Here is a 57443-nt window from a genome sequence, read left to right as displayed (position 1 = left end):
ATGGCGGCGCTTTATGCGGGGGTTCCTGTCGAGAGTGTGCTGGTGGACAGCAACGCCGAACCTGTGGAACTGATCAGCGCCAATCCGCTCGGCAAGATTCCAACGCTTATCCTGGATGACGGCAAGGCAATCTTCGACAGCCGCGTCATCACGCAATATCTGAACCGCATGTCCGGCAACAAGATTTTCCCGCGCAATGCCGAAAAACGGCTTGAGGCCGAACAACTGGAATCGGTTGCAGACGGACTTTGCGACGTGCTGCTCGCGCATGTCTATGAGCGCCGCTTCCGTCCGGAGGAAAAGATCCATCAGCCATGGCTCGACCGCCAATGGGGCAAGGCAATACGCGTGCTTGATCACCTCAACGCCGCACCGCCGCGTCTCGGCAAGAAAATTCATGGCGGACATATCGCGCTTGCGGCCGCCCTCGCCTATGCGAGCCTGCGTTTTGAAGGCAAATGGGAAAAGGGCCGTTCAAAGCTCAAGCGCTGGCAGAAGCGCTTCGAGGAATTGCATCCTGACTTGGCGGCGCTGCTGCCAAAATAAACGCAAAAAAAGAGCCGGGCAGTTTCCTGCCCGGCTCTTTTCAAATCAGTCGTCGTTTAGAACTTGTAACCGACACCGACACGAATCTCGTTCGTTGTCAGCTTGCTGGAAACGTCGTCCAGACCGCCGAGGTCGAAGTCCTTCTTGCCGTAATCGCTATAGCGGTATTCGACGCGGCCTACGATGTTCTGCGTGAACTTGGCTTCGGCACCGGCACCAACTGTCCAGCCGACGCGGGTGTTTGAATCACTACCCGTGTCTGACGACAGTTTGCTGTTCGCCACGGCGAGACCGCCGGTGCCGTACAACAGAACCGGATCCAGTGCGATACCGGCGCGAGCACGAACCGAGCCTTCTACGCCCTGCTTCGCTTTGATGCCGCCACGGGTCTCGTCGCCACCGGAGTAGCCGAGATCTGCTTCACCACCATAGACGAACTGGCCGTTCTGGAAGTTGTAACCACCGTAAGCGCCGCCCTGGAAGCCGTCGGCGTTGATGTTGCCAGAATCGTCGGTCTTGTGCTTGTTCCAGCCGTAACCGCCATAGGCGCCGAGGTAAGCGCCGGACCAATCGGCAGCAGCCGGTGCTTCGATAGGAGCCGGTGCAGGTGGCTGTTCCTGGATGGCGTCGGCGGCGAATACTGGAGCGGAGAGCGTGAACACTGCCACGGTAGCGAGGATCGTTGTTTTAAGAGTGCGCATGGGCAATCTCCTTTTTTAAACTCTTTTACACGGAGCGGGCACTGGTTGGGGGGAAGAACCAAGAATTGCATCCGCTTGACAGGGCAGACATTCGCTTTGCATTGTGGCGGCACTTGCGCCGCACTGTGAAAAGAAACTGTCGAGAAAATGGCGGAAATGCGATGTGTTTTTTATGCAACATCGCGAATTCTTCAATGATTTCAATAGTTAGAAAGTAAGCCAATAAAATAGAAACTAATCGATACTAGAGGAAAATTTGGCCGGCAGTCTCTCGATATTGCAGCGCAATATAGTAAACTTAATCAGCGCTTAAAATTTGCGTTCGTCTTAAACTCCAGGAGGATTTTGTGACGCTATTCGAACTGCGCCCGACCTGGTGCAGATGAACTTCGATGATCGATTGCATCTGTTCACTACTGACGCTGTTGCGGCCTTTCACTCTCGCGCTTTCATGCTGCGATCCCTATATTCGTGACTGAATCGCCGCATGAAGGAGCCCACCACTTGAAGACTGATCAGCCCGTTGTTCTTGTAACCGGTGGCGCAAAGCGGATCGGCAAGGCGATTGTCCAGGATCTGGCTGCACATGGCTTTGCCGTGGCGATCCACTGCAATCATTCCCACGACGAGGGCGAAGAGCTTTTGACGGACATCTATGCGGCGGGTGGCACCGCTTGCGTGGTGCAGGCCGATCTCGCCGACTGCAATGCAGTGCGCCGCCTTGTTCGCGACGCACAGGATCAACTCGGGCCTGTGCAACTGCTCGTCAACAATGCTTCGATTTTTCAGGAAGACGGCATCGGTAATCTGTCCGATGACACAATCTGGGACCGGCATTTCGCCGTCCACGTCAAGGCACCCGTCCTGCTTGCGGATGCGATGGCTGGGGCGCTGCCAGCAGGCAAGGATGGTCTGGTTGTCAATATGATCGACCAGCGTGTCTGGAAGCTTACGCCGAAATTCATATCCTATACCCTGTCCAAATCAGCGCTGTGGACTGCCACGCAGACGCTTGCCCAGGCTCTCGCACCACGGATCCGCGTCAACGGTATCGCACCTGGGCCAACCATGCCGAGTGACAGGCAAAGCCAGGCCGACTTCGATCGGCAGGTGAGCACGCTCCTTTTGAAACATGGGCCCGATCTGTCAGAATTCGGCCGTACGATCCGCTATCTATGGGAAACACCATCTATTACGGGGCAAATGATCGCTCTCGACGGCGGGCAGCATCTCGCATGGCAGACGCCGGATGTCTCAGGAATAGCAGAATGAACGATCCGGCAAATCAGTCCAGCCCGAAACAGCTTCTTTCCGACGATGTGAAAGATGTGAAAGAAGACGATATCGATTTGCCCGTCGATGAGGATCTGGACGAACCAATCGAGGAAAGCAGCGAACCTGTGCGGGACGTAGCGGCACTGATCAGTGCAATCGAATGGGATTCGACGATTGTCAGCGACGGAACCAGCGGCGCCGACGTGATCGCTGCGCTGGTCAAGCGCTTGCCAAACAAGCCGGGCGTCTATCGCATGTTCAACGAAGCTGGCGACGTGCTCTATGTCGGTAAAGCGCACAGCCTGAAGAAGCGCGTTTCCAACTATGCCCGCGGTCAGGGCCATAATAACCGCATCGCGCGGATGATCCGCGAAACCATGAAGATGGAGTTCGTCGTCACCCGCACGGAGACGGAAGCACTGCTTCTGGAAGCCAATCTGATCAAACGCTTGCGGCCGCGGTTTAATGTGCTGATGCGGGACGACAAGTCGTTTCCTTATATCCTTCTCACGGCACCCAAGCAGACTGACCGGCGGCTTGCGCCTGGTATTTTCAAGCATCGCGGCGCGCGCTCGAGCAAAGGCGACTATTTCGGACCCTTCGCATCAGCGGGCGCGGTCGGCCGCACGATCAATGCTCTGCAGCGTGCATTCCTTCTGCGCACCTGCACGGATTCCTTCTACGAAAACCGCACGCGCCCCTGCCTGCTCTACCAGATCAAGCGATGCTCCGGTCCTTGCACCGGAGAGATCAGCGAAGCTGACTATGATGAACTGGTTAGCGAAACCAAAGCGTTTCTTTCAGGCAAAAGCCAGGCGGTGAAGACGCATTTGTCGGATGCGATGCGCGAGGCTTCGGCAGATCTCGATTTCGAGCGGGCAGCCATATATCGCGATCGCCTGTCGGCGCTGTCACACGTTCAGGCGCATTCGGGCATCAATCCGCAATCGGTGGAGGAAGCCGACGTTTTCGCCATCTATCAGGACGGTGGCGTGACCTGCATCCAGGTGTTCTTCTTCCGCACTGGCCAGAACTGGGGCAACCGCGCCTATTACCCCAAGGCGGATTCGTCGCTCTCAGGGGCCGAAGTTCTCGGCGCATTCCTGTCGCAGTTCTATGACGACAAGCCTTGCCCGGCGTTGATCATGCTTTCCGAAACGGTCGAAGATCAGGAATTGCTTGGCGTTGCACTGACGGCGAAATCGGATCGCAAGGTGACGATCACAGTTCCGCAGCGCGGCGAGAAACGCGATCTGGTCGAGCACGCTCTCAGCAATGCACGCGAAGCGCTTGGCCGCCAGTTGGCAGAGACGTCATCTCAATCGCGCCTGCTCAAGGGCGTGGCCGAGACATTCGGGCTGGAGAAGACACCGCGGCGTATCGAAGTTTACGACAACTCTCATATCATGGGCACCAACGCTATTGGCGCGATGATCGTGGCCGGCCCGGAAGGATTCGTCAAAAACCAGTATCGCAAGTTCAATATCCGCTCGACCGAGATTACGCCTGGCGATGATTTCGGCATGATGCGCGAGGTGATCGAGCGGCGTTTCAGCCGGCTGGTCAAAGAGCACGGTACGCCCGAAGCGAAGGATGCGCCGGCGGAAGATGTGGAAATCGATGAATTCGACGATGATTCCGATGCTTTCCCGGCTTGGCCCGACATAATCCTTATCGACGGCGGTCAAGGTCAGATGAGCGCCGTGCGCGGCATCCTGCAGGAGATGGGCATTGCCGACAAGGTCACCGCCATCGGCGTCGCCAAGGGCGTCGATCGCGACGCAGGGCGCGAACGATTTTTCATGGAGGGTAAGCCCTCCTTTACGCTTCCACCACGCGATCCCGTCCTGTATTTCCTGCAGCGTCTGCGCGACGAGGCACACCGCTTTGCTATCGGCACGCACCGGGCCAAGCGCAAGAAAGAGATGGTAAAGAATCCGCTGGATGAAATTGCGGGAATCGGTCCTTCGCGCAAGCGCGCTTTGTTGCATCAGTTTGGCACAGCAAAGGCGGTTTCGCGGGCGGCTGTCGAAGATTTGATGAAGGTCGACGGTATATCTGAAGCGATGGCTATTACAATTCGCGATCACTTTCGTACATAGGACTCTAACGATTGTAATCGGGACATAAATGCGCCCGACTCCCAATTGATGAGCTTGACGTTTGGCGGTCGAACCCTTTTGATCGGCACTACTGGACGTGTGTCCGATTGGACGCATAAATGACCAGTAGCTTTTTTGTTTGGCGCATGATCCTTTCCAAAAACCACGGACGGTTTTTGGGGTCATTCGCTTTGATTGGTTGAAAATATGCGCAAAAACAACGCCTACTCCCTGCCGAATATCCTGACCTATGCCCGAATAATCGCCGTCCCTCTTGTGGTGGTGTGCTTCTTTCTGGAAGGACGCCTGCAATCCAGCGACGCCGCACGTTGGGGCGCTCTGGCGATCTTCGCCACCGCCAGTATAACCGATTTCCTGGATGGATATCTCGCGCGCATCTGGAAGCAGACCTCGACCATCGGCCGCATGCTCGATCCGATCGCAGACAAGCTGCTCGTTTCTGCCTGCCTGCTCCTGTTGGCGGCGGATGGAACGATCGCTGGCTGGTCGCTCTGGGCTGCCATTATCATCCTTTGCCGCGAAATCCTGGTATCCGGCCTGCGTGAATATCTGGCGGAACTCAAGGTCAGCGTGCCGGTAAGCCAGCTTGCCAAATGGAAGACCACTATTCAGATGGTTGCCATCGCATTTCTGCTGGCGGGACCTGCCGGCGACCAAATCGTCCCGGTGATCACCATATTGGGGATTATTCTATTGTGGATTGCAGCATTGATAACGCTGTACACTGGCTGGGATTATTTCCGGGCCGGGCTGAAACACGTGGTGGATTGACCAATGACCAAACTCGTCTATTTCGCATGGGTGCGTGAACGGATCGGCAAGGGCGAGGAATATCTCGACCTTGAACCCTCGATCGTCACGGTGAATGACCTTCTGACCCATTTGAAGTCCCGCGGTGAAGAATATGAATCAGCGCTTGAATACCAGGATGTGATCCGCGTCGCGATCAATCAGGAACATGTTGAGCACGATGCACCGATCAAGGGCGCACACGAGATTGCGCTTTTCCCGCCGATGACCGGGGGATGAGGCATGAGCACGGTCGAACCACTCATCCGCATCCAGGCTGAGGATTTCGATACAGCCGCCGAAATTGACCGGATGACCAGGGACCGCCGCGGCATCGGCGCGGTGGTGACATTCAGTGGTCTTTGCCGCGATGAGGCCGGGGCGCTGGCAGCGCTTGAAATCGAACACTATCCAGGCATGGCGGAGGTCGAAATTGGCCGTATCGCCGAGAAAACCCTGGACCGCTGGAGTTTAACGGGCCTCACCGTCGTCCACCGCTACGGTTTTATCAAACCTGGTGAAAACATCGTCCTTGTCGTCGCTGCCTCCGCTCACCGGCAGGCGGCTTTCGAGGCTTCGTCGTTTCTGATGGACTATCTGAAGAATGCCGCGCCTTTCTGGAAGAAGCAGCATCTCGTCAGTGGTGAGGTCAGCGACTGGGTCGAGGCGAAGGCAACCGACGAGGAAGCACTCAAACGCTGGGAAAAAACCAAATGAACCGTGTCGCAGTTGGTTCACTCATCATCGGCTTTCTCGCCGTCCTGGTATTGCTGGTTTTGTCACTTTCCGCTCGCAGTGACGAACCGGGAGGCGAGATCAGGAATGTGACCTGGCTTGCCGAAGACATCGACGGGCGCGGTGTCATCGATAATGCGCAAACGACGCTGACGATCAATGCCGACGGATCTGCGAACGGATCGGGCGGTTGCAATCGCTTCACGACCAGCGCCACGATCGATGGGTCCAACCTCTCTTTCAAACCGGCGGCTGCAACCCGCATGATGTGTCCGCCTGCCCTGATGGATCAGGAACAAAAATTCTTTTCCGCACTTGAACGGACGCGGTCCCACGCTATCGATGCCGACACCGGCAAACTGCTTCTGCACGACGACGCCGGAAAAACCATCGCCCAGCTGGCGCAGCAAAACTGATTGATCCAATAAAAAAGCCGGGCATCTTGGCCCGGCTTTTTTATTCGCATAGCAGAGTATCAGCCGACGATTTCGGTACCGGAGAACCAGTAGGCGATTTCTTCTGCAGCAGTCTCGGGGGCATCGGAACCATGAACCGAGTTCTCGCCGATGGAGAGTGCAAAAATCTTGCGGATCGTGCCTTCGTCGGCATTGGCCGGGTTGGTCGCGCCCATGATTTCACGGTTGCGGGCAATGGCATTCTCGCCTTCGAGAACCTGAACGATAGTCGGGCCCGAGGACATGGACTCAACCAGTTCGCCGAAGAATGGACGTTCCTTGTGCACAGCGTAGAAGCCTTCGGCTTCGCGGCGGCTCATCCAGACGCGCTTGGAAGCAACAACGCGAAGGCCGGCTTCTTCAAACTTCTGGGTGATGGCACCGGTCAGATTGCGGCGGGTCGCGTCGGGCTTGATCATCGAAAAAGTGCGTTCAATTGCCATGGAATGAAACCTTGTCATTTGGGGGAATGGTGGCGGCTCTATAGCGGGAGCAGGCCCATTTGCCAATAGACCATTTGCCAATCCCTCTTATGGCAGCTTACGCAGCAGCCTTGATCTCGCGTGCAACACCGCCATGCAGATCGAGACAACGCTCGAACCAGTCCTGCACGGGATCGCCGGCATCGAACAGTTTGTAAGATGTCAAAACGCGAACCCATTGAAAGGCACCGAAGACAATGTAGTCGGCAAACAAGGGGCTTTCACCACCAATGAACGGCTGGGATAGCAGTGTCTTGCGGATGGGCTCAAGGCTTGCAGTAAACGCTTCGCGTTTCGCATCGCGCGTCGCTGCTACATCCTCGAGGGTCCGGCCAAAAATCTTTTCACGACTTTCGCGGAAATAGGCTTGGTTAGGAGTGTCAAGCAGATCGTGCACCGGCATCAGGATCACTACGTTGATGAAAGGGTGGATGATCATCTGCGACCAGCCCTCGACAAAACGGGCCATAGCGCGTCCGCCCTCCCCCTTGAACAACGAAGGACGGTCCGGATATCTATCTTCCAGATAGAGAGCGATCGCAAAGGAATCCGCTATAAGCTTGTCTTCATCGCGGATTATCGGCACTTTGGCGGAATAGCCGTTCTCAAGTTTCGGTATCTCTTTAAAGGAAACGCGATTGCGATCAAATGGCAGACCTTTGTGCGCCAATGACATCACTGTTTTCCAGCAGTGTGGACTGAAAGGACGGCCTTGATCAGTGCCGACAAGCTCGTGCAAAATGATTGCCATCGCAACTGCTCCTTCTTCGGTTATTATGTCAATAATACTGACCTTTATTTACAGAAAGTCAACGTGATGGAACAGCATTTCAGGATGCTTGCCGCATATAACCGCTGGGTCAACCAACGGCTCTATGCCGCGGCAGCCGACCTCGATGACGAAGAATACCGGCGCGACATGCGGGCATTCTTCACTTCGCTGCAGGGCACCCTGAACCATCTGCTGGTGACCGATCGTATCTGGCTCTATCGCTTCACCGGCCAAGGAGATGCCCCAAAAACGCTGGATGCGATCCTGTTCGAAAAACTGGACGCATTGAAGGCTGCACGAGAAATAGAGGACGCGCGTATCATCAGCTGGATCGACGGCCTGGACAGCTCGGATATTGCCGGGCGCTTTACCTACACGACGGTTAGCGACATGCGGACGATCAGTCAGCGTCTTGCGCCGGCATTGGCGCATCTCTTCAATCACCAGACGCACCATCGCGGTCAGGCGCACGCCATTTTGACTGCGCTCGGCAAAGCTGTTCCGTCCTTCGATCTCATCCAGTTCCAGCGGACAGAAGAAGGCAGACCTTATTCATAAGGTGTTGTGACGTCTCTTTACCTCAAGCGCACGGCAGATATGCAACAGTACAGTCTTGCGGAAAAGCCATTTCCCGTGCAAAAGCGCGGCCATGCTTATTCTCGACGATATATCCGTGCGTATGGCCGGCCGCCTGCTCATCGACCACGCCAGCCTGAACCTGCCATCCGGCACGAAAGCGGGCCTGGTCGGGCGTAACGGCGCGGGCAAATCAACGCTGTTCAAGGTTATCACCGGTGAGCTTCACGCGGAAACTGGCGATTTCTTCCTGCCGAAGAACATCAAGATCGGTCAGGTGGCGCAGGAAGCACCGGGCACCGAGGATTCCCTGATCGAGATCGTGCTTGCCGCCGATACCGAGCGCACTGACTTGCTTGCAGAGGCCGAGACAGCCACCGACCCGCACCGTATCGCCGATATCCATATTCGGCTTGCGGATATCGATGCGCATTCTGCCGAAGCGCGCGCCGGTGCGATCCTCTCGGGCCTTGGCTTCGACGCGGAAGCGCAGAAGCGTCCGGCTTCATCATTCTCGGGCGGCTGGCGCATGCGCGTGGCTCTCGCAGCGGTCCTTTTCGCTGAGCCAGATTTGCTGCTCCTCGACGAGCCAACCAACTATCTCGATCTCGAAGGCACGCTGTGGCTCGAGGATTATGTGCGCCGTTATCCGCACACAGTGATACTGATCAGCCATGACCGCGATCTTCTGAACTCGGCGGTGAACTCGATCATCCATCTTGACCAGACCAAGCTTACGCTTTGGCAGGGCAATTACGATCAGTTCGAGAAGCTTCGCAGTGAAGCTCTCGAATTGCAGCAGAAGCAGCGCGTGAAGCAGGAGGCACAACGGAGCCACATGGAGGCTTTCGTCGAGCGTTTCCGTGCCAAGGCATCCAAGGCCAAGCAGGCGCAGTCCCGCCTGAAGGCACTGCAGAAGCTGAAGCCGATTTCGGCCCATATCGAAGACCACGTAATGCCATTCCATTTTCCGGAACCGGAAAAAGTGGTTGCTTCGCCGATCATTGCCATTGAAAGCGGTGAGGTCGGCTACACACCGGGCAAACCCATTCTCAAACATCTCAATTTGCGTATCGATGCGGATGACCGCATTGCCCTGCTCGGGTCGAACGGCAATGGTAAATCGACACTGGCCAAGCTGATCGGCGGTCGCCTGCCCTTGCAGAAGGGCAAGATGACCGTGGCGCCGAACCTGAAAATCTCGTTCTTTGCCCAGCATCAGCTCGATGATCTGATCCCCGAGGACAATGCGATCGAGCATGTGCGCAAATTGATGCCGGATGCGCCCGAATCCAAGGTACGCGCCCGCGTGTCCCGCATGGGCCTGGCCACGGTGAAGATGAACACGGCGGCAAAAGACCTTTCCGGCGGCGAAAAAGCCCGGCTTTTGATGGGTCTTGCCACCTTCCAGGGTCCGAACCTGCTCATCCTCGACGAGCCGACGAACCATCTAGACATCGACAGCCGTGAAGCACTGATGCACGCGCTGAACGATTTCGACGGCGCCGTCATCCTGATCGCCCATGACAGACATTTGATCGAAGCGACCATGGACCGGCTTTGGCTGGTGCGCGATGGCAGCGTTGCGCCATATGATGGCGATCTCGATGCCTATCGCTCGCTGGTTTTGGCCGATGCGAAAGCCGAGCGGTCAGGCAACAAGATCGTTGTGGAAGAAGGCCAGAAACTGAGCAAGGCCGAGCAACGCAAGCTTGCCGCGCAGAAGCGTGAAGCTTTGAAGCCTTTGCAAAAGAAAATCCAGGAAGCGGAGGCACAGGTGCACCGTTTCCAGAAGAAGATCGACTCGCTGCAGATACAACTCGCCGATCCGGTCATCTATACGCGCGAACCGGCCAAGGCGACGCAGATCGGCAAGGAAATCGGCTATGCCAAATCTTCGCTCGCCCGCGCGGAAGAAGAGTGGCTGACACTTTCCGGCGAATATGAAGAGGCGATGACCGAGCTGGCGCAGTAGCGCCAGTTTCAAGCACCGGGCTTTGGAATAACAGCGGTCGTGTAGAGGCAATGTAACTGCCAGCCGAGCGGTTCATAGAGTGCACGGCCATCGGGCGTTGCCACGAGTGCCGCGCGCTGTATGCCTTTTTCTCGAGAAAGCATTTCCAGCCGTTTCATGACAGACCGGCCGAGCCCCTTGCGACGATGGTTCTCATGGGTACTTATCCGGTCATAAACGGCCAATTCCCCAGGAAATCCGATCCTTCCCGTGGCTGCGACCTCCCCGCCCCTATCAAGGACATTGACGATGGTTACGCCGTCATACACCTGATGGTCATATACAAAGCCATCCGGCAAAGAGGTGGTTTCGCCTTGCATGCGGCCGGACAGCAACATCATGAATGCGGGAGATTGGATATGCCAACGCGCCGGCAGATTCGGCTGGACAAACGCCGGCGGCGCACAGACCTTCAGAAAGATCGCGGGCTCGGAAATGGCCTCGGCATGCTGACGGACCCAATCGGAATATTCTGAGAAAACATAGCGCCTCAACTGGTCCGGAAGGCCGACTTCGACACGATAGCCCCCGTTCTCGAAAATGGGTGGCGCTACCTGACGGGTTAGCGCCCACCCTTCCACCCAGATTCTGACTATTGCAGGATCCGCTTTCAAATTTTTCTCATTTGCTGACATGCAGATTCTATAGCTGCTTCCGCAACTCAATCGCCAGCAGATTTTTCTTGCGCGTTGGCAAGACGAAGCCGGCTACGAACGCACCAACGCCGATGACGGTCGAAGCGGCAAAGACAATTATCGTGGCGTCGCGCAGGGCCACCGGTGTCGTGGCTTCAGGATAGCCCACGGCATTGGCAACGAGACCAGCGAGAGCGGCGCCGATCGCATAACCAACGGATTGCAGGGTCGGCAACAGGGCCGAGGCGCGATCACGTTCGCCGCTTCGCGCTGATTCCATGACCGACTGGCTGAGAAAACCCCAGCTGACGCCGAAGCCGGTGCCAATGGCGATCTGACCCAGCATTACGACCAGCGGCCTATCAACGAAGAAGCCGAAGACGATTGTGGCGAGGCCTGCGACGAGCAGCGTCGGTCCGAGCCGGATCAACCATGCACGGCGACGCTGGTCCTGTATGTTGGCAACGAGGATGGCAACGGTACTCCATGCAATGGCGAACGTGGCATTGCAGGCACCTGCCTTTGTCGGGCCGTAACCCCAGAGGTTCTGCAGGGTCATGACCAGGTAAACGGACGTGGAGGCTTGCGCAACCGGCATGAGCAGGACAATCCATAGGCCAATGCCGACAGTGGAATTCAAAGCGAAGGCATCGGATGGAAAGAGCGGTGTGCGGCTGCGCCGGTCGACGACCACTACCGAGGCCAGAACCGCTGCGGCGCCCAGGACGCACAACACTTCCGTCGTAACCGTCTGCATGATGCTGGCAAAGGCGACCAGCATGATACCGAAACCGATGGCCGAAAGCCGCAGGAACGGCACGGACAGGCGTGCGATCTCACCGGAAAACCTAGGCACGATATAAAAAACCAGTGCGATGAATATAAAGGCCAAAGGCACATTGACGAGGAACGCGGCGCGCCATGACAGATGTTCCGTGAGCAGCCCCGAGACCAACGGCCCACCAAAGGCGGCAACGGCCCAAACGACGGCTTCGGCACCGAAAACCTTGGCGACAAGCCGCGACGGGAAAAGTTCGGGAATGAGTGCGTAGCAAATCGCGGCAATAATACCCTCGCCAAGTCCTTGGAACGCACGCCCGATCAGGACTTCGGTCATCGAACCGGCGAAGGCCGCGATGAGCGTGCCCGCCAGAAATACCAGCGCGGCGCCCACCAGCGCCATCCTCGCGCCTACTCGGGCCTTTAGCAATGCGCCACTGGCGCCGCCGACAATGGAAAGGACGAGATAAAGGGTGAAAGCCCACGAAATCAGCTCAAGTCCGCCGATTTCACGCACTGCCGTCGGGAGAGATGTGGAAACCAGGAAACCATTGAAGGCGAACAGCGCGACGCCAAGGCATAGCGTCAGGGTCGCCGCCGAATATGAAGGGCTCAGGAGCTCCGACCAGCTGGTACTGCCGGTTTCTTCTGTCGTCTCGTGCATGGCATTTCCTCAATTTAACAAGTTTTATATTTTTATATGCCTCCTAATAAAACAAGCAATAGCTTTTTAAATTTTTCTTGCTATCTTATGTCCATGCAGGATCGCACGACAAATCGCATGCTTTATTCGCTGAAAGTGGCCGGAGCGCAAACAGCTTCGGCCCTTGGTGACAGGCTTGGCGTTACTGCTGTAGCAGCCCGCCAGATGCTGGGACGGCTGTATGAAGACGGTCTTGTGGCTTTCGAAGATAGCCGGGAGAGCGTCGGCAGGCCCAAGCGCTTCTGGCATCTGACGAACGCCGGAAATGCCCAGTTCCCCGACAACCACGCCGGATTGACAGCGGACCTTCTGGCGTCGGTGTCAGCGGTCTTTGGTGATGCCGGGCTCGACCAATTGATTTCCCATCGTGAGAGAACGACACTTGAACAGTACCGCACGGCGTTGGAACCGATTACGTCGCTAGGAGGGAAAGTCCAACACCTTGCAGAAATTCGTTCGGCGGAGGGCTATATGGCCGAAGTCAGCCGCGACGCAGGCGGCGATCTTGTCCTGATCGAGAATCACTGCCCTATCTGCGTTGCAGCCAAGGCCTGCCAGAAATTGTGCCGGTCAGAGCTCGAGGTGTTTCAGGCGGCGCTTGGGCCGAATGTCGAGGTCAAACGCTTCGAACATATATTGAAAGGTGCGCGGCGCTGCGCCTACCGCATCGTCGAAAAGCATGATGAGAGACGTCAGTTGGCGATGAAGCTGTAAAGCATGGGGCTCATATAATTGTTGCCGACCCGCCAGTAGTCGCGCAATGGACCGCCCTCGCATGTGAAACCAAGTCGTGTCACCAGCCTGATGGACGGCGCATTGTGCGGATGGATCACCGCGGCGATGCGGTGGGTATTCAGCTTGCCGAGGCAATGGGACATCACGGCTTGGACCGCTTCGCTCATAAGACCGCGGCCGTGCCATTCCGATCGAAGAATGTAGCCGATCTCCAACCGGCGATTGAGCGGCTCACGGTGATGATAATTGACCATGCCGATGCAATTATCGCTGTCCTTTTCGGCAACTGCCCAAGCGATGGATTCATCAGGTGACGTGGTCTTGGCGAGCATTCGCACCCAGCTCCGCGTTTCCTGAATATTCTTGCAGGCAGAAAAATCCCAGTAGCGCACGAGATTTGCATCTCCAATACAGGCGTGGAGCCCGGCATCATCCTTTGGCTCGAATTGGCGCAGCCGAAGTCTTTCGGTAAGGATCTTTGGAAAGGTCCCTGCCTGATCCACCATCATCTGCCCCACTTGGGCGGAGGTGGCACATTGCTAGCTGCTGCCTTGCGACTGCGTCTCAGGCGAACGAGCCCAAAAAGGCTGATCACAATCAGCGCGATGCCAGCCGGCATCGCTCGCCAGTCGACAGCGGCCGCGCCCTTGCGCAAGACAAGATCAACCTCCGCCACCTCCAGGCCGTCAAAATCGCCAGGTCCGATGGTGAAGACATAGTCGCCATCTTCGACTGGATCGATATCGCCGATGCTGTCGCGGTAGACCTGCGGGCCCTGCGGTGAGCCCTTGTTGGCCGCTTTGCTGTTCTCGTAGTTCAAGGTCCTGACAAGAACGTCCTTGCCTTGCCGCGTGACGACGGCTGTCAGCGCCGAGCGCCCTATGGAGGGGACGAAATTTCGCAAAGGCTGCATATCGACGAAGGCGCGCACCGGAGCGTCGGCAGCAGTCAAGGTGACGGTGACGGGTTTGTAGGGGCCGGGACGATCATAGACGCGCCACGAGCCGATTTCTTCTCCCGAGAAATTGCCGACCACCCAAGGATATCCAATCCCCAGCCCAATTCCAGCGATCAAGAGGAGTAGCAAAAGCGGACGCATCAACAGTTTCTCAAGCCTTCTTTTCCCAACGCCCTTCGGCGTTCTGCTGCCAGTAGGTCAATTTGTGACCCTGTTCTTTCAACAGTTTCCATTGCGCCCGCGCCTGTTCCAGCTGTTGCTGGTCGTGGCCATCAAACATCAGAACCAGCCGCTCATAGGCTTCGACATTCTGCGGCTCGGCGCCATCGACCAGAAAGCGCACAGTCGCGCTGTTGGGGTTGCCGTGGCCCGTCGTCAGAATGATGGGCTGCTCCTCCGGATGAGGCTCCTGGTCCGTGGCATGGGCGAGAAACGAGGCGTCGGACCAGGTCCATAGATGATTGTCGAGACTGTCTCGCCGCTCTTCGGAACCTGTCTGGATGACGACTTTCCATTTGCGATCAAGCGAACGCTCGACCAAACCCGGCAATGCGCTCTCCAGCGTCGATTCAGTCAGATGGTAGAAGAGGATTTCGGTCATGAATGCAGTCTTGTGTGAAAGGACTGGCTCACGTCAAGCCAGTCCTTTTTAAGTTCTACCCTTCGAAATTGTCACGAACCAACCTGTCGAGAAGGCGAACGCCGTAGCCTGAGGCCCAGGACTGGCTATATTCATTGGTCGGTGCGCCTATTGCAGTGCCGGCAATGTCGAGGTGGGCCCAAGGCGTTTCACCGACGAAGCGCTTCAGGAATTGTGCGGCAATGATTGCCCCACCGTGACGCCCGCCAATGTTCTTCATATCGGCATTCTTGGTGTCGATGAGTTTGTCGTACTCGGTGCCGAGCGGCATGCGCCAGAGCCTCTCACCGGTTGCCTGGCCGGCATCGAAGAGCTGTGCGGCGAGTGCGTCATCATTGGAAAATAGCCCCGCCTGATAAACGCCGAGAGCCACCATGATTGCGCCTGTCAGGGTAGCGAGATTGACCATGAATTTGGGCTGGAAGCGATCATTGCAATAGTAAAGCGCATCGGCGAGGACGAGGCGCCCTTCCGCATCGGTGTTGAGCACTTCGATCGTCTGGCCCGACATGGACGTGACGATATCGCCAGGGCGCTGTGCATCACCATTGATCATGTTTTCAACAATCCCGATGACACCGACGACATTGACCTTGGCCTTGCGCGAGGCAAGTGCATGCATGAGGCCGGTTACCGCGGCCGCACCGCCCATGTCGCCCTTCATTTCCTCCATGCCGCCAGCGGGCTTGATGGAAAGACCGCCAGAGTCAAAGGTTACACCCTTGCCGACGAAAGCGATCGGCTTGTCTTTGCTCTTACCGCCGTGCCATTCCATGATCGCGATACGAGCCGGACGGGTGGATCCTTGGGCGACACCGAGAAGCGAGCCCATGCCGAGCTTCTTCATGTCCTTCTCCGTCAAAATCTCTACCTTGACGTCGAGCTTCTTCAAATCTTCGACACGTTCCGCGAATTCGACTGGACCAAGAACGTTAGCAGGTTCGTTGACCAGATTGCGTGCAAGAATAACGCCGTCTGCCACCGCTTCGGCATTCGCAAATGCCTTTTTGGCAGCGTGAGGATCCGCTACCTGAATGGTGACGCTGGCGACGAATTTATCTTCCTTCTCGCTCTCGTCTTTGCCCTTTTTTGTCTTGTACTTATCGAAGGTGTAGGAGCGAAGAAGTATGCCCAGGGCGAAATCGGCAGCGTTTTCGGCTGAAATCTCCGTGCCGGGCAAAGCAAGGACCACCGAGACATTTTTTGATTTTCCGATTTTTGAAAATGCCGCGCCACCGATTTTCAGCCAATCGTCGCCCTTGAGTTTGGCCGGATCGCCGCTACCCACAAGCACCAGCCGTTCCAGTTCAGTGCCATTTGGAGCAAGGGTCGAGAGGCTCGTTGCAAGTTTTCCCTTGAAATCCGAGACGTCGATGATACGCGACAGCAATGCCTGTCCGACAACAGATTCGGCTTCTGCAGCTGCTTTGCCTTCAGCGGGAACAAGCAAGATCGCAGTGCCGCTGTCTACGACTGCATATTTTGCGAAACTGATGGATGGGCGTTTGGACATGATATCTCCGGTTTGAACAAAAATGTGACTTTCATGATCATCGATCTTGATGAATGAAGGAGGTGATCGTGAAGGGATTGACTAAGACCTTGTTAACTAGCTTTCTTCGCCTATTTTTAGCCAAGCCTGACTAGATTGAACATATGTCGGGTTTGTTGAACATATAACGGGTTCGTCCCATAAAGCTCAAAATAATGCCTTGGCTCCCATGGCATGGATTGAACAGTCGGGCTTTAATGAACGGCTGATCGAACAAGGTGGCGGAACTCTTTTTGCGAAACATGACATGCGCCTGATTGAGATATACATCTTGCGACGGATCGTCGTCATGTTTTTTGCCGTTCTGCTTTCAGCGGTCGGAATCACATGGATCGTCCAGGTGCTCGGCCGCATCAATTTTCTGACGACCAGCGGACAGAGCTTCTACTATATCCTGAAATTCAGCTCCAACCTGCTTCCATCCGCATTTCCCGTGGTGATGCCGTTTGCTCTGGTGATTGCCGTGACGCAAACACTTTCGACGATGAACCAGGATTCAGAACTGGTGGTCATCAATGCGGCTGGCGCGCCACGCTCCGCCGTCATCCGTCCTGTCATGCTTTTTGCGATCGTCATCGCAGCTGCATCCTTCCTTATTTCCAACTTTGTCGTGCCGTATTCGCAGATGAACATGCGTCAGATGGTGGCCGAGGCGCGTGGCGATGTTATCAATCTCGTGGTTCAACAAGGCTCATTCCGGGAAATCGATACGGACCTTTACCTCCAGATCGAGAACCGCGATTCCAATGGCACGATCCAGGGCCTGTTCGTTTCAGATTCGCGCGACAAGACGACGGATCTTATTTATTACGCCAAGGAAGGCCTTGTCGTCCAAACCGCCGATCAAGGCCTGCTGATCATGAAGGATGGCGAGGTTCATCGACGCGATGTGCAAACCGGCAATGTGTCCATCATCAAGTTCAATACCTATGCTCTCGATCTTGCGGCATTTCTATCGTCGGACGACAAGGAGGCCACGATTTTTCCGAAGGATCGTCCTCTCGATTATCTCATGAATCCGGATCCGAACGACAAACAGTACCAACAGCGTCCACTTCGCTACACTTCCGAGCTTTACAAGCGCTTGACGGACTGGATGTATCCGATCGTGTTTGCGTTGATCTCCCTCGCCGCAGCTGCTGACTCGCGCTCGCATCGCGAAGCGCGCATATCCGCTTCATTTACGGCGATAACGATCAGTCTCATTGTATTCTGGCTGGGATATTCGACCGGGCAGAGCACGGACAAGAATGCGTCGATGCTGCCAATGCTGTTCGCAATTCCAATTCTCGCAGCGCTTTCCGCGATCTATGCGCTTGCTACCAATCGCCAGATTGGTATCCCGACAACGTGGAGTAACTGGTTCAAACGTACTTTTGAAACCAGGCAGGTGGCATTTGCGAGCGCCGGCGCAAGATTATTCGGCCGCAAGCGCGGAGGACACCGGTAATGATCGGCTGGACGCTCGGGCGCTACTTCTTCCTCCGCTATGTGACGATCACCTGCTATTTCCTGATGGGCAGTTTTGCGTTGGCACTGATCCTCGACTTCACCGAATTATCGGGAAAACTGTCTGCGTTGCCCGATTATTCTGCGATTCGGGCCTTTGGGCTGTCGGTGATGCGCATTCCCTACATCATGCAGCAGGTATTTCCCTTCATCGCGCTGTTTGCCGCGATGGCGACGCTTATTTCGCTCAATCGCAAATATGAACTGGTCGTCGCGCGTTCTGTCGGCGTTTCGGCGTGGCAGTTTCTTCTGCCGGCCTGTACGGGGGCGTTTCTTTTCGGTCTGGCGGCTGTGCTGGTCATCAATCCGCTTGCTGCGTATGGTTTTGAGCGAAGCGAACAGATAACTGCAAACTGGCGCGCCGGAAAAACCAATGATGTATCGGCAGATCGCGTCCCCTGGTTGCGGCAAAAAACCGAAGAGGGCGAAACGATCATCGGCTCCAAGTCGATCGTCAACCGTGGATTGCGTCTGGTCGACGCCGTCTTCATTCGACTTGACAAGAATCAGGACGTTACCGAGCGGCTGGATGCCAAGAGCGCTGATCTGGATGACGGTTTTTGGCAACTGAATCAGGTGACGAAATTTGTGTTGGGGGAGACGCCCGTTTCCTTGGAAACCGTGCGCATTCCGACCCATCTGCGCCCTGAATTCGTTGAAGAAAGCCTCGCGCGGCCCGAGACCATACCTTTTTTTGAGCTGCGTAACAAAATTGCCGCAGCTCGCTCTTTTGGCTATCCAGCCAACGCTTTTGATATGCATTTCCAGTCTTTATTGGCTTTGCCGGCTCTGTTGATGGCGATGACTTTAATTGCTGCAACCGTTTCGTTGAAATTTGTTCGGTTCGGACAATCGGGGACGATGATTCTGGGTGGCGTCCTCGCAGGCTTCGTGCTTTATGTCGTCACTGTTGTGGTCAAGGCATTTGGTAATGCGGGATTCGTTCCGCCTTTCGTTGCCGCATGGACACCCGTGTTGATTGCAACATTTTTTGGGGTCTCCTTTCTGTTGCACAAGGAGGATGGTTAGAGTGGGATTGAATGTAACGCGCTCGGTGTTGCCGGCGTGGCTTGCACACCTTGCGTGCAGCACGGCCTTGCTATGCCTTGCGGGCGGGATTTCGCTCCCAGCCTACGCCCAGACGGGTGACGCACTTGTTGGAAATGTCAGAACGGATCCAAACGCACAATTGCTGCTGGAATCTGACGAGCTTGTCTATGACATCAATGCCAAGACCATTTCCGCGGTCGGCGGCGTGCAGATCGATTATGACGGAAACCGTCTCGTGGCGCGCAAGGTCACCTATGACCAGAACACCGGCCGCCTCAAAGCGGAAGGCAAGGTCGAGATCGTCGAGAAAGACGGCAACCGCATCTATGCGGAGAATCTCGATGTTACCGATGATTTCAAGGAAGGCTTCGTCAACGCATTGCGCGTTGAAGCAGCCGACAATACCCGCTTTGCAGCCGAGAGCGCGGAGCGCATCGGCGGCGAGCTGACGACATTCAACAATGGCATCTACACGGCGTGCGAGCCCTGCCGGGCCAAGCCTGATCGGGCACCGCTGTGGCAAGTTCGCGCCCAGAAAATTGTCTGGAATGGCAAGAAAAAAACCATTCGCTTTGAGCGTGGCCGCTTCGAGATGTTTGGCATGCCGCTGGCATTCCTGCCGGCGTTCGAAATTGCCGACCCCACAGTCAAGCGCAAGAGCGGCTTTCTGATTCCGAGCTACCGCCACGAAACGGAACTCGGTTCCGGCGTCACAGTGCCCTATTTCTGGGCACTGGCTCCCAACTACGACCTGACGTTGCAGGGAACTTACTATACGCAGCAGGGCTTCCTGGGCGAGGCCGAGTGGCGTCACCGGCTGGCCAATGGTCAATATACGATCAAGCTTGCTGGCATCGACCAGCAGGATCCTGGTGCGTTTGACAGCATTGACGGCGACGAGGTCGACGCAAATGCTACTACACGGGGAATGATCGGATCGACGGGTGCGTTCAACATAAACCCGCGCTGGACGTATGGCTGGAGCGTCCTGGCACAGTCGGACAAGGCTTTTGCCTATCGCTATGGCATCGCAGACTATGACAACTATAACATTACCGACCAGGTCTATCTGCGTGGCCTGCACGACCGCAATTATTTCGATCTCAGTCTCTACCGATTCCATGTTCAAGAGGGTTTTGAAGACTCCGATTCGAGATCTTCCGAGGAAAAGCAGCCCTGGGTGCTGCCCAGCCTCGACTATGCCTACACACCAACGCAGTCCGTTGCGGGTGGCGAACTCAATTTCGATCTGAATTTGCAGGCCCTGCATCGTGACAAATTTGACGGCAATTTCAGTGGTGAAGACCGGACCGGGTACATAGCCGGCATAGAAGGTGACGACGGCCGTATTACCGGGGAAGCCGAATGGAAACGCTCGTTTATCACCCCAAGCGGACTGGTCATTACCCCACTTCTCGCCCTACGGGGCGATGGTGTTTATGCAGATGGCACGTTTGTCAATGCCGACAACAGTATCGGTGAGGTGCGTTCCGACGTCTTCCGCGGCATGGCTACCGCCGGCCTTGAAACGAAATGGCCGATCCTGTTTACAGCCGCCAACTCGTCGCACGTGCTCGAGCCGACGGCCCAACTTTTTGTTCGCAACAACGAATCCTATGCGGGTGACTTGCCGAATGAAGACGCACAGAGTTTTGTCTTCGATGCATCAAACCTGTTCGAACGCGACAAATTCTCGGGATATGACCGCGTTGAGGGCGGCACCCGCGCCAATCTCGGTCTCCGCTATTCCGGTACCTTCAATAATGGCTGGGGCTTGAATGGTATAGCAGGCCAATCATTCCAGCTAGGTGGGCTCAATTCCTTTGCATCGCCAGATTTCGTCAATGCCGGTGCCGAATCCGGACTGGAATCGGCCCGATCCGACTATGTCGCGATGATCGGCGCAAACAAAGGCGCGTTCAATATCACGACTGGCGGAAGATTCGATAAGGATGATTTTGAAGTCAAGCGTGCAACAGTCGCAACCACGACAGCTGGTAAGTATGGCTCTGTTTATGTGAAATATGCTTTCATCGCCGCGCAGGAAACCTATGGCTTTCCCGACGACCGACAGGAAGTCACTGTCGGTGGACAGGCCAAGTTGACGCCAAATTGGCGGCTCCTTGGCTCCGGAACTTATGATCTTGTGTCGAGTACGCTCGTAAAGCGTACTGCTGCGCTAGCCTATGATGACGAGTGTTTCACGTACAGCATGTACTACACCCAGGAGCAACCGGTCACCGTAAACAACGTCGAGGGGGAGAAGACCTCAACGTTCGGCTTCAATATTTCCTTCCGGACCTTGTGGGGAATCGGCAAGCCAGTCGATATCGGCGGCATCTAATCTTATTGTCTAAGCTGGCCGCACTTGCGGCCAGTCATGCTTTTGCCTTAGTAAAGCGACAATAAAGAGGAAATGAAAATCACAAGAACAAAAACCAGGGTCCATTTCGCGAAAATGGTCCATGATCGGACAAGTTGAGAAATGATGGTGAGGAAGCATATTCTTGCAGCGGCGATGATCACTGCATTGAGCTCTATTCTGACGGTCGGCGTGACATTGCCTGCTGCAGCAAGCGAGATCAAGATTGTCGTCAACGGAGCCGCCATCACCGACTACGATATTTCAAAGCGTGCTGCCTTTTTGAAACTTCAGCATAAAAAGGGAAACCTTACCCAGCAGGCGCGGGATGAGTTGACCGACGAGGCGCTCAAACGCCAGGAACTGAAACGTCTCAATTTGCTTGTTTCGGATAGTGAAGTGAACGACGCCTATGCGCGCTTTGCCACCAATAACAAGATGACACTCAATCAGCTTAACGGCGTGCTGGACAAGTCCGGCGTGACACCGCAGCACTTCAAAGAATACATCCGTATGCAGATGAGTTGGGGCCGCGCGCTCGCTACCCGGAACCGCACACAGGGTGGAACCAGGGTGTCCGAGCAGGACGCCGTGCAACGCATGCTCAAGGATGGCGGAAAGAAGCCCGTCTCTACTGAATATCAACTGCAGCAGGTGATATTCGTCGTCCCAGCCAATAATCGCGGCATTCTCGCCAAGCGTCGGGGTGAAGCCAACGCCATGCGTGGCCGTTTCAGCGGCTGCCAGGCAACGCGCGATATCGCCAAGGGCACACTGGATGTCACAGTGCGCGATCTTGGCAAATTCGTAGAGCAGGAACTGCCGCCGGAATGGTCGAAGCTGGTCATAGCGACACCGGTCGGTCATGCGACGACGACTTTGGATACCGATAAGGGCGTCGAATTTCTCGGGGTTTGCGCCACCCGTCAAGTCTCCGACGATCGCGTGGCCCGCCTCGTCTTTTCCCAGGAAGCAACAGCAGCCGCGGGCGATGGCAAGCCGGATGCGTCAGCTGAAGCCGTCGACAAGAAATATCTCGAGGAACTGCGCAGCAAGGCGAAGATCGTCACTGAATGATGGGATTGCATTGGCATGAAAGCCGCTCTCGCCGTCAGTTCCGGTGATCCTTCGGGCATTGGGCCGGACGTCGCGCTCGCTGCATGGATATTGCGCGAGCACATGCGGCTCCCTGCATTTTTTCTGCTTGCCGACGCGGAGTTAGTTGCCGCGCGCGCCGCAAGGCTGGGCGTCAATGTTCCACTGGAAATCGCAACACCCGAGAACGCAGCGACTATATTCGGCGAGGCGCTACCGATCGTGCCGCTGAAGCACCGGCAATCGGATCAACCCGGCGTTCCACTGGCCGAAAATGCAGCAGGAACTATCGAAGCGATAGAAGAAGCCGTGGCATTGACGCTTGCCGGCCGCGCACGCGCCATAGTCACCTGCCCCATCGCCAAGAAGCCGCTCTATGAGGCCGGCTTCAAATTTCCGGGTCATACGGAGTTTTTGGCGCATCTTGCCGGCGAGCATCTGGGATACGCTGTAACGCCGGTGATGATGCTGGCTGGACCCTTGCTACGGGCAGTTCCCGTAACTATTCACATTGCCTTGAACAAGGTTCCTGCTGTCCTCGACACGGTGACGATCCTGACTGTCTGCCGGATCACTGCGCTGGCACTCAAAAGTCAGTTCGGCATCGCCAACCCACGGCTTGCCATTGCCGGGTTGAACCCGCATGCGGGCGAAGGCGGCAGTATGGGGATTGAAGACGAAGTCACCGTGCGGCCGGCGGTGGAAACGTTGCGTGCTGAAGGTATCGATGCGCGTGGGCCTCTCCCGGCGGATACAATGTTCCATGCCGATGCGCGAGCCACCTATGACGCCGCCATCTGCATGTATCACGACCAGGCACTGATCCCCGCCAAGACGTTGGGTTTCGACGACAGCGTCAATGTTACGCTCGGCCTGCCCTTCGTGCGTACCTCGCCGGACCACGGCACAGCCTTCGATATCGCAGGATCCGGCAGAGCCAAGCCTGACAGCCTCATTGCAGCGCTGCGGCTTGCTGATGAACTGGCGACCAACCGCACACTCGCCACATGAGCATAGATAGCCTTCCACCGCTGCGCGAAGTTATCCAACGCCATGAGTTGATGGCAAAGAAGTCTCTCGGGCAGAATTTTCTGCTCGATCTGAACCTGACAGGAAAAGTTGCACGCCAGGCAGGCGATCTCAAGGATCAGACTGTCATCGAGGTGGGGCCCGGACCTGGCGGCCTTACGCGTGCCCTCCTCGCCCAAGGCGCCAATGTTATCGCCATCGAGCGTGATGAACGCTGCCTGGCCGCATTGCAGGAAATATCCGATCATTACCACGGCCGGCTTCGCGTCATTGCCGGCGACGCCCTGGATACGGATTTCTCTGCGTTAGCGAACGGCAGCAAGGTGAAGATCGTCGCCAATCTCCCCTATAATGTCGGCACGCAACTGCTGATCAGTTGGCTACTTAGTGAACCATGGCCACCGTTCTATGCGTCGCTGACGCTGATGTTTCAGCGCGAAGTGGCGGAGCGGATCGTCGCGCGTCCGGATTCGGATGCCTATGGCCGTCTCGGCGTGCTGGCCGGCTGGAGAACCGAGGCGAAAATTACTTTTGATGTCCCGCCACAGGCGTTCACACCGCCGCCAAAGGTTACGTCCTCGGTCGTCCATCTGGTACCGCGTGTGGCCCCGCTCGCCTGCGACGCGGCAGTGCTTGGTCGTGTAACCCAGGCTGCGTTTGGCCAGAGGCGCAAGATGCTGCGGCAAAGCATCAAATCGCTTGGCGGTGAAGCGCTGCTTGCCAAGGTCGGGATCGACCCGACACGTCGGGCGGAAACGCTATCAATCGAAGAGTTCGTAGCGTTAGCGAATGCGCTTTAGTCCAGCTTTTCATCGAGAAGACTGCTGACGAAATCGAACAGACCCGGGCAGCGGTCTCGGCGCAGGCGTTCGGCGGTGACGATTGACTGAACCTGCTGATAGGCGCGGTCCAGATCTTCGTTGACAATGACATAATCGTAGGAGCGCCAACGCTCGATCTCGTTACGCGCATTGTCCAAACGCATGTTGATCACGTCTTCAGCGTCCTCTGCACGCCGATGCAGCCGCTCTTTTAAAGCGGCCATGGATGGAGGAAGGATGAAAATACTGACTACATCGCCTTTCATCTTCTCCTGCAACTGCAACGCGCCCTGCCAGTCGATGTCGAAAAGCATATCCTGGCCGTCCGCGAGCGCATTTTCCGCGGCCTCGCGCGGGGTCCCATAGAAATTGCCGTGGACTTCCGCCCATTCGATCAACGCGTCGCTGTCGCGCAGCCGCTCGAACTCGCGTGTCTGGATGAAATGATAATGGACGCCCTCGATTTCGCTGGGACGGCGGGACCGTGTCGTCACGCTGATCGACAGCGCAAGCTCAAGCTTTTCCTTGTCAGTCAGCAGCATTCGGGCAAGCGTCGACTTACCCGCCCCGGACGGCGATGACAGGACGAGCATAAGACCACGTCTTTTGATGCTGTTGGGCATAGTTACTCCAGATTCTGTATCTGCTCGCGCAATTGATCCACAACAGCTTTCAGGTCAAGTCCGATCGATGTAATTGAAGCGGCATTGGCCTTCGAACAAAGCGTATTCGCTTCGCGGTTGAATTCCTGTGTCAGGAAGTCAAGCTTGCGGCCAACACCGTTGCCTTGCTTCAGGAGATCGCGGGCGGCGCTGATATGCATTTCCAGCCGGTCGAGCTCTTCCTGGATGTCAGCCTTCGTCGCAAGGAACGCCGCCTCCATATACAGCCGCGATTCGTCCAATGCGGGAGCGGCATCGAGCAGCAGCGAGACCTGTGCAGCCAGACGCGAGCGAATAGCATCAAACGAGCGGCTTGGATCAAGTCTCGCCTGTTCCACCAGCATCTCGATCGCCGCGATCTGTACAGTCAAAATCTCGCCCAACGCCTTGCCCTCGGCTTGGCGGTTGTGCACCAGTTGAACCATTGTTTCGTCCAGAACCGCCAGTACTGCCTCTTCAATCTTACGCTGTTCTTCCGGATTGGGCGTCTCCTGCGGCGCCTCCAAGACGCCACGGAGCGCCATGAGGCCCTCTGGTGTGGATGCTGCCAGACCGTAATCTTCACGCAGACGTGCAGCGATCGCTGCCAGTTCCTTCAGAAGTGGTTCGTTGATGATCGCCTTGGCAACACCCGCGCTGCGATCGACGGTAACGGCCGCCTGAAAATTTCCGCGCTTGAAATGCTGGCTGAAAAGGGCGCGGGCTTTCTGCTCGATCGTTTCAAGACCGGCCGGCAGGCGAAACCGCACGTCGAGACCTTTGCCGTTAACCGACTTGATTTCCCACGAGATTTGCACCCCGGCGCTGTTCCGGAGGTGACGGGCAAATCCCGTCATGCTTTGCAATGACATGTCTACCCCCTGGAACGAAAGGCCACTCCTTTGGCCTTCCAGTATCAATTTCCGCCAGTTGCATCCGGCAATGCATTCTTGTCACCGGTTGCCGCCTTGGCGGCCTCATCGAGGCGATTTTTCTCGACGTCGCGCCAGCGTTTCACATTATCATTGTGTTCTTCAAGCGTCTCGGCAAATACATGTCCGCCAGTGCCATCGGCAACGAAATAAAGGTCCTTGGTCTGCGACGGATGAGCGACGGCTTCCAGCGCATCACGACCAGGATTTGCGATCGGCCCGGGTGGCAGGCCATTGATCGTATAAGTATTGTAAGGCGTCGGCTTCTCAAGATCTGACTTCAGGATCGGGCGGTCCGAAGGCTTGCCCTTGCCACCAAACAAACCATAAATGATCGTTGGATCGGATTGGAGGCGCATGCGCTTGTTCAACCGGTTGATGAAGACGGCGGCAACGCGTGGACGCTCGTCCGCCTTGCCAGTCTCTTTTTCGACGATGGAGGCGAGCGTCACGAACTCTTCAATGGTTTTCAACGGAATCTTGGGATCGCGGCGCTCCCATATGTCTTCAACCAGCTTTTTCTGATCGGCCTGCATCTTCTTGATGAGTTCCTCGCGCGTTGTGCCGCGAGAAAAACGCATTGTATTAGCGAAGAGCGAGCCTTCACTGGGCATGATTGCCGGCAAATCGCCAACAAGCACGTCATCCTCGCGCACCCGCTGGAAAATCTGATCGACGGTAAGACCTTCCGGAATCGTCAGCGAACGAAGTACGGATTTTCCGCTGCGCAACAGATCCATGATCTCTCGCATGGACGCATGCGCCTTGATTTCATATTCGCCGGCTTTCATGTCTCCCTGATGGCCATAGGCCTGAACGCCGTATTTAAAGACCCGGGCATCACTGATAATGCCACGCCTTTCCAGCCCGTCGGCTATCTCGACAATCCCGGTACCGCTCTTCACGACGTAGTTGGTTGTAACATCGCTAGGTCCAGGCTCGTTGAACGCCAGCTTGCCAAAGTATACCGCGGCCGCGGCAGCAAGAACCACCAGCACGACGAGCGACAGCATGAAATTGGCAAAAACAACGATCTGGCTGCGGGCCCGACGAGAGCGTCGCTTCGGCAGAGGTGGTGGTGTACCTGGTTCCGGACGCAATGCTTCAGAAGCCGATTGCGGGACAATCGGCTTACGATCCGGCGTGTTGGCCGCTGAACCGTTTGTCTCTTCAGACTGCTGATCTGAGCTCACGCAAGCACCTCGGGGCATGATACCGGCTGACGCCGGTAGAATCGATTGTGATTATGGCAAAAACGCGAGAGCGCTCCGCCATAAAATCAATCACTGTTGATAACGCCGCATCACGAGCGAGGCATTGGTACCGCCAAACCCAAAGGAATTGGACAGCGCGATATCGATCTTGCGTTCGCGCGGCTTGTGCGGAACCAGATCGATCTTCGTTTCCTTGGAAGGCTTATCGAGATTGATCGTTGCAGGAGCGATATTGTCGCGGATCGCCAGCACGCAGAAAATAGCTTCTGTCGAGCCAGCGGCACCAAGAAGATGACCGATGGAAGATTTGGTGGATGACATCGATATTTTCGAAGCGGCATCGCCGACAACGCGTTCGACCGCACCGAGTTCAATCGTATCGGCCATTGTCGAAGTGCCGTGCGAGTTGATGTAATCCACATCGCCCGGCGTAATGCCTGCGCGCTTCAAAGCCATTTCCATAGAGCGCTGTGCGCCCTCACCGCTCTCTGACGGTGCGGTGATGTGATACGCATCGCCGGATAGGCCATAGCCGATGATCTCGGCATAAATCTTGGCGCCGCGAGCCAGGGCATGCTCCAGCTCTTCAAGGACGACAACGCCGGCACCCTCACCCATCACAAAACCATCGCGGTCTTCATCATAGGGTCTCGACGCGGTTGTCGGATCGTCGTTTCTGGCAGTGGACAACGCCTTGCATGCAGCAAAGCCGGCTAGCGAAATGCGGCTGACTGGCGACTCGGTGCCACCGGCCACCATCACATCGGCATCGCCGAATGCGATCAAACGCGAGGCGTCGCCGATAGCGTGTGCACCGGTGGAGCAAGCGGTAACGACTGCATGATTTGGACCCCGCAACTTATGTTTGATCGATACCTGGCCGGAAGCCAGGTTTATCAGACGACCGGGGATGAAGAAGGGCGAGATGCGTCGGGGGCCTTTGTCGCGAAGTGTATAGCCTGCTTCGACAATGCCCTCGAGACCACCAATGCCCGATCCGATCAAAACACCCGTACGGATCTGGTCTTCATCGCTTTCCGGCGCCCATTTGGCATCTGCAAGCGCCTGGTCTGCAGCCGCAACGGCGTAAACAATGAAAGGATCGACCTTGCGCTGCTCTTTGGGTTCCATCCAATCATCCGGATTAAATGTACCATCAGAGCCATCACCCACCGGAATACGGCAGGCGATCTTGCAGGGAAGATCTTCAACTTCAAATTCCGTCACACGCCGGGCGCCACTCTGGCCGGCAAGAAGCCGCGACCAGGTTAGTTCAACCCCGGATGCGAGAGGAGAAACCAGCCCAAGGCCGGTTATGACAACACGCCTCATGGCAGATCCTTAACTATCCAATGCAACATGATTGTTTCCGGCCCAACGCATGAACGAGCAAGGTTAAGCACCTTATATCACGATCGCTGCGGGGCCGAACAAAAATCAGGCAGATGCTTTGTCGATGAACTTAACGGCATCGCCGACTGTCAGAATCGTCTCGGCAGCATCGTCCGGGATTTCGACGCCAAACTCTTCTTCAAAAGCCATCACGAGCTCGACAGTATCAAGGCTGTCGGCGCCCAGATCGTCGATGAAGCTCGCACCATCGGTGACTTTCTCGGCATCAACGCCCAGATGTTCAATAACGATTTTCTTGACGCGTTCTGCAGTATCACTCATGTGGAAACCTCGACCTGTTTGTTTTTCCCTATGCCTTGGTTAGCGGCACGGATGACTCTAATCAAGCAATAAGATGGTTGTTCTGCCCTGTTTAACAGCTAAAACACCCGTCCTTGCGGTTCATTCCTTGCGGAACTGAAAGGACATCAAATCGATTTGACTGCCCAGACTGGTGCGCGACTTATCACGCTTTATTCGCGGTCTCAATCTCATAAATGTGATTGATACCGATACCGGTGGATACGATTGATGCAAACCGATCAGATCATCGCCATGCCACCGTTGACGTGAATTGTCTGACCCGTGACATAGGATGCTTCATTGCTGGCAAGATAGACAACCGACGAAGCAACTTCGGCGCCCGTACCCATGCGGCGCATGGGAATTGCCGACATGATGCTTTCTTTCTGTTTATCGTTGAGCTTGTCAGTCATTGCCGATTCGATGAAACCCGGTGCAACGCAGTTGACCGTGACGTTGCGGCTGGCGATTTCCTGCGCCAAGGATTTGGAGAAGCCGATGAGTCCGGCTTTGGAAGCGACATAATTGGTTTGACCCGGATTACCTGTCACGCCCACGACCGAAGTTATGTTGATGACGCGGCCATAGCGACGGCGCATCATCGGATGCGTGAGTTCGCGGGTCAGACGGAAAACTGCAGTCAGATTGACTTCAAGCACATTGTCCCAGTCCGCATCGCTCATGCGCACGAACAGGCCGTCTTTGGTGATGCCCGCGTTGTTGATGAGAATATCAACGCCTCCAAGATCGGCTTCGGCCTTTTCGCCGAGCGCTTTGACTTCGCCCCGATTCGAAAGATCAGCCGGGAAGATCATTGCCCGATCGCTAAAATCAGACGCCAGCGCTTCCAGCTTCTCCATACGGGTGCCATGGAGACCCACGACTGCACCCCGTGCATGGAGCGCACGAGCGATTGCCTCGCCGATGCCACCCGTCGCACCCGTGATAAGAGCCTTGCGGCCTGTGAGATCAAACATTGCGCGTTCCTTTAAGCGTTCAAGGCAGCGACTGCCGCATCGATGTCTTCCGGCGTTCCGATAGCAATACCGGATATGTCCTTATTAATACGGCGCGCAAGACCAGTCAGCACTTTACCCGCACCGATTTCGTAGAGCGTTGTGACCCCATTATTGCCAAACCATTCTACCGTCTCGCGCCAGCGCACTTGTCCCGTCACTTGCTCAACCAGCAATGCGGCGATTTCCGCCGCAGACTTGACGGGCGCAGCACGGACATTGGCAATAAGCGGCACGACCGGATCGTTTTTGGAAACATCGGCCAATGCGACGCGCATGGCCCCGGCGGCGGGCTCCATCAACGTAGAGTGGAAAGGAGCGGAAACCGGCAGCATGATCGCGCGCTTGGCACCTTTGGCGGATGCCAGCGCCGCCGCTACCTCGACAGGGCCCTTCGCACCGGAAATCACCAACTGACCGCCGCCATTATCATTGGCGATCTGAACGGGGCCCTGTTTCGCCGCTTCGGCACAAATTGCTTCGACGTCTTCATGCTCAAGGCCGATAATGGCGGCCATGGCGCCCTCGCCCGCCGGAACCGCCTTCTGCATCGCATTGCCGCGAATGCGCAAGAGGCGCGCCGTATCGGATAGCGAGAATGTGCCTGCTGCACAAAGCGCCGAATATTCGCCGAGAGAATGGCCGGCAACGTAGGCAACCTTATCCTTCAAGGATACGCCCTTGGACTCCAGCACGCGGAATACGGCGATGGATACGGCCATCAGTGCGGGCTGCGCATTGGCGGTCAGCGTCAAAGTTTCTTCCGGGCCTTCCCAGATGATCGAAGACAGCTTCTCGCCCAGAGCTTCGTCCACCTCGTCGAAAACAGAACGCGCCTCGGGGAAATTCTCCGCCAGAGCCTTGCCCATGCCGACAACCTGGCTTCCCTGGCCCGGAAAGGTGAATGCAATGGACATAAGCTGCGCCTCCAAAGGTTGCTTACAGTGTGAATCTGACGCGCGATGTGCCTACAGGCAAGCACGAAGTCAAGCTTTGATGCAATGATACAACTGACGCTAGGCATGCTTGACTTAGGCTAAGTGATAGATTGACTGTCGTCGACCACCAGATGCGCTGGAATCCAAAGGCGGACTGGCGCATTGAAGATATTCAGGCCGTTTGCAAGGAGTTTGAAATTATCTGCAAGAGGTCACGCTCTGGCAGTTCTCACTACAAAGTTTCACACGCATCACAGTACGAGATTTTAACGATCCCTTTTAAAAGACCTATCAAGCCTGTATATATACGGAAACTCATCGAGTTTGTTGAAGCTGTGAGGAATTCACGTGACCTATCATAAATATCCGGTCGTTGTTTCTCCTCTCGCTGATGAGGATGGCGGAGGATTTGGTGCTTATGTACCTGATCTTCCAGGCTGCATGAGTGATGGTGATACGCCCGAAGAGGCGGTACACAACGCTTATGATGCAATCGAAGCCTGGATCGAGGCCGCCAGTGAGTTGGGCCGCGACATTCCAGCACCCTCTCAGAAACTGACATTTGCCTGATTATACGCAATTTACGCCCATACTTAGAAAATCTGTCAGGCGGGTTGCTTATTTGGGCATTTGCCCGTATAGAGCGCCCGTTCATTGCTCGGCGTCAGCTGGGGGCTGAACGGAGGGCCGGATTTCGATCCGTCGAAGCATAAGAGCTTCAGCCTCCCGTGTCTCCGCTCTCGATCGTCTCCATCAGCGTCCTTTCTTCGCCGGTCTCCGGCAGAGAGATTCGCAGAGGTTTACCGTTGATTCCGGGCAATATTAACGAAGAAAGGCAAAGACAATGGCTCTTTATGAACATGTGTTCCTTGCTCGACAGGATATTTCGCAGCAGCAGGTCGATGCGCTTGTAGAACAGTACAAGGGTATCATCGAGACCAATGGCGGCACAGTCGGGCGTATTGAAAGCTGGGGGCTCCGTGCTCTCACCTATCGCATAAACAAGAACCGCAAGGCGTATTACTCCCTGCTCAACATCACTGCTCCTGCAGCAGCTGTTGCCGAGCTCGAGCGTCAGCAGCGCATCAACGAAGACGTCCTGCGTTTCATGACGATCCGCGTTGACGAACACGAGGAAGGCCAGTCGGCCATGCTCGCTCGCCGTGACGATCGCCGCGACCGCGACGACAACAAGTTCGGTGGCCGCGACGACGACCGTCCGCGCCGTCCACGCCGTCCGCGTGACGAAGCCGGTGAAGGAGCAGAATAATGGTTGATATCAATCAGATCCCGACCCGCCGTCCGTTCCATCGCCGCCGCAAGACCTGCCCGTTTTCGGGCGCCAATGCGCCAAAGATCGACTACAAGGACGTAAAGCTCCTGTCGCGCTACATTTCCGAGCGTGGCAAGATCGTTCCTTCCCGTATCACGGCTGTCAGCCAGAAGAAGCAGCGCGAACTCGCTCAGGCGATCAAGCGTGCCCGTTTCCTCGGCCTGCTGCCATACGTTGTAAAATAATAAAACAGAGGCGGTGGGTTTCGACCCGCCGCCTCATTCCACCATCCGCGATGGGCGCGGGTCTGGTGATTTAGAAAACCCGAGTTGAGGTTATGGCCTAGCGGCCACCTCTAACTGCTGAAACAAGCAGGACAGCGAGTGAAATGAAACTGACTGCAAAAGATTTTGGTGTAGGTGTGTTAGCGGGTTTTTCCGCTGCATTGCTTTCGATCGGCGTTATCACGCAATCGACCCTCGCCATGGCGCTGTTGCTGTTTTCGCCACTGCCTATTTTTGTAGCTGCTCTCGGCTGGGGTACGGCCGCCGGCTTGATTGCCGCCCTTTCCATGGCTGTCGCCGTATCCGTGCTTGCCGCGCCAATGGCGGCCCTTATCGTGGTCCTGATCACTGCGCTCCCTGCCGCCGCTGCATCGTACTTTACCGGCCTCGCACGCCCTGCCGATGAAATCGGTGGACCGAAGGACGTCATGGTCTGGTATCCGCTCGCCGATACTCTGCTGCGCCTGGCGCTGATTGTGGCAGCCAGTTTCATTGCAATCGGCATGCTCGTCGGATTTGGCGATGAACTTGCAGGCGAACTGGCGAAATCACTGGGGCAGCAGCTTGCCGCAAGCAACCCTGAACTTGCCGCCAATGCCGACGTTGCGCAGAGCATGGCACTGTTTGTCGTGCGTGTATTGCCCGCTCTGCAGCCTGCCATATGGGTGACGATAATCGTCGCCAATCTCTATCTGGCACTGCGGTTGACGGCCGCTTCCGGCAAACTACGCCGACCGCATGATGACTGGCCGCGGGCGCTGCGCATGCCTCGCTCCGCGCTTATCATCTTCGCCATCGCTTGCGCTGCCTGCTTCCTGCCGGGCGGCATCGGCTACGCCGCAACCGCAATAGCCGGCGCACTCGGTGCCGGTTTCACGATGGCGGGTTTCGCGATACTGCATGCAAGAACGCGCGGCGCACCATGGCGTCCAGTGGCACTGTGGTTCGCTTACCTCGCGGTTCTGCTTTTCGCCTTTGTCCTTTTCCTCTTCCTTCTTGCCGGTTTGTTCGACACGTCGCGCAACGCCCCGGTCTCGAAGGCTGCGAATACAACACCACCTAGCAACGACAATTAACATTAAAACAGACAAGGATTATTCAAATGGAAGTCATTCTTCTCGAACGTATCAGCCGCCTCGGCCAGATGGGTGAAACAGTCAAGGTAAAGGACGGCTTTGCCCGTAATTTCCTGTTGCCACAGGGCAAGGCTCTTCGCGCCAACGAAGCCAACAAGAAGAAGTTCGAGGGCCAGCGCGCGCAGCTCGAAGCACGCAACCTCGAACGCAAGACGGAAGCACAGGCGATCGCCGAAAAGCTCGACGGCAAGTCGTTCATCGCCGTTCGTTCGGCTGGCGAAACCGGTCAGCTCTACGGTTCAGTTTCGACACGCGATATCGCTGATCTGATCACCGCCGAAGGCTTCTCGATCAACCGTAACCAGGTTGAACTGAACACGCCGATCAAGACCATTGGCCTGCACAAGATCGTGCTGACACTTCATCCGGAAGTTGAAGCAACGGTCACGATCAACATTGCTCGTACTGCAGATGAAGCCGAGCGTCAGGTAAAGGGCGAAGATCTTACCTCTGCCGAGGCGATCTACGGTATCGAAGAAGTTCCCCTTGCGGACGAATTCTTCGACGAGGACGAAGAAGGTGAAGAGAACGCCTGATCTTTCTTCGATAGATCATTCTTTCGAATGATCTCATCAACATTTTGAAAGTACCCGGCAGCAGTGCCGGGTATTTTTTTGCTTTTCAGGAACAAAAAAACGATTAGATTTGTTTGTCCTACCACGCCCGACCACGGCTCACCTCCCGAGCCTGCCAATGGCCGAGCTCTATCGTCAATGATGGAGATTGTTCATGAATGCCATACTCAAAGCCGCACTCTCGCGGATGATCTACACTGGCACTTTGGTTATCACAGACTCTTCCGGTAAAACTCAAACTTTCGGTGATGGAACCGGAGAGCAATTCGCCTTTCGCATCAACAGTGCAGCGGCCGAACGGAAGATCGCCTTCGATCCATCGCTGCATTTCCCGGAAGCCTATATGAACGGGGATATCGACGTTCTCGAAGGCGATATTTATGACGTCCTCAAGATTATTTTCGAGAATACCGGGGCGACTGTCGCCAAGGAACCCTGGATGTTGGCGATCGAAGGCATTCGCCGGGCTACCCGTCGCTTGCATCAGATGAATACGCTGACCCGCGCGTCCAGCAACGTTCAGCGCCACTATGATCTCTCCGAAGATCTCTACAGGTTGTTTCTCGATACCGACATGCAATACTCCTGTGCCTACTTTGAACGGCCGGATGCAACGCTTGAAGAAGCGCAGCTTGCGAAAAAACGACACATCGCAGCGAAACTGTTGTTGAAAAAGGGGCACAAGACGCTCGACATCGGTTGCGGCTGGGGCGGACTCGGAATCTACCTCGCCAAGCACCTCGAAGCCGATGTGACCGGCGTAACGCTGTCGCAAGAGCAATTCGGTATCGCCAACAAGCGCGCATTTGAAGAAGGCCTGACTGCCCAAGCACAATTCAGCTTGCGGGACTACCGGACTATCGAAGAGACCTTCGACCGCATCGTGTCCGTTGGCATGTTTGAGCATGTCGGTATCGGACACTTCCCGGAGTATTTCCAGCACACCGCGCGGCTTTTGAAGAAGGACGGCGTATTCCTGCTGCACTCCATCGGACGCTCGGATGGCCCCTCCTACACGAACGCCTTCATCCAGAAATACATATTTCCCGGCGGTTATATTCCAGCGCTTTCGGAAGTGCTGCCGCACATCGAAAAGGCTGGCCTCGTTGTCACCGATATCGAGATTCTCCGGCTGCACTACGCGGACACTTTGCGTATCTGGCGCGAACGATTCATGGCGAATCGCGAGAAGGCCAAAGCGATCTATGATGAACGGTTCTGCCGCATGTGGGAGTTCTATCTTGCGGCTTCGGAAGCGGCGTTCCGCTGGCAAAACCTGGTGGTGTTCCAGATCCAGCTCGCACATCGGCAAGAAGCGGTGCCGCTAACCCGGAACTATATCGAGAAGGAAGAAAAACGGCTCAAGCGCCTCGAATGTGAGCGCAGCTCCGCCAACAGCCAGGTGGAGACCAAGGAATCAGTCGCCGGGCGGTAAGTCCGACAACAGACTACCGTCTAACATCAAAAACCATCCGCAGGGCGATTTGCGGATGGATTTTTTGTATTTTCCACTGCGCCAAAATTGCGACATTGAGCGTTGCGGGTATACACTGTCATCTGCGAATCACGCGCCAAATCGGTGGCTCTGAGTCAAGCTGTAACATCCTGTTTTGTACTTCTTGCTGTGGACGGAAATGTATAGTCCGCCTCCGCATTGCGTCGTTAAAAACGCCGTGGCCATGTTGATCGAGGAACAGGAAAATTTGAAATGGCTGAAGCTACGGTACGCAAGATCAACGAGGCTCAAGGAGCGCTTTACCGCGAGGCCCCTAACAATATAGAGGCTGAACAGGCCCTGTTGGGTGCCATTCTCGTCAACAATGACGCGTTTTACCGGGTTTCGGACTTTCTGAAGCCGACCCATTTCAACGAACCGCTACACCGCAAGATCTTCGAAGTCGCTTCCGATATGATTCGCATGGGCAAGATGGCGAATCCGGTGACGCTGAAGACATTCATGCCCGCTGACGCCAAAATCGGCGAAATGACGGTGATGCAATATCTCGCCCGCCTCGCTGCCGAGGCGGTGACAATCATCAACGCCGAAGATTACGGCCGGGCGATCTACGATCTCGCCACGCGCCGGGCTTTGATTACCATCGGCGAAGACATGGTCAACATAGCCTATGATGCGCCGGTTGACGTGGCGCCGCAGGGCCAGATCGAAGATGCGGAACGACGGCTGTTCGAACTCGCAGAAACCGGCCGCTACGACGGCGGGTTCCAGACATTTACCGATGCGGTCAAAACGGCCGTCGACATGGCCAACGCGGCGTTTATGCGCGACGGGCACTTGTCCGGTATTTCGACTGGCATTCGCGCGCTCGATGCGCGCATGGGCGGCCTCCAGCCCTCCGACTTGATCGTGCTTGCGGGCCGTCCCGGCATGGGGAAAACCTCGCTTGCGACCAACATCGCATTCAACATTGCCGCAGCCTACGAACCCGAACAATTGGCGGACGGTACGTTCAAGGCCAAGAATGGCGGGGTCGTCGGCTTCTTCTCGCTCGAAATGTCGTCGGAACAGCTGGCCACGCGTATCATTTCCGAGCAATCGGAGATCAGTTCGTCGAAAATCCGTCGCGGTGAAATCAGTGAAGCCGACTTCGAAAAGCTGGTTGCGTGTTCGCAGCACATGCAGAAAGTGCCGCTTTATATCGATCAGACCGGCGGTATTTCGATTGCCCAGCTCGCAGCGCGAGCGCGCCGGCTGAAGCGCCAGCGCGGGCTCGACGTTCTGGTCATCGACTATATTCAGCTCATGCAAGGGTCGTCAAAGCGCGCGTCGGAAAACCGCGTACAGGAAATTACCGAAATCACCACGGGTCTGAAAGCGCTTGGCAAGGAATTGAACACGCCGATCATCGCCCTGTCCCAGCTGTCTCGTCAGGTGGAAAGCCGCGAAGACAAGCACCCGCAACTTTCCGACTTGCGTGAATCCGGTTCGATCGAGCAGGACGCGGACGTTGTGCTGTTCGTTTACCGCGACGAATATTACATCAAAAACAAGGAACCGAAGCCCGGTACAGAAGAGCATTTCAAATGGCAGGCCGATCTCAACGAGGCTACGGGCAAGGCGGAAGTCATCGTTGCCAAGCAACGTCACGGCCCGACAGGCACGGTAAGACTGGCGTTCCAGGCGGAATTTACCCGCTTTACCGACCTTGCCGAAGATTCGCATCTTCCTGAACGGTTTGAGTGAACCTTTGACTGCCAAAAAGCCTCAAACCATCACGACCGGTGCAGATCCTCGACTAGCCGGAGGGCGGTTAACAGTCGATCTCGATGTGCTTGCCGCCAATTGGCTGTTCCTCGCCGAAAAATCGAAGCCTGCGGAGGCCAGTGCCGTCGTCAAGGCCGACGCCTACGGCCTCGGCATTGTACATGTCGTACCGGTGTTGTGGCAGGCTGGATGCCGAACGTTCTTTGTCGCGCTGGCCGAGGAAGGTCTGCGGGTAAAAGCTGTCGCGCCTGATGCGCGGGTGTTTGTGCTCAACGGGTTTTTTGCCGAAGCATTCGGAGCCTATGGCCAATCGGATCTCATTCCTGTTCTTGGCTCGGTCCATGAACTCGATTTGTGGAAGCGCCTGAATGCGCGTCGGAAGGAAAAACTTCCCTTTGCACTGCATGTGGACACCGGTATGAACCGTCTCGGCCTCACCCTGGAGGAAGCACTGGTTTTCGCGGCTGATATGCGGGGCCAAAAACCGGTTCTACTGATGACGCATCTTGCCACGGCTGACGATCAGGCGCATGGGTTGAACCTAAAGCAAATTGAATCATTTCAAAAACTTCGCGGGGCTTTTGCAGGAATTGAATCAAGTATAGCAAATTCCCCGGGCATTTTTCACACACGTATAGGTGAATATGAACTCAGCCGCCCCGGCGTTGCCATGTATGGCGGCGAACCATTTTCGGCCACCGCCAATCCCATGCGCCCAGTCGTGACACTGGAAGCCCGGATCGTACAGATTCGTACGGGGGCGAAGGGCGAAACCGTAGGTTACGGCGCTACCACGACGCTTAAACGCGACACGCGTATTGCGGTTTGCTCGGTAGGCTATGCGGATGGCTATCTCCGTTCCGCATCGGGCAGCGGTGTGCCGTTGCGCGGCGCCGTACCCAACGGCGGCGAAGGCTTTGTTGCCGGGAGCAAAGTTCCGATTATTGGTCGCGTCACCATGGATCTTACATCGTTCGATGTCACCGATCTTCCAGTGGATGCGGTCAGCCCAGGGGACTACATTGAACTCTTTGGCCGAAATATTGCGTTGGACGACGCTGCCCGCGCCGCCGGAACGATCGGATATGAGTTGCTTACCAGCCTTGGTACTCGCTATCACCGGCGCTATCTCAAATCCGAAAGTAATTGATGGCAAAGCCAAGAATTCAATTTATCTGTCAGAACTGCGGTGCAGTGCACACCCGCTGGGCGGGCAAGTGCGATGAGTGCGGCGAGTGGAACACGCTTGTCGAGGAAGGTACGGCTGGCGGCATTGGTAGCGGGCCAGGCAAGCTATCATCGCGTAAAGGTCGCGCAGTAGCGCTGACCACGCTTTCCGGCGAAATCGAGGATGCACCGCGCATCCAGTCAGGAATCGGCGAACTGGATCGTGTGACCGGTGGAGGTTTTGTCCGCGGTTCGGCGATTCTCATCGGCGGCGATCCCGGCATCGGTAAATCCACATTGCTGACGCAGGCTGCTGCTGCCCTCGCCCGCCAGGGCCACCGCGTCGTTTACGTTTCGGGTGAAGAGGCAGTGGCGCAAATCAGGCTGCGCGCGCAGCGATTGCACGCTGCCGATACCGACGTGCTGCTCGCGGCCGAAACCAATGTCGAAGATATTTTGGCGACCATCTCCGATTCGAAGCGGCCAGATTTGATCATTATCGATTCGATCCAGACATTGTGGACAGACGCCGCCGATTCTGCCCCCGGCACAGTGACGCAGGTGCGAGCCGGCGCTCAAGCCATGATCCGCTATGCCAAACAGACCGGCGCAGCAGTTGTTCTCGTAGGGCACGTGACGAAGGAGGGTCAGATCGCAGGGCCTCGCGTGATCGAGCACATGGTCGATGCCGTACTCTATTTCGAAGGCGAAGGCGGCCACCATTACCGCATCTTGAGGACCGTGAAGAACCGTTTTGGTCCAACAGACGAGATCGGCGTGTTCGAAATGTCAGACAAGGGATTGCGCGAAGTCGCCAATCCTTCCGAGCTTTTCCTGGGTGAACGCAATGAAAAGTCGCCGGGAGCTGCGGTTTTTGCAGGCATGGAAGGCACTCGGCCGATACTCGTCGAAATCCAGGCTCTGGTTGCACCCTCGACGCTTGGCACGCCGCGCCGCGCGGTTGTCGGGTGGGATGGAAACCGGCTGTCGATGATTCTCGCCGTACTCGAAGCGCATTGCGGCGTAAGGTTCGGTCAGCACGACGTTTATCTGAATGTGGCCGGCGGATATCGAATAACCGAGCCGGCAGCAGACCTTGCAGTTGCATCTGCGCTGGTTTCCTCAATTGCCGGTATTGCCCTTCCCGCAGATTGCGTCTATTTCGGCGAAGTCAGTTTATCTGGTGCGGTTCGCCCGGTGGCGCATGCTGTGCAGAGGCTGAAGGAGGCAGATAAGCTTGGGTTCAAGCAGGCTGTTCTTCCCAAGGGAAGCAACGACGTGGCAAAGAACGGCAATGCTCGTCTGACAGAAACCGCTTCGCTGCCGGACCTAGTGGCCCGGATTGCGGCATCTGGACCTGACAAGAGACAACGCGACGACTGACCAGATAGTATCGGCCAGACTGAATATGGGGATGAACTTAAATGCCAATAACGTTGCTTGACGGAATTCTATTGGGCATCACTCTCGTTTCGGCGGTTTTGGCCATGGTGCGCGGCTTTTCGCGCGAAGTTTTGTCGGTAGTTTCCTGGGCAGCTGCAGCCGCAGCTGCATATCTCTTCTATAAGCCGGTCATTCCCTTCCTTACGCCCTATATCAGCAATGATACAATTGCCCAGATCGCAGCGGCTGGCCTCGTCTTCGTCGTTACGTTGATTGTCGTGTCGATCATTACAATGAAGATTGCCGATTTCATCATCGACAGCCGTATCGGCGCACTCGATCGTACGCTGGGTTTCCTTTTCGGCGCAGCGCGAGGCATTCTTCTCGTCGTTGTCGCCATGCTGTTCTTCAATTGGCTTGTTCCCGAGAACCAGCCGGCATGGGTTGGTCAGGCAAAATCCAAGCCGATGATCGATCAGCTGGGTACAAAATTGATCAGCCTGTTGCCGGAAGACCCGGAATCAACCATCCTCAACCGCCTGAAGCCCGGTACGACAGCGGCGCCGGATGCAGCACCCGACGGCACCACGACAACACCGGAGCCCAAGGAAGACATTCCGCCGGAAGGGTCAACAAACCAGCCTTGATGCAGTTTAGAGGCTCTAAGAACACAACTGCGTCAATATTGGCATTTATCAGGCCTTGGCGTTTACTTGGTAATGCTCCATATACGTGGCATAATGCGAAATAGGCACAATTGACTCGATCCCCGATTATCTTGGCCAAGGTAATCTTGGGGCGGAAGGGCTGGCGGCAATGACCGACATTTCTCGTAACGATAATCAATTGATGTCCCTGGATGACGACACACTGCATGAAGAGTGCGGTGTGTTTGGCATTTTGGGGCATCCCGACGCCGCGACCCTGACCGCGCTCGGGCTGCACGCCCTGCAGCATCGCGGCCAGGAAGCAGCCGGTATCGTCTCCTATGACGGGAAACAGTTTTGTTCGGAACGCCGCATGGGTCTCGTCGGAGACCACTACACCAATCCGGCAACCCTTGCACAACTGCCCGGCGACCGGGCGATCGGCCATGTACGCTATTCGACCACCGGCGATACGGTTCTGCGCAACGTGCAGCCGCTTCTGGCCGAACTCGAAGTCGGCGGCATCGCCATTGCCCACAATGGCAATTTCACCAACGGCCTCACACTGCGCCGCCAGCTGATTGCCGATGGCGCCATCTGCCAGTCCAATTCCGATACCGAAGTCGTGCTGCACCTTATCGCCCGTTCACGCCACGCCTCATCCAGCGATCGCTTCATCGACGCGATCCGCCAGATGGAAGGCGGTTATGCGATGCTCGCCCTCACCCGCACCAAGCTCATCGCCGCGCGTGACCCGATCGGCATTCGCCCGCTCGTGATGGGCGAACTCGACGGCAAGCCGATTTTCGCTTCCGAAACCTGTGCGCTTGACATTATCGGTGCGAAATTCGTCCGCGATATCGAGAATGGCGAAGTAGTGGTCTGCGAAATTCAGACAGATGGGTCGATCAGCATAGATACTTACAAGCCGCAGAATCCAAAGCGCGAACGGCTTTGCCTGTTTGAATACGTTTACTTCGCCCGTCCGGACTCGGTCGTTGGCGGACGCAATGTCTACACTGCCCGCAAGAACATGGGCATCAATCTCGCCAAGGAAGCGCCGCTTGAGGCCGATGTGGTGGTTCCAGTTCCCGATGGCGGCACTCCGGCAGCCATTGGCTTTGCCCAGGCAAGCGGCATTCCCTTCGAGCTTGGCATCATCCGCAATCATTATGTCGGCCGTACATTCATCGAGCCAACCCAGTCGATCCGCGCCTTCGGCGTAAAGTTGAAGCATTCGGCCAATCGTGCCGTCATCGAAGGCAAGCGCGTTGTACTTGTGGATGATTCCATCGTGCGCGGTACCACTTCGGTCAAGATCGTGCAGATGATCCGTGACGCCGGTGCGCTCGAGGTGCATATCCGCGTTGCCAGTCCCATGATCTTCCATCCGGATTTCTACGGCATCGACACACCCGACGCGGACAAGCTGCTGGCCAACCAGTATGCGGACCTTGCTGCGATGTGCGACTACATCGGAGCCGATTCCCTGGCATTCCTGTCGATCGACGGGCTTTACAAGGCTGTCAGCGGGGCTCCCCGCGATCCGCGCTCGCCGCTGTTCACTGATCACTATTTCACTGGCGATTATCCGACGCGGCTTCTCGACAAGGATGGGGCGAGTAACGTTCGCCAGTTCTCGCTTCTCGCAAATAACGGTTGAGTTCACTTTATGATTTCTGACGGCAGTTTTCGGCTGGACGGCAAGCTTGCGCTCGTCACCGGCGCATCCCGTGGCATTGGCTATTCTCTCTCCAAAGAACTCGCAGCCCGCGGCGCTCACGTCATTGCCGTTGCCCGTACTGTGGGCGGGCTCGAGGAACTCGACGACGAGATCAAGGCAGCTGGCGGAACTGCAACGCTAGTTCCCCTAGACTTGACTGACATGCCCGCCATCGACCGGCTGGGCGGTTCCATCCATGAGCGCTGGGGCAAGCTTGATATCATGGTTGCCAATGCGGGCATTCTCGGAACGATTTCACCAATCGGACATGTGGAGGCGAAAGTCTTTGACCGGTTGATGGCAATCAATGTCACGAGTGTCTGGCGCCTGATCCGCACCACCGATCCCCTCTTGAAGCTGTCTGACGCCGGGCGCGCCATCCTGCTATCGTCAAGCGTCGCACATGCTGCTCGCGCCTATTGGGGACCCTACGCCGCCTCCAAGGCTGCAGTGGAAGTGATGGCACGGACCTGGGCCGAGGAATCGCAACAGACGCGCCTGCGGATCAATTCCGTCGACCCCGGCGCAACCCGGACCGCCATGCGCGCACAGGCTATGCCGGGCGAAGATCCTGAGACCTTGCCCACGCCGGCGGAAGTCGCCGCAAAGATTATCCTGCTTTGCGATCCAGCTTTGGATGTGACCGGCAAGCTCTACGACGCGCGCGCCGACAAATTGCTGAGCTACAACGACCCAAGCTAACCAACGAGGCGGATGATCTTTGCTGTTTTCTCGTCGGTTTCTAAAGCGCGAGAGCGCCACGCCTTCGGGCTCATGCCGGTCACACGCAGGAACTCGCGATTGAAATTCGACTTGGTCTGAAAGCCGGCTTCGAACATGATCCGCGTGATCGGTTCGTCTGTGTCGGCGAGCGAGCGGCAAGCTTCCCTCACCCTGTAATCATTCACATATTGCGAGACACTCATCGATTTGACGCGGTTGACTGCGCTCGACACTTGCCGGACCGATAGGCCCATCTTCCGGGCAAGCCGGTTGAGATTGAGATCGACATCACGATAGAGCGTGCGCGATTGCATCAGATCGTCGAGAGAGGCTGCTATTTGCGTATCCTCAGCACTTGGTTGGCTTGTGCTCTCGTTATCGTCGACCTCAACGTCAGCCGGTGACTGGTTGGTACCCGCCACAGTTGCCGCTGTACCCAAAACCAGCAATGCAAGCACGTTGCCAATGGCAACAATCTGGCCGGAATGAATGCCGCCGGACCGCGCGAAGTCCAGGCTGATAATGATATCGATGACGGCCGAGGCAGCGATGGCGAAAGCTGTCACCTGCAAGGCGCGATGTGAGTTGACAACGCCATCGAGGCGCGACGAGGCAAGAGCATCGGGACCTGCCGATGCCAGCCATATAAGCGCAATTCCATAGCCCGCAAAGATCAGAATGAGCAAGAGAGAGATTGGTGCGGGCCAGAACGCGACCAGTGCCGCCACAAGCAATGGCGGAAGTGCGTGCAGCCACAATAGAGGCCGCTCTAAGGGAGATCGCCCGGTACGCAGGCCTTCGAAGCTGAGCCAGGCCAGCGATGCGATAGCGGCCGCGAGCACAGCCTGGACCGGCAACACTTCCTTAAGGTCGTAGCCCCAACGCAAACCAATGACGATTGATTGCAGCGCATAGGCAGCGATCAAGCCAAAGAAAAACGGATTCAAAACAGTCACTTCCCGCCGTCTGATCATCTGGATCAGAAGGATGAAGAGTAGCAATGCAACGACAAAGGGCAACGGAACAAAGATCATCGTCAAGACCACGGTAATTCGGAACGTTACTATGTCCTCAATTGCGATCGCGGACGACCTGAAATGCAATCGAGGTCGAAAATACCGACACTATCCCACTTCCTGAGGCAGCGCTGACGATGGCGCTGAATCTCAGGAGAACACGATGCCCGGTTTTTTCGCTTCATTGATATTACTTTTGACAACACTCACACCCGTTGCGGCAAGTGCCGAACCGAGCAAGCCGCTCGACAACATCAAAACGGTCGCCATAACGGGCGAGGCAAGCCGCGTCGAGTTCACCACCACGGACACGCAGCCCTACGCAGCAACTATCTCCGGCAACAGATCGAGCTGGTTTTCGAACTGGTATTCAAGCTGGTTTTCAAACGCTTGCGAGACAGATACGACAACGGAAGTGAAAGATCAGACATTGCTGATCCACGTTGCGGAATCGCCTCTGATAAGCCTTTCCGATTGCGAAGTGCGCATTAACGTCAATCTGCCGAAGAACAGCGATATCAACATCCAGCAACAAGCGCTTTACGCAAAATTGTCTGGCGACTATCGCGGCATCACCATCAGCAGCAATGCCGCCGATTTCTCTCTGGACGGCTATGCATCAAGCCTCGACATAAAAGGCGATGCAGTGCGCAGCGACATGCGGTTCGACCGGACAAACAACAGCGAGACGATCCGGCTGGATTCGCATGCCTTGGACGCCAGCTTCAGCTTCGTCAAGGATACTACCATCAGCTACGAGATTGATGCCAAGGCCTCCTTCATCGACAGCAAGCGCGAAAGCACGCCCGGGGCAAAGCCGTCAATCGAGATCAAGAGCGAGTATGTCCGCGCCACCATCCGGTAACGCCTTCAACCATCATCAACAACATCCAAATGAGGGATCAATTATGAAAATTCTCAAGCTCGCAGCAGTCCTTCCTATTGCCGCTTTTAGCACGTTTCAACCGGCGCACGCCGCAGGTCTCACATTCATCGAGGTGCCTTCCAACGATCGCGGACCCGTTCTGACGGCTACCGTCTGGTATCCATGTGTTGGCAAGCCGGCAAGGGTAGAAATGGGCTTCGACTATTCGACAGCTGTGCAGGACTGTCCACTCGCAGGTGAACAACTTCCGCTCATCGTGATCTCGCATGGTGTAGGAGGTTGGTCTGGCAACTATCATGCACTTGCTGAAATGCTTGCCGATGGAGGATTTGTAGTCGCGGCCATCAATCATCCACGGGATAGCGGCGCATCGAAAACGAGATATCCGAACGATATAGCCTCTATGACCCAGCGCCCTGTCGATATGACAAGGCTGGTCGATTTCATGCTGGACCGCTGGTCAAACGCATCGCAGATCGATACGGCGCGAATCGGCGTTTTCGGCTTTTCAAGAGGCGGCTTCACTGGCCTCGCCATGATTGGCGGCAACCCCGACTGGAAATTGCTGCTTGATAATTGCCCGACCTATCCGGGAAACCGCTTTTGCGAACAAATTCGCAGCACCGCAATTGCTCCTTTAGTCGGTGATCCACGGATCAAAGCTGCAGTATTGGTTGACCCCGCAGGCGGTAGCCTATTTACCGCCGAGGGCCTGGGCAAAGTGACGGTTCCAGTCCAGTTATGGGCATCCGAATATGGTGGAGACGGTCTATCACCCAAAGATGCCGCAACGGTTGCGCATAACCTGCCCGCCAAGCCAGACTATCGCATCGTGCCGAACTCTGGCCATTTCTCTTTTCTTCCACCTTGCAGCCAGGAATTCGCGAAACTCGTGGCCAATTCCGGCGAGCCTGAGCTGTGTACCGACAGGACAGGCTTTGATCGCGTGGCTTTCCACAAGCAGTTCAACGCAGATATCCTGGCCTTCTTCCGCAAAAATCTGATCGAAACCGACCAGTGAAACCCGCATGGTTCCGAAATCAGGATATGGATTCGGAACCAGCACTTTCAGCATTTGCCAAAGCGGCGCGATCTGCTGCTTCGTAGCGCTTCCAAGCACGCGCACTGAACGGCAGCGTTAGGAAGAAGCAGATCGTGGTCAGCGTCAATGTTTCCCAAGTGTAGCTCATCAGAAAGGCGACATAGAGAACAATGAACAGAAACGAGGGCATGACCCAGTCCGAACGCAACCTCGTTCCTGCCGCCTTACCACTGTACACGGGCAATCGACTGATCATCAGGACTGCAACACCAACGGTATAAGCGGAGGCGGCGAAGGCGATTGCACGTGTGGGCGCAAGACCAAGGAAGCCGAGATAAACCGGCAGCATCACAAGCATCGCGCCTGCCGGTGCTGGTACGCCCGTGAAAAAATGGTTCTGCCAGAGCGGTTTCCCAACCACATCGAGCATAACATTGAAACGGGCAAGGCGCAGACAGCAGGCTATGCAGTATAACAACGCGGCGATCCATCCAAACGAACGCGCCTGATCCAGCATGTAAGCGTAGAGAACCAGAGCCGGAGCGACACCGAAATTGACGATGTCGGCCAGCGAATCCATCTGTGCGCCGAATTTCGTGGAGCCCTTCATCATACGGGCGAGGCGTCCGTCGATCCCGTCGAGAAATGCCGCCAGGAGCACCATGGACACTGCCAGTTCGTAACGATTCTCGAAGGCCAGCCTGATGCCCGTCAGCCCCGCGCAGATGGCAAGAACTGTAATCACATTAGGCGCGAGATAGCGCAACGGGATTCGCCGACCAACAGGGCCTGTAGTCTGCGGCTTCTCGTCAAACAATGGATCGATTTCGGTCTCGGTCATCCGTCCTGCCCTCAACTGATCCGCACCAGCGGAGCGCTCGCCGCGCCACCGAATTCGGCAATGACGGATTCGCCGCCGACCGCAGTCTGGCCGATTGCGACGCGCGGCGTAAAGCCCTGCGGCAGATAAACATCGACGCGCGAGCCAAAGCGGATGAGACCGAACCGCTCGCCAATCGAAATGGCAGTGTTTTCGTCCGCCCAGCAGACAATGCGGCGCGCCACAAGCCCGGCAATCTGCACAACGGCGATCTCACCATTAGGGCTGTCAATCAAAAGGCCGTTACGCTCATTCTCAGTGCTGGCCTTGTCGAGGTCGGCATTGAGAAACTTGCCTGGCTTGTGCACGATCGCCGTTATCCGGCCGCGCACCGGGGCGCGGTTGATGTGACAAGAAAAGACGTTCATGAACACGGATATCCGGGTCATCTCCTTGTCGCCAAGGCCAAGCTCGCGTGGCGGGATAGCGGGCCCCACAGCCGAGACGATACCATCTGCCGGACTGATGACCAGCTTGTCATCCGTCGGGGTAACACGCTGCGGATCACGATAGAAGTAAATGCACCACGCAGTAAGGATGAGACCGATCCAGAACAGCGGTTCCCAAAAATAGCCGAGAACAATCGTCGCTCCGGCAAAACCAGCGATGAAAGGATACCCCTCCCGATGGATAGGTACCAAGGTGTTGCGTATGGAATCCACAAGACTCATTAATTTATTCCTGTTGTGCCGGTAGCTCGTACTCTCTGAAACGGCGAGCGCTTCAGGCAGGTCGCGCGTTACTTATCGGAGATTGGCAGCAGGAGCAAACCATTCAAGCGGGCATAGCGGGCTTTCCACGTACGATGACGCCAAGGTCGTCTTCCTCTTGCACGCGGCGCAAACGCTCCTCAGCTTCCGTGGCCTCGCGCTGACGATTCCACATGGAGGCATAGAGGCCCCTCCTCGCCAGAAGTTTCGCGTGGGTGCCGCGCTCCGCGATCACTCCATCCTTCAGGACAATGATGTCATCAGCCGCGATGATAGTTGAAAGCCGATGGGCGATAACCAGTGTCGTGCGATTGCGACTGACAAGGTCAAGCGCGGACTGAATCTCATGCTCGGTGGCGCTATCGAGCGCCGAAGTCGCCTCATCCAGGATCAGGATAGGCGGAGCTTTCAAAATCGTCCTTGCAATCGCCACGCGCTGCTTTTCGCCGCCGGAAAGCTTGAGTCCGCGCTCTCCCACCATGGCGTCATAGCCTTCGGGCAACGTTTCAATGAAAGGTCCTATCTGTGCAAGCTCCGCCGCATTGCGCATCTCGGCCTCCGTGGCAGTGATGCGTCCGTAGCGGATATTGTAGGCGATGGTATCGTTGAAAAGGACGGTATCCTGCGGAACCATGCCGATAGCCGATCGCAAGCTGTCCTGCGTCACGTCACGGATGTCCTGGCCATCGATGGTGATCGAGCCGTTCTGGATGTCGTAAAAGCGGAACAGCAGGCGCGACAGGGTTGACTTGCCCGCACCGGACGGCCCCACAATTGCTACGGTCTTGCCTGCGGGAACCTCAAAGCTGACGCCTTTCAGGATCGGGCGCTTCGGATCATAGGCGAACTCAACGTTGTCGAAACGCACGGCCCCGCGGTCGATCACCAGCGGCTTGGCATCCGGCCTGTCCATCACTTCCTGCTCGACATCGAGCAGGTCGAACATCTGCTCGATATCCGTTAGACCCTGACGCACTTCGCGATAAATAAAGCCGATAAAGTTCAGCGGGACGGACAACTGCATCAGCATTGCATTAATGAAGACAAAATCACCCAATGTCTGCGTACCCGCAATCACCTCCCTGCCCGACATGATCATCATGACCGCCATGCCGATGCCGAAAATCACCGCCTGTCCAAAGTTGAGCCAGCCAAGCGACGTCCAGATGCGTGTCGCCGAAATCTCGTAGCGCGCCATGGCAGCATCAAAACGACCGGCCTCCATATTCTCATTGCCGAAATATTTGACAGTTTCATAGTTGAGCAGCGAGTCGATTGCCTTGGAGTTGGCGTCCGTGTCGGAGGCGTTCATGTCCCGGCGAATGCCGATGCGCCAGTCACTGGCTCTTACTGTGAACCATGTGTAGAGCCACACGGTTGCCACTACGACCGCCAAATAGGACATTCCATAAGTCACGGCGAAAATCACCGCGGTCATCAGAAACTCGATGATCGTCGGCGCCGTATTCAGGATGGTGAAGCGAACGATGGTCTCGATGCCCTTCGTTCCGCGTTCGATGATGCGCGAAAGACCACCCGTTCGGCGCTCCACGTGGAAGCGCAGCGACAATTCGTGCATATGTACAAAGGTCTTATAGGCAAGCTTTCGTACGGCATATTGGCCGACGCTGGCGAAAAGTGCATCGCGCAGCTGGTTTAAACCCGCCTGCACGATACGCGCTGCATTATAGGCTGCCACGAGCATGAGCGGACCGACGAGAAGTGCCGGCACCAGATCAGATGCCTCGAATTTCCCGTTCAAGGCATTTGTCGCCCATTTGAAAAAATAAGGAACCAGGATCAGAACCACCTTGGAGATGATCAGATACACAGAAGCCCAGACGACCCGCATTCTTAAATCAGGGCGTTCCATCGGCCACATATAGGGCCAGAGATTACGAATGGTCTGAAGGGTTTTTCCAGACTCGTCTGAGACGGTTTTATTGGCCACTGTCAATCCTTGAAGGCAATTTCGAGCTCGGGCAACGCTTGCGTTTCCCCGATGATTGTTTCTGGCGAACAGCAAAGGCTGGCCATGTCGTTCACGAGTGCGGCTATACTGGCAAACGCTGCCGGATCGATGCTGTAATGAGAGCTCTGGCCGGACCGCTTGTAGCGGACAAGACCGGCATCGACGAGAATCTTCAAATGCTGCGATACGGTCGACTGTGCCAGATCAAGCCCGGCGACAATATCCTTGCAACACGAAGCATCAAGCCACGCGAGCTGGCGGATAATGCGCAAGCGCGCTGGATGTGCCAACGCGGCGAGCATGCGCGCTGTATTTGCATCAGAATGATGTTGGAACGAGCCCGTGCATTTCATCGTTCATCGGCGATAAACGATATAATTTTCTGATGCAAGAAGAAGTTGCGATTCTTTTTTTTCGAAAACGGGCGTTTACAGCCCGTCTTTTCTATTGAACCACAGGTTTATCTTTTTCTGGCAATGCGAAGATCTGGCCAGGGTAAATCATGTCCGGATTACGGATCTGTTCCTTGTTAGCCAAATAGATAGTCGTGTAGCGCATGCCAGCACCATAGGTGCGGCGTGAAATCTGCCAAAGACTGTCACCGCGGCGGATAATTACCGATCCATCGACATTCTGCAGGGGCGTGCCCGCATCGGCGACTTGCGGCGCCTGTCCGTCAGTCTGTGCTGCGATGGCACCGGTCTCGGTCTGCGTATCGGCACCCGGAGTCGCCGGTGCGACAGCCGAGACACGCTCGCCGGCCTCGCGCTTGAACGGAACCGCGGCTCTGGCCATCACCGTCACGCCATCCTTGCCCAGCATATCAGCACGGATGATATAGTCTCCGACAGCCAGCTGCTGAACAGTCTGTACCAAAAACCGGCCATTAGGTGCTGTCTTTGTCGTTCCAAGCAGAGTGGAATTTGCGTAGACCTTTACCGCGGAGCCCGCTTGGGCATTACCAGCGACGAAAATCTTGCTGCCTTCAAGTTCGACTGCCTCGACCGTGATCAACGCTTTCTCTGCAGGAGCGATGCCCGGCTTGTCACCCTTGGGTGCAGCAACAGTTGTTGGCTGGGTGGATGAAGGTGCGGGTTCCACGGGCTCGGGCTTTGTAATCATGCGGCTTGGCTGGCCGGATTGTTCGACAAGAGCCAATACCTGACCCGTCTTTGACTCCGGAATGGAAACTATCGCCGTCTCAAGCGAAGTCATGGCGCTGCCGTCCTGTGTTGTCGAGCGCAAGACAAGCTGGTAGTCGCCTGGCTTCAGCGGATTGTCGAGCGCGATAACAAAATCACCATTTTCAGTCGATTTGGTCGTGCCGATGACGTTTGACCGCGACAGAAGATCAACCGTCGCATTTTTTGCCGCATTGCCGGCGATGACAATGGTGCCTGAGGGATCGACGCGCAGAACATCGAAAGTAGGCGCGCCATTATTTGCCTTAGCTGGCGGCGAAGCCGGCACCTGTCCGGAAGCAGCATTTGTATCCGGTACGGTTGTCAGGGTTTCAATTTGGGGTTCGGAATTTGCCGCAGGCGCTGCAGGCTGCGTCTGCACCACTCCATTCATCACAGGGGCTGGTTGCTCCACAACGGGCTTACCCGGCATCAGGCCCACATAGGCCGCAACAAGACCGGCAGCAACGACAGTACCAAATCCCAAAAGCGCAAATTTATTCTCGAACATCGTTCCCCGATCCTATTGTTCCTTTTGCTCTACCGCCTTTTCTGCCAAGCTACAAGAAAACCCTTTAGATTCAGACCCATTCTTTCGACGTATCCATAAAGCCGGCGTATGAAACTTTTGTCTCGCATTTGTACCGACTTGACGTTTTGTGATGTGCAAGGCACCACTCATTGTATGAGCAAGATTCGATCCATTTGTGTCTATTGCGGCTCCTCACCGGGCCGCGACCCGATTTACAAACAAAGCGGCAAGCTTCTCGGCCAAACGATCGCTGAGCATGGGCTTGAGCTCGTCTATGGCGGCGGCACCAAGGGCATTATGGGCGCAGTTGCAGACGGAGTCATGTCTGCGGGTGGCAAAGTCACAGGAATTATTCCGAAATTCCTGATGAACAAAGAGGCCACCGAACACGCGCTTGGCCAGCTTTCAGAGCTTATTGTTACCGAAGACATGCATGAGCGCAAGCATAAGATGTTCGACCGTTCGGACGCCTTCGTTACCTTGCCCGGCGGTATCGGCACTGTGGAAGAGATCGTCGAGATCATGACTTGGGCGCAACTCGGCCGTCATCGGAAGCCCATGGTCTTCGCAAACGTTAACGGTTTTTGGAATCCGATGCTGGCCCTCATCGAGCACATGAAAGCCGAGGGTTTTGTGCACACGTCACATTTGGTCAATCCCCTTGTGGTAGAAAAGCCGGAAGATATCGTACCTGCCATCCTCAATGCTGCTGCACGAGGTGACCGGGAAGGCAATGAAGCAATAATAGAGCGGCTGTAGCAAGCAAAAGGGGTCTCATGGCGGACAATATTACCCCCGATCCCCCAAGCACCGCACCCCTCATCCAAAGTGATGAGTTTGTCATCGCCCACAGCTTCCGCAATGACGGCACATTATTGCCATCCGCACATGCCGGAGCAGCAGAAAGTGCGTGGGTCTGGAAAAGCTATGGTCTCGCCGATGCACGGGCAAGACGCAATCTCGAAACCGACGAAAGCCTGCCGGAAGTTGTGCGGGAAGCCTTGCTCTCCCCCGGCGACCAGTATCAGATCAGCTATGAAGAGGGCTGGCTTTACGGTGAATTGCCGGATTTGCAGCACAAGCACTATGGCGATCCGCGCGAGCTTGGTTACTTTCGCTTCGCTTTCAACGAACGCTTCTTCATCAGCGGACGCCGTCACCCCCTCCAATCGGTCGACGATGTACGTCAGGCTATTCTCGGTGGTAAGGTAAAGCCGAAATCGCCGATGGCGCTGTTCAATGCCATCTTTCGGCGTTTTCTCGATCTTCTAAAAATAGAGATCACCAAACTCTCGGAAACCCTGGATTCCATCGAGGATCATATCGTCGGCGAGAACTGGCAGGGCGAGCGGGAACGTCTCGTGCCTGTCCGGCGTCAGATCGTTGTGTTTCACCGCTACCTCACGGCGGCGACAGGTCTGTTCCGTCATATTGATCACGCCGATCGCCGGGTTTTTCCCGAAGAATTGGACGATCTGATCGAAGGATTGTCGCGCCGCGCGGAAACGTTGCATGCGGAAGGCGAACAACTGCAGCAGCGTGCACGCCTGCTTCAGGACGAACTCCTGGCGAAACTGACGGATCAGTCAAACCGGTTTCTGTATGTCCTGTCGGTAATGACCGCGGTCCTTTTGCCAAGCACGGTGATCAGTGGCCTGTTCGGGATGAATACCGGTGGGCTTCCGCTTGCGGAAAGTACGCATGGGTTCTGGCTTATTACCGCCTTGGCACTCGGTATTTCTGGAATGGTCTTTCTCGTGGTGAGGAAGATCGGCGGCGGAAGAAACTAGTGCGCTGATCCCAACCGCAGCTTGCGTGCCTCATACACCATTGACCAGGCGTAAATCGCAAGGGCTGACCAGATCAGACCGAATGCAATGAGCTGTACATGCGAGAACGGCTCGTCGAAGACAAAGATTGCAATGAAAAACACAATCGTCGGCGCAATATATTGCATCAAACCAATGGTCGTATAGCGCAGGAGCTTGGCGCCAAGGGCATAGAAGATAAGCGGCACCGCGGTTGCAAGTCCCGCAAACAGCAACAGACCCGTGTCGTGCGGCGCGCCATTGGTGAAGTGGCTGGTGTTCTGCATCAGGGTCCAGGCAATGAAACCGAGCGAGGGAACAGAAAGTATTAGTACCTCAAGCGTGAAACCCTGGATGGCGCCGATCGGCAAGGTTTTGCGAAAGAAACCATAAAAGCCAAAGCTGAAGGCGAGGACGAGTGAAATCCACGGGAGACCACCGGACGACACCGTCAGCAAAATGACCGCGCATGCTGCCAAAGCTATGGCAACCATTTGCGCCTTCGAAAGGCGTTCGGACAGGAAGATGCCGCCAAGAACCACATTCACCAGCGGATTGATGTAATAACCCAGTGCTGTATCGACAGCGTGATTATTGCCGATTGCCCAGACGTAGGTCCCCCAGTTCACGGTGATGAGACTGGCGGTCAATATAGCCATGGCCAGCATGCGCGGGGTCGTGAAAGCGACCCTCAGATCGCCAAGCAACCCAAGCCACCAAAGCAGTACGACGGCAATGGGAACCGACCAGACAATACGGTGGGCCACCACTTCCAGCGCGGGTATATGCGCGACCGATTTCAAATAGAATGGCAGGATGCCCCACAACAGATAAGCACAAAGAGCGAAAATAAAGCCCTTCTTTCCATCCGACATTCCAATGAAACCACTGGATGTCTGATGGTTGCCAGCGACGGCTCGATTGCTATCGATTTGTTCGGTCATGGTGCGAAGTCCTAGTCTGCGCGCCGGATGCCGTCTATTGAATTCGACTGATCAATCGATCAAGCCATTTGATGTTTTCGCTCAAAATTGGGGCATGAATTCCCTAAAATGACAAAAAATTCTTTATTCAGCTGCTATTTTCCCCGCCAAATCCCGATTTTTCATCAATTTATAGACAATGGAATCCATTAATGCCTGGAAGGATGCGTCGATGATATTGTCCGAAACACCGACCGTCCACCAGCGCACATTGCTGGAATCGGTAGACTCGACGAGCACACGCGTGATGGCCTCGGTACCGCCGTTCAATATGCGTACCTTGAAGTCCGCAAGCACCAGATCAGCGATCTCGTCCTGATAGCGGCCCATGTCCTTGCGCAACGCCAGATCGAGTGCATTGACCGGTCCATGCCCCTCAGCGACGGACATCCGCGTTTCACCATCGACCTCCATACGGACAACGGCTTCCGAGACGGTCTTGATATTGCCATTTGCATCGAAGCGCCGCTCGACCATGCAACGGAACGAGTCGACTTTGAAGAACTCGGGGACAGTGCCGAGCGTCCGTCGCGCCAAAAGCTCAAAACTGGCATCAGCACCTTCATAGGCGTAGCCCTCGGATTCATGCTCCTTGACCAGCGCGATCAACGTATCGAGCCTTGGATCCGACTTGGCTACCGGAATGCCGCGACGTTCAAGTTCATTGATGAAATTGGATTTTCCACCTTGGTCCGAAACCATGACCTTGCGACGATTGCCAACAGTTTCCGGCGGTACATGTTCATAGGTTGCCGGTTCCTTGATCAAGGCCGACGCATGAATGCCGGCCTTGGTTGCAAATGCCGATGCGCCGACGAACGCACCCTGCGCATTGGGTGCGCGGTTGAGCAATTCGTCGAAACTGCGCGACAGGCGGGAAAGCCCCTGGAGTTTCTCCAGGCTGATGCCGGTTTCGAAACGGTTCGCCCAATTGGGTTTCAGCATCAGCGTCGGGATGATCGTCACCAGATTGGCATTTCCGCAACGCTCACCGATACCGTTGAGTGTGCCTTGCACGTGGCGGACACCTGCATCGATCGCAGCAAGCGAATTGGCGACTGCCTGTTCCGTATCGTTGTGCGCGTGAATGCCCAGATGATCGCCGGGGATCAATTTTGTGACGGCACGGACGATTTCGGCGACTTCCGCGGGCTGCGTGCCGCCATTGGTATCGCACAGCACGACCCAGCGGGCTCCTGCGTCGTAGGCAGTCCTGACGCAGGCCAGCGCATATTCCGGGTTGGCCTTATAGCCATCAAAGAAATGCTCGCAATCGACGATGGCTTCCTTGCCCGCGTCAATGGCGGCGCGAACGGAAGCATCGATGGACTCGAGGTTTTCTTCATTCGTACAGCCGAGCGCAACCCTCACATGATAGTCCCAGCTTTTGGCGACAAAGCATACCGTGTCGGCCGGCGAACGGATGAGCGCGCCAAGTCCAGGATCATTGGAAGCCGAGACGCCGGCGCGTTTGGTCATGCCGAAAGCCGCGAATTTCGCACGCTTTGTACGCTTTTCACTGAAGAAGGCGGTATCGGTCGGGTTCGCTCCCGGATAACCGCCCTCGACATAGTCGAAGCCGAACTCATCCAGCATAGATGCGATGACTTTTTTGTCCTCAACTGAAAAGTCGATGCCAGGCGTTTGCTGGCCATCGCGCAGTGTGGTGTCGAAGAGATAGATCCGTTCTTTTGTCACTCGCCCGCCTCCCCTCGCGACCCCGATGGCGGCCACTGTTCCGTGTCATGGTCGGGGTGTTGATAGGATACCATCGTTTTCAGGAATTCCACTGATTCCGCGTCGCTGTCGGATGTGTATCCGGGGAGTTTCGACAGATCATCAACGTAAGGCAGCTTGTCTTCGATGCCCCACTGAATGGTGGGCGCCAATTCCTCAGGTTCGTCGAACGCACCGATAGCAAGTGCCACGCCGTCCGGTGCTTCATAGGTCAGCGGCGTTCCACAGTTCGCGCAAAAGCCGCGCTTGACATGATTAGACGATTGAAACCGCTTGGGCTCGCCCCGTGTCCACTCAAAATCCGTGCCGTGCACTGATGTCAGCGGCGCGAAAAAGTTGCCGAAGGCCTTTTGGCACATGCGGCAATGACAGATCGATGCGTCACCGAGTGTACCCTCCACGCGAAAGCGGATCGCACCGCATTGGCAACCGCCAGTGTAGACGGGCTTGTTATCCAGACTCATCGCTTCATCTCCCAGGTCGTGACGCGCTCGCCGGTTGCGGGGTCTTTTCCGTCCTTCAACTGAATGCCTTTTTCCAGCAGTTCATCACGGATGCGGTCAGCCTCGGCGAAACTCTTGGCTGCAAGCAAAGACAAGCGATTGCGGATCTTGACTTCGATTTCACTCTCGAGCTCGGGTGAGACGGCATCAACGCTCAGATCAATGCCTAGCAACGCGAACACAGCGCGATACGCCTCAGGATGGAGGACGCGCGACTTCCTGATCGATGCCAGCCAATTGATAAGGCCTGGAGTTGCGAGGTCGTCAGACAGGATATCGATAGCCTCATCCGGAACGACACCAACGCCGGCATCACCCACATATTCGCGGGCTTTGGAGAGGATGTTCTCTGCCTCCTCCAGCTTTCTGACACTGAAATCGATCGGCTCGCGATAGTTGGTCATGAGCATGGCAAGGCGCAGCACTTCGCCCGGCCACTTACGGCCATCGAACGTGTCTGTCTCCAGCAATTCGTGGATCGTCACGAAATTACCGGTGCTTTTGGCCATTTTCTGACCCTCGACCTGCAGGAAGCCGTTGTGCATCCAGATATTGGCCATCCGGTCTGTGCCAAAGGCGCAGCAGGACTGGGCAAGCTCGTTTTCATGGTGAGGGAACACCAGATCGATGCCACCGGCGTGAATGTCGAAAATGTTCTTCATCGGATCGTCGCATTGCAGCCCGCCACCAAATGGTTCAAGCAGCTTCGCCATCGACATGGCCGAGCATTCGATATGCCAGCCCGGGCGACCGAGACCAACGATGCCCGCAGGCGACGGCCAGCCGGGCTCCCCTTCCCTGGAGGGCTTCCACAGAACGAAATCCATCTCGTCTCGTTTGTAGGAGGCAACGTCGACGCGCGCACCGGCGATCATATCGTCGGATGAGCGGCGGGAGAGCAACCCGTAGCGCGGGCCTTTGGCGGCATTCATCGCCGACGGCGAAAACAATACGTGACCGTCCGCGACATAGGCGACGCCACGCTCAACGAGGCGATCGATCATCGCCACCATTTCAGCAATATATTCGGTCGCGCGTGGTTGAGACGAAGGCTGCAGATTACCGAGTGCAGCCACGTCCGCCTGGAATTGCTCGTTCGTTGCTTCCGTGACTTTGCGGATCGCTTCATTCAAAGGCAGGTCCGGATAATCGCGGGCGGCGCGAGCGTTGATCTTGTCGTCGACGTCGGTGATGTTGCGAACGTAGTTCACATGGCTTTCGCCGTAGATATGACGAAGCAACCGGAACAACACGTCGAAGACGATAACCGGACGCGCATTACCGAT

58 protein-coding genes (2 of these 58 running past the window's edge) are annotated in these 57443 nt (G+C 56.0%); 32 read left to right on the top strand and 26 right to left on the bottom strand.

Going from position 1 to position 57443, the window contains the following annotated elements; all coding sequences use genetic code 11:
• A protein-coding gene (locus C7476_RS06865; protein WP_114429445.1) for a glutathione S-transferase crosses the window boundary here: on the top strand, window positions 1-546 show its 3' portion. It extends 51 nt beyond the left edge of the window; only the last 546 of its 597 coding nucleotides appear in the window; its start codon lies beyond the left edge, outside the window; its stop codon occupies window positions 544-546.
• Window positions 547-602: 56 nt separating this feature from the next.
• Here C7476_RS06865 and C7476_RS06860 read toward each other — a convergent pair whose 3' ends face one another.
• A complete protein-coding gene (locus tag C7476_RS06860) occupies window positions 603-1247 on the bottom strand; it encodes an outer membrane protein (protein ID WP_114429156.1) in 645 nt (214 codons plus the stop codon).
• Between the two features lie 504 nt (window positions 1248-1751).
• Between C7476_RS06860 and C7476_RS06855 the strand changes: the two genes are divergently transcribed.
• The 6 genes from C7476_RS06855 to C7476_RS06830 all read left to right on the top strand — a co-directional run bounded on the left by C7476_RS06855 (window position 1752) and on the right by C7476_RS06830 (window position 6585).
• Window positions 1752-2519, top strand: coding sequence for an SDR family oxidoreductase (locus C7476_RS06855; RefSeq protein ID WP_114429155.1), 768 nt, complete (start codon window positions 1752-1754; stop codon window positions 2517-2519).
• Complete coding sequence (uvrC, locus tag C7476_RS06850) at window positions 2516-4624, top strand: excinuclease ABC subunit UvrC (protein ID WP_245426191.1); 2109 nt, start codon at window positions 2516-2518, stop codon at window positions 4622-4624. Before C7476_RS06855 ends, uvrC begins: the two co-directional genes overlap by 4 nt.
• Before the next feature lie 207 nt (window positions 4625-4831).
• Window positions 4832-5416, top strand: coding sequence for a CDP-diacylglycerol--glycerol-3-phosphate 3-phosphatidyltransferase (gene pgsA, locus C7476_RS06845; protein ID WP_114429154.1), 585 nt, complete (start codon window positions 4832-4834; stop codon window positions 5414-5416).
• Window positions 5417-5419: 3 nt separating this feature from the next.
• Entirely contained in the window at window positions 5420-5674 is a 255-nt protein-coding gene (moaD, locus tag C7476_RS06840; protein WP_112527909.1) for a molybdopterin converting factor subunit 1, read from the top strand.
• A 3-nt stretch (window positions 5675-5677) separates the two neighbouring features.
• Window positions 5678-6151, top strand: a complete 474-nt coding sequence (locus tag C7476_RS06835) for a molybdenum cofactor biosynthesis protein MoaE (RefSeq protein ID WP_114429153.1) — start codon at window positions 5678-5680, stop codon at window positions 6149-6151.
• On the top strand, window positions 6148-6585 hold the full coding sequence (locus tag C7476_RS06830) for an META domain-containing protein (protein ID WP_114429152.1): 438 nt from the start codon (window positions 6148-6150) through the stop codon (window positions 6583-6585). The genes C7476_RS06835 and C7476_RS06830 overlap by 4 nt, the downstream gene beginning before the upstream one ends.
• A gap of 59 nt (window positions 6586-6644) precedes the next feature.
• Here C7476_RS06830 and ndk read toward each other — a convergent pair whose 3' ends face one another.
• Window positions 6645-7067 carry a nucleoside-diphosphate kinase gene (gene ndk / locus C7476_RS06825; protein ID WP_112527903.1) on the bottom strand — a complete coding sequence of 141 codons (423 nt, stop codon included), beginning with the start codon at window positions 7065-7067 and terminating at the stop codon, window positions 6645-6647.
• 97 nt (window positions 7068-7164) lie between these two features.
• Window positions 7165-7857, bottom strand: a complete 693-nt coding sequence (locus C7476_RS06820) for a glutathione S-transferase family protein (RefSeq protein WP_114429151.1) — start codon at window positions 7855-7857, stop codon at window positions 7165-7167.
• Between the two features lie 66 nt (window positions 7858-7923).
• Here C7476_RS06820 and C7476_RS06815 point away from each other — a divergent pair, with 66 nt between their 5' ends.
• On the top strand, window positions 7924-8436 hold the full coding sequence (locus C7476_RS06815) for a DinB family protein (protein ID WP_114429150.1): 513 nt from the start codon (window positions 7924-7926) through the stop codon (window positions 8434-8436).
• Between the two features lie 91 nt (window positions 8437-8527).
• A complete protein-coding gene (locus tag C7476_RS06810) occupies window positions 8528-10429 on the top strand; it encodes an ABC-F family ATP-binding cassette domain-containing protein (protein WP_114429149.1) in 1902 nt (633 codons plus the stop codon).
• A gap of 8 nt (window positions 10430-10437) precedes the next feature.
• On the opposite strand, the gene C7476_RS06805 is transcribed toward C7476_RS06810, so the two are convergent.
• Together C7476_RS06805 and C7476_RS06800 are read right to left on the bottom strand one after the other, a co-directional pair.
• Window positions 10438-11082: a GNAT family N-acetyltransferase gene (locus tag C7476_RS06805; RefSeq protein ID WP_181872370.1), complete on the bottom strand. Its 645-nt coding sequence runs from the start codon at window positions 11080-11082 to the stop codon at window positions 10438-10440.
• 28 nt (window positions 11083-11110) lie between these two features.
• Window positions 11111-12547, bottom strand: a complete 1437-nt coding sequence (locus C7476_RS06800; RefSeq protein ID WP_114429147.1) for an MFS transporter — start codon at window positions 12545-12547, stop codon at window positions 11111-11113.
• 117 nt (window positions 12548-12664) lie between these two features.
• On the opposite strand from C7476_RS06800, the gene C7476_RS06795 reads away from it, so the two are divergent.
• On the top strand, window positions 12665-13300 hold the full coding sequence (locus tag C7476_RS06795; protein ID WP_245426189.1) for a helix-turn-helix transcriptional regulator: 636 nt from the start codon (window positions 12665-12667) through the stop codon (window positions 13298-13300).
• On the opposite strand, the gene C7476_RS06790 is transcribed toward C7476_RS06795, so the two are convergent.
• The 4 genes from C7476_RS06790 to C7476_RS06775 are packed head-to-tail and all read right to left on the bottom strand — an operon-like array spanning window position 13279 to window position 16432.
• On the bottom strand, window positions 13279-13830 hold the full coding sequence (locus C7476_RS06790) for a GNAT family N-acetyltransferase (protein ID WP_114429146.1): 552 nt from the start codon (window positions 13828-13830) through the stop codon (window positions 13279-13281). The genes C7476_RS06795 and C7476_RS06790 overlap by 22 nt on opposite strands.
• A complete protein-coding gene (locus tag C7476_RS06785; protein WP_114429145.1) occupies window positions 13827-14420 on the bottom strand; it encodes a hypothetical protein in 594 nt (197 codons plus the stop codon). The genes C7476_RS06790 and C7476_RS06785 overlap by 4 nt, the downstream gene beginning before the upstream one ends.
• 10 nt (window positions 14421-14430) lie before the next feature.
• Window positions 14431-14880: a DNA polymerase III subunit chi gene (locus tag C7476_RS06780; RefSeq protein WP_114429144.1), complete on the bottom strand. Its 450-nt coding sequence runs from the start codon at window positions 14878-14880 to the stop codon at window positions 14431-14433.
• Window positions 14881-14935: 55 nt separating this feature from the next.
• Complete coding sequence (locus C7476_RS06775; protein ID WP_114429143.1) at window positions 14936-16432, bottom strand: leucyl aminopeptidase; 1497 nt, start codon at window positions 16430-16432, stop codon at window positions 14936-14938.
• A gap of 286 nt (window positions 16433-16718) precedes the next feature.
• Between C7476_RS06775 and C7476_RS06770 the strand changes: the two genes are divergently transcribed.
• The 6 genes from C7476_RS06770 to rsmA all read left to right on the top strand — a co-directional run bounded on the left by C7476_RS06770 (window position 16719) and on the right by rsmA (window position 24316).
• Window positions 16719-17921: an LptF/LptG family permease gene (locus C7476_RS06770; protein ID WP_114429440.1), complete on the top strand. Its 1203-nt coding sequence runs from the start codon at window positions 16719-16721 to the stop codon at window positions 17919-17921.
• Window positions 17921-19009: an LPS export ABC transporter permease LptG gene (gene lptG, locus C7476_RS06765; protein WP_114429142.1), complete on the top strand. Its 1089-nt coding sequence runs from the start codon at window positions 17921-17923 to the stop codon at window positions 19007-19009. The genes C7476_RS06770 and lptG overlap by 1 nt, the downstream gene beginning before the upstream one ends.
• Window position 19010: 1 nt before the next feature.
• Window positions 19011-21374, top strand: coding sequence for an LPS-assembly protein LptD (locus C7476_RS06760; RefSeq protein ID WP_181872369.1), 2364 nt, complete (start codon window positions 19011-19013; stop codon window positions 21372-21374).
• 141 nt (window positions 21375-21515) lie between these two features.
• Window positions 21516-22469, top strand: coding sequence for a SurA N-terminal domain-containing protein (locus tag C7476_RS06755; protein ID WP_114429140.1), 954 nt, complete (start codon window positions 21516-21518; stop codon window positions 22467-22469).
• A 15-nt stretch (window positions 22470-22484) separates the two neighbouring features.
• Window positions 22485-23498: a 4-hydroxythreonine-4-phosphate dehydrogenase PdxA gene (gene pdxA, locus C7476_RS06750; RefSeq protein ID WP_114429139.1), complete on the top strand. Its 1014-nt coding sequence runs from the start codon at window positions 22485-22487 to the stop codon at window positions 23496-23498.
• Window positions 23495-24316 carry a 16S rRNA (adenine(1518)-N(6)/adenine(1519)-N(6))-dimethyltransferase RsmA gene (rsmA, locus tag C7476_RS06745; protein ID WP_114429138.1) on the top strand — a complete coding sequence of 274 codons (822 nt, stop codon included), beginning with the start codon at window positions 23495-23497 and terminating at the stop codon, window positions 24314-24316. The genes pdxA and rsmA overlap by 4 nt, the downstream gene beginning before the upstream one ends.
• Here the strand turns inward: rsmA and gmk are convergent.
• The 7 genes from gmk to fabD form a co-directional block, all read right to left on the bottom strand.
• Window positions 24313-24960 (bottom strand): guanylate kinase, encoded by a 648-nt coding sequence (gmk, locus tag C7476_RS06740; RefSeq protein WP_114429137.1) that lies wholly within the window; start codon window positions 24958-24960, stop codon window positions 24313-24315. The two genes, rsmA and gmk, sit on opposite strands and share 4 nt — an antisense overlap.
• A 2-nt stretch (window positions 24961-24962) precedes the next feature.
• The gene (locus C7476_RS06735) at window positions 24963-25850 is read right to left on the bottom strand and encodes a YicC/YloC family endoribonuclease (RefSeq protein ID WP_114429136.1); all 888 of its coding nucleotides are present in this window, start codon (window positions 25848-25850) and stop codon (window positions 24963-24965) included.
• 44 nt (window positions 25851-25894) lie between these two features.
• Window positions 25895-27121, bottom strand: a complete 1227-nt coding sequence (gene mltG / locus C7476_RS06730; protein ID WP_425373953.1) for an endolytic transglycosylase MltG — start codon at window positions 27119-27121, stop codon at window positions 25895-25897.
• A gap of 72 nt (window positions 27122-27193) precedes the next feature.
• Entirely contained in the window at window positions 27194-28456 is a 1263-nt protein-coding gene (fabF, locus tag C7476_RS06725) for a beta-ketoacyl-ACP synthase II (RefSeq protein ID WP_114429134.1), read from the bottom strand.
• A gap of 105 nt (window positions 28457-28561) precedes the next feature.
• On the bottom strand, window positions 28562-28798 hold the full coding sequence (locus C7476_RS06720; RefSeq protein WP_091880344.1) for an acyl carrier protein: 237 nt from the start codon (window positions 28796-28798) through the stop codon (window positions 28562-28564).
• A gap of 260 nt (window positions 28799-29058) precedes the next feature.
• Complete coding sequence (gene fabG / locus C7476_RS06715; protein ID WP_114429133.1) at window positions 29059-29796, bottom strand: 3-oxoacyl-[acyl-carrier-protein] reductase; 738 nt, start codon at window positions 29794-29796, stop codon at window positions 29059-29061.
• Window positions 29797-29807: 11 nt separating this feature from the next.
• Window positions 29808-30752, bottom strand: coding sequence for an ACP S-malonyltransferase (gene fabD, locus C7476_RS06710; protein ID WP_114429132.1), 945 nt, complete (start codon window positions 30750-30752; stop codon window positions 29808-29810).
• A 369-nt stretch (window positions 30753-31121) separates the two neighbouring features.
• Between fabD and C7476_RS06700 the strand changes: the two genes are divergently transcribed.
• From C7476_RS06700 to C7476_RS06645, 12 genes are all read left to right on the top strand, one after another.
• A complete protein-coding gene (locus C7476_RS06700) occupies window positions 31122-31343 on the top strand; it encodes a type II toxin-antitoxin system HicB family antitoxin (protein ID WP_114429130.1) in 222 nt (73 codons plus the stop codon).
• 274 nt (window positions 31344-31617) lie between these two features.
• Window positions 31618-32043 (top strand): 30S ribosomal protein S6, encoded by a 426-nt coding sequence (rpsF, locus tag C7476_RS06695; RefSeq protein ID WP_106664746.1) that lies wholly within the window; start codon window positions 31618-31620, stop codon window positions 32041-32043.
• Complete coding sequence (rpsR, locus tag C7476_RS06690) at window positions 32043-32291, top strand: 30S ribosomal protein S18 (RefSeq protein WP_008128538.1); 249 nt, start codon at window positions 32043-32045, stop codon at window positions 32289-32291. The genes rpsF and rpsR overlap by 1 nt, the downstream gene beginning before the upstream one ends.
• A gap of 143 nt (window positions 32292-32434) precedes the next feature.
• Window positions 32435-33406 (top strand): DUF2232 domain-containing protein, encoded by a 972-nt coding sequence (locus C7476_RS06685; protein ID WP_114429129.1) that lies wholly within the window; start codon window positions 32435-32437, stop codon window positions 33404-33406.
• Between the two features lie 26 nt (window positions 33407-33432).
• On the top strand, window positions 33433-34002 hold the full coding sequence (gene rplI, locus C7476_RS06680; protein ID WP_114429128.1) for a 50S ribosomal protein L9: 570 nt from the start codon (window positions 33433-33435) through the stop codon (window positions 34000-34002).
• Between the two features lie 193 nt (window positions 34003-34195).
• The gene (locus tag C7476_RS06675) at window positions 34196-35476 is read left to right on the top strand and encodes a cyclopropane fatty acid synthase (RefSeq protein WP_114429127.1); all 1281 of its coding nucleotides are present in this window, start codon (window positions 34196-34198) and stop codon (window positions 35474-35476) included.
• A 273-nt stretch (window positions 35477-35749) separates the two neighbouring features.
• Window positions 35750-37243: a replicative DNA helicase gene (locus C7476_RS06670; RefSeq protein WP_114429126.1), complete on the top strand. Its 1494-nt coding sequence runs from the start codon at window positions 35750-35752 to the stop codon at window positions 37241-37243.
• Window positions 37244-37247: 4 nt separating this feature from the next.
• Entirely contained in the window at window positions 37248-38414 is a 1167-nt protein-coding gene (gene alr / locus C7476_RS06665) for an alanine racemase (protein WP_114429438.1), read from the top strand.
• A complete protein-coding gene (radA, locus tag C7476_RS06660; RefSeq protein ID WP_112527853.1) occupies window positions 38414-39814 on the top strand; it encodes a DNA repair protein RadA in 1401 nt (466 codons plus the stop codon). Before alr ends, radA begins: the two co-directional genes overlap by 1 nt.
• A gap of 41 nt (window positions 39815-39855) precedes the next feature.
• Window positions 39856-40461 carry a CvpA family protein gene (locus C7476_RS06655; RefSeq protein ID WP_112527851.1) on the top strand — a complete coding sequence of 202 codons (606 nt, stop codon included), beginning with the start codon at window positions 39856-39858 and terminating at the stop codon, window positions 40459-40461.
• Window positions 40462-40663: 202 nt separating this feature from the next.
• Complete coding sequence (gene purF, locus C7476_RS06650; protein WP_483466855.1) at window positions 40664-42124, top strand: amidophosphoribosyltransferase; 1461 nt, start codon at window positions 40664-40666, stop codon at window positions 42122-42124.
• A gap of 9 nt (window positions 42125-42133) precedes the next feature.
• Window positions 42134-42886: an SDR family NAD(P)-dependent oxidoreductase gene (locus tag C7476_RS06645; protein ID WP_114429124.1), complete on the top strand. Its 753-nt coding sequence runs from the start codon at window positions 42134-42136 to the stop codon at window positions 42884-42886.
• Here the strand turns inward: C7476_RS06645 and C7476_RS06640 are convergent.
• On the bottom strand, window positions 42883-43941 hold the full coding sequence (locus C7476_RS06640) for a helix-turn-helix domain-containing protein (protein WP_114429123.1): 1059 nt from the start codon (window positions 43939-43941) through the stop codon (window positions 42883-42885). The two genes, C7476_RS06645 and C7476_RS06640, sit on opposite strands and share 4 nt — an antisense overlap.
• A 145-nt stretch (window positions 43942-44086) precedes the next feature.
• Between C7476_RS06640 and C7476_RS06635 the strand changes: the two genes are divergently transcribed.
• Complete coding sequence (locus C7476_RS06635; RefSeq protein ID WP_114429122.1) at window positions 44087-44788, top strand: hypothetical protein; 702 nt, start codon at window positions 44087-44089, stop codon at window positions 44786-44788.
• A 43-nt stretch (window positions 44789-44831) separates the two neighbouring features.
• Window positions 44832-45830, top strand: a complete 999-nt coding sequence (locus tag C7476_RS06630) for an alpha/beta hydrolase family protein (RefSeq protein WP_114429121.1) — start codon at window positions 44832-44834, stop codon at window positions 45828-45830.
• A gap of 19 nt (window positions 45831-45849) precedes the next feature.
• Here the strand turns inward: C7476_RS06630 and C7476_RS06625 are convergent, their stop codons facing one another.
• The 5 genes from C7476_RS06625 to C7476_RS06605 all read right to left on the bottom strand — a co-directional run bounded on the left by C7476_RS06625 (window position 45850) and on the right by C7476_RS06605 (window position 51105).
• Window positions 45850-46692, bottom strand: a complete 843-nt coding sequence (locus C7476_RS06625) for a CDP-alcohol phosphatidyltransferase family protein (protein ID WP_114429120.1) — start codon at window positions 46690-46692, stop codon at window positions 45850-45852.
• 11 nt (window positions 46693-46703) lie between these two features.
• The gene (locus tag C7476_RS06620; RefSeq protein WP_281032684.1) at window positions 46704-47462 is read right to left on the bottom strand and encodes a phosphatidylserine decarboxylase; all 759 of its coding nucleotides are present in this window, start codon (window positions 47460-47462) and stop codon (window positions 46704-46706) included.
• Window positions 47463-47505: 43 nt separating this feature from the next.
• A complete protein-coding gene (locus C7476_RS06615; protein WP_114429118.1) occupies window positions 47506-49392 on the bottom strand; it encodes an ABCB family ABC transporter ATP-binding protein/permease in 1887 nt (628 codons plus the stop codon).
• A 2-nt stretch (window positions 49393-49394) separates the two neighbouring features.
• On the bottom strand, window positions 49395-49715 hold the full coding sequence (locus C7476_RS06610; RefSeq protein ID WP_245426186.1) for an ArsR/SmtB family transcription factor: 321 nt from the start codon (window positions 49713-49715) through the stop codon (window positions 49395-49397).
• Window positions 49716-49857: 142 nt separating this feature from the next.
• Window positions 49858-51105 carry a LysM peptidoglycan-binding domain-containing protein gene (locus C7476_RS06605; RefSeq protein WP_114429116.1) on the bottom strand — a complete coding sequence of 416 codons (1248 nt, stop codon included), beginning with the start codon at window positions 51103-51105 and terminating at the stop codon, window positions 49858-49860.
• 174 nt (window positions 51106-51279) lie between these two features.
• Between C7476_RS06605 and C7476_RS06600 the strand changes: the two genes are divergently transcribed.
• Both C7476_RS06600 and C7476_RS06595 read left to right on the top strand, forming a co-directional pair.
• Window positions 51280-51885 carry an LOG family protein gene (locus tag C7476_RS06600; RefSeq protein WP_114429115.1) on the top strand — a complete coding sequence of 202 codons (606 nt, stop codon included), beginning with the start codon at window positions 51280-51282 and terminating at the stop codon, window positions 51883-51885.
• Between the two features lie 17 nt (window positions 51886-51902).
• On the top strand, window positions 51903-52916 hold the full coding sequence (locus C7476_RS06595; RefSeq protein ID WP_114429114.1) for a CorA family divalent cation transporter: 1014 nt from the start codon (window positions 51903-51905) through the stop codon (window positions 52914-52916).
• Here the strand turns inward: C7476_RS06595 and rarD are convergent.
• From rarD to cysS, 4 genes are all read right to left on the bottom strand, one after another.
• Window positions 52913-53878: an EamA family transporter RarD gene (gene rarD / locus C7476_RS06590; protein WP_114429113.1), complete on the bottom strand. Its 966-nt coding sequence runs from the start codon at window positions 53876-53878 to the stop codon at window positions 52913-52915. The two genes, C7476_RS06595 and rarD, sit on opposite strands and share 4 nt — an antisense overlap.
• A 123-nt stretch (window positions 53879-54001) precedes the next feature.
• A complete protein-coding gene (cimA, locus tag C7476_RS06585; RefSeq protein ID WP_114429112.1) occupies window positions 54002-55615 on the bottom strand; it encodes a citramalate synthase in 1614 nt (537 codons plus the stop codon).
• Window positions 55612-56118, bottom strand: a complete 507-nt coding sequence (locus tag C7476_RS06580; protein WP_114429111.1) for a GFA family protein — start codon at window positions 56116-56118, stop codon at window positions 55612-55614. Before C7476_RS06580 ends, cimA begins: the two co-directional genes overlap by 4 nt.
• A protein-coding gene (gene cysS, locus C7476_RS06575) for a cysteine--tRNA ligase (protein ID WP_114429110.1) crosses the window boundary here: on the bottom strand, window positions 56115-57443 show its 3' portion. It continues 120 nt past the right edge of the window; 1329 of the gene's 1449 nt are visible here — the last part of the coding sequence; its start codon lies beyond the right edge, outside the window — the gene reads right to left on this strand; the stop codon is at window positions 56115-56117. Before cysS ends, C7476_RS06580 begins: the two co-directional genes overlap by 4 nt.

Origin of the sequence: Phyllobacterium bourgognense (genome assembly GCF_003337575.1) — a bacterium.
Taxonomy (GTDB): domain Bacteria; phylum Pseudomonadota; class Alphaproteobacteria; order Rhizobiales; family Rhizobiaceae; genus Phyllobacterium; species Phyllobacterium bourgognense.
This window is presented reverse-complemented; position numbering and strand designations above follow the sequence as displayed.

Bases quoted from the DNA above. Each gene is read 5' to 3' on its own strand.
- C7476_RS06860 (WP_114429156.1), bottom strand. From the start codon at position 1,247: ATGCGCACTCTTAAAACAACGATCCTCGCTACCGTGGCAGTGTTCACG.
- rsmA (WP_114429138.1), top strand. From the start codon at position 23,495: ATGAGCATAGATAGCCTTCCACCGCTGCGCGAAGTTATCCAACGCCAT.
- C7476_RS06635 (WP_114429122.1), top strand. From the start codon at position 44,087: ATGCCCGGTTTTTTCGCTTCATTGATATTACTTTTGACAACACTCACA.
- C7476_RS06830 (WP_114429152.1), top strand. From the start codon at position 6,148: ATGAACCGTGTCGCAGTTGGTTCACTCATCATCGGCTTTCTCGCCGTC.
- C7476_RS06670 (WP_114429126.1), top strand. From the start codon at position 35,750: ATGGCTGAAGCTACGGTACGCAAGATCAACGAGGCTCAAGGAGCGCTT.
- rplI (WP_114429128.1), top strand. From the start codon at position 33,433: ATGGAAGTCATTCTTCTCGAACGTATCAGCCGCCTCGGCCAGATGGGT.
- C7476_RS06655 (WP_112527851.1), top strand. From the start codon at position 39,856: ATGCCAATAACGTTGCTTGACGGAATTCTATTGGGCATCACTCTCGTT.
- C7476_RS06795 (WP_245426189.1), top strand. From the start codon at position 12,665: ATGCTTTATTCGCTGAAAGTGGCCGGAGCGCAAACAGCTTCGGCCCTT.
- C7476_RS06755 (WP_114429140.1), top strand. From the start codon at position 21,516: ATGATGGTGAGGAAGCATATTCTTGCAGCGGCGATGATCACTGCATTG.
- C7476_RS06595 (WP_114429114.1), top strand. From the start codon at position 51,903: ATGGCGGACAATATTACCCCCGATCCCCCAAGCACCGCACCCCTCATC.
- C7476_RS06790 (WP_114429146.1), bottom strand. From the start codon at position 13,830: ATGATGGTGGATCAGGCAGGGACCTTTCCAAAGATCCTTACCGAAAGA.
- C7476_RS06735 (WP_114429136.1), bottom strand. From the start codon at position 25,850: ATGTCATTGCAAAGCATGACGGGATTTGCCCGTCACCTCCGGAACAGC.
- fabD (WP_114429132.1), bottom strand. From the start codon at position 30,752: ATGTCCATTGCATTCACCTTTCCGGGCCAGGGAAGCCAGGTTGTCGGC.
- fabF (WP_114429134.1), bottom strand. From the start codon at position 28,456: ATGAGGCGTGTTGTCATAACCGGCCTTGGGCTGGTTTCTCCTCTCGCA.
- C7476_RS06770 (WP_114429440.1), top strand. From the start codon at position 16,719: ATGCGCCTGATTGAGATATACATCTTGCGACGGATCGTCGTCATGTTT.
- C7476_RS06685 (WP_114429129.1), top strand. From the start codon at position 32,435: ATGAAACTGACTGCAAAAGATTTTGGTGTAGGTGTGTTAGCGGGTTTT.
- C7476_RS06610 (WP_245426186.1), bottom strand. From the start codon at position 49,715: ATGCTCGCCGCGTTGGCACATCCAGCGCGCTTGCGCATTATCCGCCAG.
- C7476_RS06810 (WP_114429149.1), top strand. From the start codon at position 8,528: ATGCTTATTCTCGACGATATATCCGTGCGTATGGCCGGCCGCCTGCTC.
- C7476_RS06720 (WP_091880344.1), bottom strand. From the start codon at position 28,798: ATGAGTGATACTGCAGAACGCGTCAAGAAAATCGTTATTGAACATCTG.
- mltG (WP_425373953.1), bottom strand. From the start codon at position 27,121: ATGCCCCGAGGTGCTTGCGTGAGCTCAGATCAGCAGTCTGAAGAGACA.
- ndk (WP_112527903.1), bottom strand. From the start codon at position 7,067: ATGGCAATTGAACGCACTTTTTCGATGATCAAGCCCGACGCGACCCGC.
- C7476_RS06815 (WP_114429150.1), top strand. From the start codon at position 7,924: ATGGAACAGCATTTCAGGATGCTTGCCGCATATAACCGCTGGGTCAAC.
- purF (WP_483466855.1), top strand. From the start codon at position 40,664: ATGTCCCTGGATGACGACACACTGCATGAAGAGTGCGGTGTGTTTGGC.
- C7476_RS06605 (WP_114429116.1), bottom strand. From the start codon at position 51,105: ATGTTCGAGAATAAATTTGCGCTTTTGGGATTTGGTACTGTCGTTGCT.
- gmk (WP_114429137.1), bottom strand. From the start codon at position 24,960: ATGCCCAACAGCATCAAAAGACGTGGTCTTATGCTCGTCCTGTCATCG.
- C7476_RS06630 (WP_114429121.1), top strand. From the start codon at position 44,832: ATGAAAATTCTCAAGCTCGCAGCAGTCCTTCCTATTGCCGCTTTTAGC.
- rpsF (WP_106664746.1), top strand. From the start codon at position 31,618: ATGGCTCTTTATGAACATGTGTTCCTTGCTCGACAGGATATTTCGCAG.
- C7476_RS06785 (WP_114429145.1), bottom strand. From the start codon at position 14,420: ATGCGTCCGCTTTTGCTACTCCTCTTGATCGCTGGAATTGGGCTGGGG.
- rpsR (WP_008128538.1), top strand. From the start codon at position 32,043: ATGGTTGATATCAATCAGATCCCGACCCGCCGTCCGTTCCATCGCCGC.
- C7476_RS06775 (WP_114429143.1), bottom strand. From the start codon at position 16,432: ATGTCCAAACGCCCATCCATCAGTTTCGCAAAATATGCAGTCGTAGAC.
- uvrC (WP_245426191.1), top strand. From the start codon at position 2,516: ATGAACGATCCGGCAAATCAGTCCAGCCCGAAACAGCTTCTTTCCGAC.
- moaD (WP_112527909.1), top strand. From the start codon at position 5,420: ATGACCAAACTCGTCTATTTCGCATGGGTGCGTGAACGGATCGGCAAG.
- C7476_RS06835 (WP_114429153.1), top strand. From the start codon at position 5,678: ATGAGCACGGTCGAACCACTCATCCGCATCCAGGCTGAGGATTTCGAT.
- pdxA (WP_114429139.1), top strand. From the start codon at position 22,485: ATGAAAGCCGCTCTCGCCGTCAGTTCCGGTGATCCTTCGGGCATTGGG.
- C7476_RS06800 (WP_114429147.1), bottom strand. From the start codon at position 12,547: ATGCACGAGACGACAGAAGAAACCGGCAGTACCAGCTGGTCGGAGCTC.
- rarD (WP_114429113.1), bottom strand. From the start codon at position 53,878: ATGACCGAACAAATCGATAGCAATCGAGCCGTCGCTGGCAACCATCAG.
- C7476_RS06820 (WP_114429151.1), bottom strand. From the start codon at position 7,857: ATGGCAATCATTTTGCACGAGCTTGTCGGCACTGATCAAGGCCGTCCT.
- C7476_RS06600 (WP_114429115.1), top strand. From the start codon at position 51,280: ATGAGCAAGATTCGATCCATTTGTGTCTATTGCGGCTCCTCACCGGGC.
- C7476_RS06675 (WP_114429127.1), top strand. From the start codon at position 34,196: ATGAATGCCATACTCAAAGCCGCACTCTCGCGGATGATCTACACTGGC.
- C7476_RS06580 (WP_114429111.1), bottom strand. From the start codon at position 56,118: ATGAGTCTGGATAACAAGCCCGTCTACACTGGCGGTTGCCAATGCGGT.
- radA (WP_112527853.1), top strand. From the start codon at position 38,414: ATGGCAAAGCCAAGAATTCAATTTATCTGTCAGAACTGCGGTGCAGTG.
- pgsA (WP_114429154.1), top strand. From the start codon at position 4,832: ATGCGCAAAAACAACGCCTACTCCCTGCCGAATATCCTGACCTATGCC.
- C7476_RS06645 (WP_114429124.1), top strand. From the start codon at position 42,134: ATGATTTCTGACGGCAGTTTTCGGCTGGACGGCAAGCTTGCGCTCGTC.
- C7476_RS06640 (WP_114429123.1), bottom strand. From the start codon at position 43,941: ATGATCTTTGTTCCGTTGCCCTTTGTCGTTGCATTGCTACTCTTCATC.
- C7476_RS06625 (WP_114429120.1), bottom strand. From the start codon at position 46,692: ATGACCGAGACCGAAATCGATCCATTGTTTGACGAGAAGCCGCAGACT.
- lptG (WP_114429142.1), top strand. From the start codon at position 17,921: ATGATCGGCTGGACGCTCGGGCGCTACTTCTTCCTCCGCTATGTGACG.
- C7476_RS06780 (WP_114429144.1), bottom strand. From the start codon at position 14,880: ATGACCGAAATCCTCTTCTACCATCTGACTGAATCGACGCTGGAGAGC.
- fabG (WP_114429133.1), bottom strand. From the start codon at position 29,796: ATGTTTGATCTCACAGGCCGCAAGGCTCTTATCACGGGTGCGACGGGT.